Below are 57,671 nucleotides of genomic sequence, written 5' to 3'. Positions count from 1 at the left end.
GGTGCATTATCATTAGTAGGTGTCCCTTCACAATTACAAGATATTTTCTTTAATATGTTGAATATGTCTACAAACAAAATAGTTATGATTCCAACATCTTTAAGTGCTGGTTTTGCAGTAAGTTTAATTCCTTATATTACAAAAACATTTGCTGAGGGTCGATTACATGAAATGCACCATCAAATTAGAACATCAATTGGTGTATTAATGTTTATAACTGTTCCAGCAAGTATTGGAATTATGGCATTAGCACAACCATTATTTACTGTGTTCTATGGTTATGACCCAATCGTATTAGGACATGACCCTAACCATGATGGTAGTCGATTACTATTCTATTATGCACCTGTAGCGATTTTAATTTCTTTATTAAGTGTTACAGCATCAATGTTACAAGGGATTGATAAACAAAAATTAACGGTATACGTTATTTTAGCTTCAGTTGTGATTAAATTAGTATTGAACTATCCATTAATTATGTTGTTCCATACACCGGGTGCTGTGTTAAGTACAAGCATCGCATTATTATTTGCGATTGGATGTAATTTCTATATTCTTAAAAAATATGCAAAATTCAAATTCAGTTATAGTTGGATTCATTTTGCAAAAATATTCTTATATTCATTCATTATGATGATTGGTGTAGAAGTGGTATTCTTCCTTGCAAATCTAATCCTTGAACCAACGAAACTAGGTTATTTAATAATTATAATTTTAGGTGTAACAGTTGGTGTGTTAATCTATGGAACATTAACAATCAAAACACGTCTTGCAGATGAATTTTTAGGTGAAATTCCTGAAAAATTAAGACGTAGAGTTAGGTTTTTACGATGAGAATAGATAAATTTTTGGCGAACATGGGTGTAGGTACACGAAATGAAGTTAAACAGTTACTAAAAAAAGGCTTTGTTACGGTGAATAATCAAATCATCAAGTCTCCAAAAGCACATATTGAACCAAATGAAGATAGCGTATTGGTTCATAGAGAGATAATTAAATATATTGAGCACGTTTATATTATGCTAAATAAGCCTAAAGGATATGTTTCGGCAACCGAAGATCAACAATCGCAAACAGTTATTGATTTAATTCCTGAATATCAACATTTAAATATTTTTCCGGTTGGTAGATTAGATAAAGATACTGAAGGTTTATTGTTGATTACAAATGATGGCAATTTTAATCATGAACTAATGAGTCCTAATAAACATGTTTCCAAAAAATATGAAGTCATCTCAAAACATCCAATCACAGAAGAAAATATCAAAGCTTTTAAAGAAGGTATCACGCTATCTGATGGTAAGGTTAAGCCAGCAATATTGACTTATATTGATGATCGAACGTCACACGTTACAATTTATGAAGGGAAATATCATCAAGTTAAACGAATGTTTCACAGTATTCAAAATGAGGTAATACATTTAAAACGTATAAAAATTGCTGACTTAGAACTAGATAGCAATTTAAAGTCAGGTAATTATCGTTTATTAACAGAAAATGATTTTCACAAATTAAATTTAAAATAAAGGGAGACGATTGATATGGCAAAAGGAAATTTATTTAAAGCGATTTTAGGTATTAGTGGTGCAGTTGCAGCAGTACTTGTTACACGTAAAGATAGTCGTAATAAATTAAAAGCTGAATACAATAAATATAAGCAAGACCCACAAACATATAAAAATAATGCAAAAGATAAAGCAACACAATTAGGCAACATTGCCAATGAAACAATCCAAGAAGTTAAAAATAACCCTAAAGATTATGCTGCTAGATTGAAAAATGATCCAAAAGCATTTTTTGAAGAAGAAAAATCTAAATTTACAGATTTGGATAATAAAACTGAAGACAGTATTGAAGAGGGTAAATTTGATGATGAAGGTGGCGCAGCACCGAATAATAATTTGCGTGTAGTTACAGAAGAAGATTTAAAAAAGAATAAAAACGCGTTGTCTGACAAAAAATAAAAAGTTAACTTCTTGATAGATTTATGAAGTACTTGAGTTAATTTAATAAAAAATATAGAGGAATGAAGCGGTTATCGTTGATTTTATGTCAATTCGATAACATCGTTTTGTTCCTTTTTATTATTTTCTGACATCTTATTGTAGTTTTTACATCATTTCATGTAAAATAGGATTTAACTTATAGAAAAAAGGAAGTCGATTTCGAATGTGGAAAGAAAAAGTTCAACAATACGAAGATCAAATTATTAATGACTTAAAAGGTTTATTAGCAATTGAAAGTGTGAGAGATGACGCGCAAGCATCAGAAGACACACCAGTCGGACCAGGTCCTCGTAAGGCATTAGACTACATGTATGAAATTGCACATAGAGATGGATTTACAACACATGATGTTGACCATATCGCAGGAAGAATTGAGGCTGGCAAAGGCGAAGATGTATTAGGTATCTTATGTCATGTTGATGTTGTTCCAGCTGGTGAAGGTTGGGATAGTGATCCATTTGACCCAGTTGTAACGGAAGATGCAATTATAGCAAGAGGAACATTAGATGATAAAGGACCAACGATTGCTGCATATTATGCAATTAAAATACTTGAAGATATGAATGTAGATTGGAAAAAACGTATTCATATGATTATCGGTACAGATGAAGAATCAGATTGGAAATGTACGGATCGTTATTTTAAAACGGAAGAAATGCCTACTTTAGGATTTGCACCTGATGCTGAGTTCCCATGTATTCATGGCGAAAAAGGTATTACTACATTTGATTTAATTCAAAGTAAATTATCTGAAGATCAGGATGAACCTGATTATGAGTTGATTTCATTTAATTCAGGTGAACGATACAATATGGTACCTGATCATGCTGAAGCTAGAGTACTTGTCAAAGAAAACATGACAGATGTCATTCAAGATTTTGAGTACTTTTTAGAACAAAATCATTTGCAAGGTGACAGTACTGTAGATAGCGGAATCTTAGTTTTAACTGTTGAAGGTAAAGCAGTTCATGGTATGGATCCATCTATTGGCGTAAATGCAGGTCTATATTTATTGAAGTTCTTAGCTTCATTAAATCTTGATAACAATGCACAAGCGTTTGTCGCCTTTAGTAATCGTTATTTATTTAATTCAGATTTCGGTGAAAAAATGGGTATGAAATTCCATACTGATGTTATGGGAGATGTAACAACAAATATTGGTGTAATTACATATGATAATGAAAATGTAGGCCGATTTGGTATCAATTTAAGATATCCAGAAGGATTTGATTTTGATAAAGCGATAAACCGTTTTACAAGTGAGATTGAACAATATGGATTTGAAGTAAAATTAGGTAAAGTTCAACCACCGCATTATGTTGATAAAAATGATCCTTTTGTACAAAAATTAGTAACTGCTTATAGAAATCAAACAAACGATATGACGGAACCTTATACTATAGGTGGCGGTACATATGCGAGAAACTTAGACAAGGGTGTAGCATTTGGCGCAATGTTTAGTGATTCTGAAGACTTAATGCATCAGAAAAATGAATATATCACTAAAAAACAGTTATTTAACGCAACTAGTATTTATTTAGAAGCAATTTATTCATTATGTGTGGAGGAATAATATATGGAAAAAGTTTTTTTAAATGGTGAGTTTGTAGCTCCAAGTGAAGCAAAGGTTTCATATAATGATAGAGGTTATGTATTTGGTGATGGAATTTATGAATACATTCGTGTCTATAACGGAAAATTATTTACAGTAACTGAGCACTATGAAAGATTTTTACGCAGTGCAAATGAAATTGGATTGGACTTAAATTATTCAATTGAAGATTTAATCGAGTTATCTCGTAAATTAGTTGATATGAATCAAGTTGAAACTGGTGCAATTTACATTCAAGCAACTCGAGGTGTAGCAGAAAGAAATCATAGTTTCCCAACACCAGAAGTAGAACCAGCAATTGTAGCTTACACGAAAAGTTATGACCGCCCATTTGACCATTTAGAAAATGGAGTAAATGGTGTTACTGTAGAAGATATTCGTTGGTTACGCTGTGATATTAAGAGTTTGAATTTATTAGGAAATGTTTTAGCAAAAGAATATGCTGTAAAATATAATGCAGTTGAAGCAATTCAACATCGTGGTGAAACTGTAACTGAAGGTTCATCAAGTAATGCATATGCAATTAAAGATGGGGTAATATATACACATCCAATTAATAATTATATTTTAAACGGTATAACACGTAGAGTGATTAAAAACATTGCCGAAGACTACAACATTCCATTTAAAGAAGAAACTTTTACTGTAGATTTCTTAAAAAATGCAGATGAAGTCATTGTTTCAAGTACATCTGCTGAAGTTACTCCTGTTATTAAATTAGATGGCGAACCAGTAAATGAAGGTCAAGTTGGACCGATTACACGCCAATTACAAGAAGGTTTCGACAAGTATATCGAGACACATAGCATTTAAAATTCGTTCATCATATTTTTCGATTAAATTACTTAAATTTATCAACTTTCGTAGGTGAATTATGTTATAATTTAAAACGAAGCTTAAAAGTGTTGTTTAAAAAACACTTATTAGTAAAAAGTGACATTTTGTTTCTCATTTTCAGTTGAAATATAATGATAAAAATTATAAAATTTTCTATGAGTTACAAATATGATGTGCATCATATTTTACTACGAACGGAATTGTTAGGATTTATAATTATTGTTATCAAAGAGTTGGTAGGAAGAAAATCTTTTTGGAAAATAGATTTTAATATCTACTTAATCAGTAAAACTATATAGTTCAAACACATTAATATGATGGTTCTTTATGCAAGTTTTGAAAGCAAATAAAATTAATTGTGTTTATGAATATGACAATTTATTTACATTGTCACTTAATAAATAGTTACTAATGGTTACAATAAATATCTGGACATAAATTTTGTACCAGAATCGTGTTATAAATTAGAATATATGGCTCTTGAAAAACCTATTTCTAGAGCCATTTTCTAATTGAAAGTGAGGTGGACGAGTTGGAGCAGTTTTATCAATTAGGGTGGACACTTGATTCTGCAGGTGGTGCATCTGGTGAAGCGTATATGGCTGAGCAAGATGGACAAAAGTTATTTTTAAAACGTAATTCAAATCCATTTATCGCGGCATTATCAGCAGAAGGGATTGTGCCGAAATTAGTATGGACAAAACGCATTGAAACAGGCGAAGTGGTTACCGCGCAACATTGGAAAAATGGCCGTGAATTAACTTCAAATGAAATGAAGCAAACAAGAGTTGCCCATTTATTAAAGAAGATTCATAGTTCTAGACCGTTATTAAATATGTTGAAACGTATGGAAATGGAGCCTATTACACCTGAAATTATGCTTAATAAAATTAATGCTTCTTTATCAAGAGAAGTGTTAACGCATCATATTGTGCGAAAATCATTAACATATTTAGAAGAGCATATACCGAGTTTAGATTCACGTTTCTTCACTGTTGTACATGGTGACGTTAATCATAACAATTGGTTATTATCTGATCGTGATGAATTATTTTTAGTTGATTGGGAAGGTGCAATGATTGCAGACCCAGCGATTGATATAGGTATGCTGCTATACAACTATGTTCCACAACATCAATGGTCTCAATGGTTAGAAACATACGGCGTTCAAGAAAGTTTGAATTTAAATAAACGTATGAAATGGTATACGGTAATTCAATCTATTGGGCTTGTTCAATGGTATGAAGAACAAAAGAGATATAAAGATATGAACACTTGGTTGAAGTTTTTAAACGAAGTGATGAACAGCAACATGTTTATTTAAGAGGAGAATAAAAATATGAGAGTTCGATACAAACCATGGGCTGAAGACTATTTAAAAGAGCACCCCAACTTGGTTGATATGGATGGCAATCATGCGGGGAAAATGACAGAATGGTTTGATAAAACGCAACCGATACATATTGAAATTGGTTCAGGTATGGGGCAGTTTATTACCACTTTGGCTGCTCAAAATCCTCATATTAACTATATTTCAATGGAACGTGAAAAAAGTATCGTATATAAAGTATTAGATAAAGTAAAGGATATGGGTTTAACAAATTTAAAAATAATTTGTAATGACGCAATAGAACTTAATGAATATTTTAAAGACGGTGAAGTCTCACGTATATATTTGAACTTTTCAGATCCTTGGCCAAAAAATCGTCATGCGAAACGTCGTTTAACATATCGTACATTTTTAGCGCTGTACAAACAAATCTTGGATGATGAGGGAGATTTGCATTTTAAAACTGACAACAGAGGCTTATTCGCTTACAGTTTAGAAAGTATGTCTCAATTTGGAATGTATTTTACAAAAATTAATTTGAATTTACATCAAGAAGATGATGGCAGTAATATATTGACGGAATATGAAAAGAAATTTTCAGATAAAGGATCTCGAATTTATCGTATGGAAGCGAAATTTCATAAATAATATAATTAAAAACACGATTGATAATATGGCAATATATTATTAAGCGTGTTTTTCTGGTTCTATTAATAAATCGGACTGATGGAAAAAGTTTTTAACTTTTCATCTGTCCGATTTTTTAAATTTGAACACAAAAAGCGCAATTGCCTCTATAATTTAAAGTGACTAAACCTAAACTAAAGGAGACAAGTGCGCCTACGTATAATGATACACTAAAAACTTTAATTTTAAAATCTAAAGGACAAAATCAAATAAAAATTAATAGTTTAAATTATTGAAAATTTACTATTCACAAATATGTTGAAATTTTCTATAAAAAAAGTAGCTTGAAATGTCGTTTAACGGAATAAATAAGTTTTCAATTGTCATTCCAATGTCTTTGTTTAGTAAAATGAATAGTGATACGATAATGTTAAATAATAAACTTTAAGCTTATAAATATAATAAGAATAGGTGATTTTATGAAAATCGGGGATATCTCAATTCAATATTTAAATGGTGGAAATACGAAAATGGATGGGGGTGCAATGTTTGGTGTTGTACCTAAACCATTATGGTCAAAAAAGTATAAAGTAAACGAACGAAATCAAATCAATTTACCTACGCATCCTATATTGATACAAACGGCACAACATAACTTGATAATTGATGCAGGTATAGGTAATGGCAAACTAAATGAAAAACAATTGCGTAATTTTGGTGTTGATGAAGAAAGTAAAGTCGTTGAAGATTTAGCAATGTACAATTTATCGCCTAAAGATATTGATTATGTGCTAATGACACATATGCATTTTGATCATGCGGCTGGTCTAACTGATAAAGAGGGACATGCAATTTTCGAAAATGCGATTCATATCATACAACAAGATGAATGGCATGAGTTTATAGCACCTAATATTCGCAGTAAATCGACTTACTGGGATAAAAATAACGGTGAATATAGTAATAAATTACTTTTATTTGACAACACTATTGAGCCTGTTCCAGGCATTAAAATGCAACATAGTGGTGGACATAGTTTTGGTCATACGATAATTACGATTGAAAGTCAGGGTGACAAGGCAGTACATATGGGAGATATATTTCCAACAACTGCGCATAAAAATCCATTATGGGTAACTGCATACGATGATTATCCTATGCAATCAATACGTGAAAAAGAACGGATGATACCTTATTTTGTTCATCATGACTATTGGTTCTTGTTCTATCACGATGTAAAATATTTTGCAGTAAAATATCAGGATGATGGAGATATGTTTGATTCATTCATTTTGCGTGAAAAATAAATGTTGTGGTGAATATAATGAAGGTGCATGAAACTTTCTAAGAGGATAAAGTATGAGATTGTCCTAAATGTAAATGATTAAATTATAAATAAAAGCCACACCCTAATGATGTGAATCCTAAAAAAGTTTAATTGACGTTAAACTTTTGGAGCACTATTCATTATTTATAGGGATGTGGCTTTTTTGGGGATTTATGCCCAAATCAGGTATCAATACGTTTGTCGTTAACATTCTACTATGTTTATGACCTCACCAGTGTATGCATCTGCATAAAAATCATAATGGATATCTTTACCATTTTTAACAGTTGTGATGCCACCTTGATAAACTAAACGATATTTATCAGTTTCAGGATGTACAAATGGCTCATAAACAATATACGAACCTTTAACGTCCATAAAATATGATTTCACTTCATTAAGAACTTTAACGGGATTATAACGTTTACGATTAATAAATTGAATAATTGAAATGGTTGAAATAATTACAATGATTACAGCAATTATTGTTGGAATTATATATTTCAGTTTAGTCATCATTTATGCTCCCTTGATTTCAAATTCATATCATTAGTTTACCATATTGAAGATGATATAATAACATATAAGGAGTGAGAACTTTTATGAACATAAATAAAAACGTAACATTACAACGAATTCAAACTTTAACCGAGCTTCATGGTGCACCAGGTTTTGAACAAGAAGTAAAAGATTATATGACTGAGCAAATGGCACCATATGTAGATGAATTTATTGAAAATCGAATGGGTGGTTTTTTCGGTGTTAAAAAATCTAAAAATCCAAACGCTAAACGTGTGATGATAGCAGCACATATGGATGAAATAGGTTTTATGATAACGAATATAACTGAAAATGGTATGATACAATTTACAAACTTAGGTGGCGTAGCAAATGATATTTGGCAAGGGCAACGTTTGGTTATTAAAAATAGAAATGGTGACAAAATTATAGGTGTAGTGTCAAATATACCTAAACATTTTCGTACAGGAAATGAAGGCGCACCAGAAATCAAAGATTTAACTTTAGATATTGGTGCCGAAAATGCAAATGCAGTTCGTTTACGTGGTATAGAGATAGGAGGTACAATTGTACCTTATACTGCATTTACACAATTATCTGAACATCGTTACAGCGCTAAAGCTTGGGATAATCGTTATGGTTGTGTTCTTGCGATTGAAATTCTTGAGTTGCTCAAAGATAAAGAGTTAGATGTCGAACTATACGTTGGTGCAAATGTTCAAGAAGAAGTTGGTTTAAGAGGTGCTAAAGCATCAGTTGAAATGATTGATCCGGATGTTGCATTCGTAGTAGATTGTTCACCAGCAAATGATGTCAAAGGTAAACAGTCACTATCAGGTGAACTTGGAAAAGGGACTTTAATTCGAATTAAAGATGGTACAATGATTTTAAAACCCACTTTCAGAGACTATTTATTAAAATTAGTAGATACACATGGGATTGCTCATCAGTATTATATGTCTCCAGGTGGAACAGATGGTGGTGAAATACATAAGGCGAATATTGGGGTTCCAACTGCTGTTATCGGTGTATGTGCACGTTATATACATAGTACAGACTCAGTATTCGATATTAGAGATTATTTTGCTGCTAGACATTTATTATTTGAGGCAATTAGTAATTTAGATGACAACCAAATAGATACGTTACAATATAAATAAAGTATATTGATTTTGTTGAAACTTAAAATTTCCCATTAAAAATTTATAACTTAAGGAGCGTTTAAAATGAAACAACTTGAATCAGAGCAACAATTTGAAACATTAAAACAAGGTGCAACTGTATTTGAATTTACAGCAGGATGGTGTCCAGACTGTAGAATTATCGAACCTGATCTACCAAAATTAGAAGAAAAGTATCCAATGTTTGATTTTGTATCCGTTGATCGTGACCAATTTATGGATATTTGTATTGAAAATGGTATTATGGGTATTCCAAGTTTTTTAGTTTATAAAAATGGTGAATTGCTTGGAAGCTATATTGGAAAAGAACGTAAATCAATTGAACAAATAGATGCATTTTTAGCTCAATACGTGTAATTTAGACTTGAGAAAAACGGGGTAAAACTCGTTTTTCTCTGTTACTACGTGTTGATTTATTGTAAACTGTTATAAGGTGCGAAATTAGGAGTGTTATACATGAATACCTTTCAAATGAGAGATAAATTAAAGGAACGTTTAAGTCATTTAGACGTCGATTTTAAATTTAATCGTGAAGAAGAAACTTTGCGTATTTATCGAACAGATAATAACAAAGGTATCACGATTAAGCTTAACGCTATAGTCGCAAAATATGAAGATAAAAAAGAAAAAATTGTTGATGAAATTGTTTACTATGTTAATGAAGCTATTGCACAAATGGCAGATAAAACTTTAATGGATATAACACCTAGTCAAATTATGCCTGTAATAAGAGCGACAAGTTTTGATAAGAAGACAAAACAAGGTATACCTTTTATATATGAAGCACATACTGCAGAAACAGCTGTTTATTATGCAGTAGATTTAGGAAAATCATATCGTCTTATCGATGAAAGTATGTTAGATGAATTGAATTTAACTGAACAACAAATAAAGGAAATGTCATTGTTTAATATTAGAAAATTGTCTAATTCTTATACTACAGATGAAGTAAAAGGCAATATATTTTATTTTATAAATACAAATGACGGGTATGATGCTAGTAGAGTTTTAAATACGGCTTTTTTAAATGACATAGAAGCGCAATGTCAAGGTGAGATGTTGGTAGCAGTACCACATCAGGATGTATTGATTATTGCAGATATTCGTAATAAAACAGGTTATGATGTTATGGCGCATTTAACAATGGAATTTTTCACAAAAGGATTAGTTCCGATTACATCATTATCATTTGGTTATAAACAAGGACATCTTGAACCCATTTTTATTTTGGGTAAAAATAATAAACAAAAAAGAGATCCAAACGTCATTCAACGCTTAGAAGCAAATCGACGTAAATTTAACAAAGATAAATAGAAATAAGTGGATAAGGAGTTTTGTCATAATGAATTTATTTTACAATCCTAAATATGTAGGAGATGTCGCTTTCTTACAAATAGAACCTGTTGAAGGTGAATTAAATTATAATAAGAAAGCTGACGTTGTCGAAATTACAAATGAAGGAAAAGTTGTAGGTTTTAATATTTTTGGTATTTCAAATGATATATCAATCGAGGAAACAGGACATATTAAATTGACTGATGAACTTGTAATTGCCTTCCAGCAACGTATCAATGAAGCTGGTTTTGATTATAAATTAGATGTCGATTTGTCACCTAAATTTGTAGTTGGCTATGTTGAAACGAAAGATAAGCATCCTGACGCTGATAAGTTGAGCGTATTAAATGTAAATATCGGCAATGATACATTACAAATTGTTTGTGGTGCGCCAAATGTTGAAGCAGGGCAAAAGGTTGTAGTTGCTAAAGTAGGCGCTGTTATGCCAAGTGGTATGGTTATTAAAGATGCCGAATTACGTGGTGTTGCATCAAGTGGAATGATTTGTTCAATGAAAGAATTGAATTTACCGAATGCACCAGAAGAAAAAGGTATTATGGTGTTAAATGACAGCTACGAAATTGGACAAGCATTTTTTGAATAATTAAGGAAGGTAGTGAAAATATGAGCTGGTTTGATAAATTATTCGGCGAAGATAATGATTCAAATGATGACCTGATTCATAGAAAGAAAAAAAGACGTCAAGAATCACAAAATATAGAAAACGATCATGACTCATTACTGCCTCAAAATAATGATATTTATAGTCGTCCAAGGGGGAAATTCCGTTTTCCTATGAATGTAACTTTTGAGGGTGAAGAAGTAGCACAATCAAAAGATTTTATTTCAGATGAAAAGGAACAGTACCATCGAGACTATCGTAAACAAGACTACGATTCACGTTCACAAAAAAGACATCGCCGTAGACGAAACCAAACAATTGAAGAACAAAATCAAGGTGGACATCGTGGTAATCAAAATGATTCACAAGAAAGTATAAAATATAAAAACCACACACAATATCGTACAAGTAAGCCTGGTACATATGTTTCTGCAATAAATGGTATTGAGCATGAAAATAAAAAGCCTAAGTCACATACATCATTTTCTAATACAGCGGCACAACATATTAAAGAAACTAAACCTGATTACCATAAGGAAAGTTTCAAGACTTCAGAAGTACCATCAGCTATTTTTGGAACTATGAAGCCTAAAAAATTAGAAAACGGACGTATACCAGTTAGTAAAACATCAGAAAAATTAGAAACTGACAAGCAAGGAATTGAGAAGAATATATCTTCAACACAATCAATGCAAACGCAAGGTGTGCAAGAAGATAAGCAAAATAATACTGATACTCAACAGAAAAAACTATCACACTCAACTGAACCGAATATGTCAGATTCTAAGAAATCAACTCCAAATTATTCAAAAGTAGATAATACAATTAAAATTGAGAATATATATGCTTCTCAAATTGTTGAAGAAATTAGACGTGAAAGAGAGCGTAAAGTACTACAGAAACGTCGATTTAAAAAAGCACTGCAGCAGAAACGAGAAGAGCATAAAAATGAAAATCAAGATACGATTCAACGTGCTATTGATGAAATGTATGCAAAGCAAGCAGAGCGCTATATTGGTGAAAGTTCATTAAATGATAATAGTCAGGATAAAAAAATCAATGATGAGAAAAATTACAATGACAAACAGAATTTAAATAATAATTCTAGTAATACAGACATTGATAACTATGAGACAGATAATCATGATGAAATTAGTAGTCAAGAAAGTCCATATAATTATGAAGAAGTAAATTTAAATCAAGTTTCAACTACCAAACAACTTTCTGATGATGATGTAACAGTTACAGATGTGACTTCGCAACAAACACATGAATCGATTCATAATGACATAGATGATAATCAAGAAAAATTAATATCACATGCAAATGATGACGCCTCATTAAATAATAAACAGGAAGAAACACAGGTTACTGATGCTAATTTTTATGAAGTAAACAACTCAGATTCTCATCAATTTGAAGAAACAGAAATTGAGGAAATGAGTACTGAAGAAACAAAAGCACATACCAATTCAAATGAGATTCAAGAAACTGTAAATGCAGAAATACCAGTTAATAATATCGATAAAACAGTTGATAATGAAATTGAGATTGCACCACGTCATAAAAAGGTGAGTGACAATGCTCGTGAAATTAGTGAGAATCAACTTGTCGATAATTCTCGTAACAGTTCTCAAATTAATAGTGAAGATGATTCTGATTCAGATGAAAAGGATTCAAACCATAATATTGAAACTTCTGCATCATCTAATCAGAGCCAATCTAATATGGAACAACAGCATTCAGAACGAGAAGTTCAAGCTAATAAAAAGACAGAAAATAATTCGTCATTTAGTAAAAGACCTTTTAATGTAGTTATGACGCCTTCTGATAAAAAGCGTATGATGGATCGTAAAAAGCAATCAAAGGTTAGTGTACCTGAATTAAAACCTGTAACAAATAAGCAAATTCAAAATAAACAAACATCAGAAAATGATGATACAACTATTGCGCGTCAAGAAACACAAGAAGTGAAAACAAACGCTAGTAATAGTATAGAAAAAGAAATGACAAATAATGTTGAGCACAATCAACAAACAAATCAAAAAGATATCTCTAACTTGAATGTGACAAGTGATTCTGAAAATGATATTGAAAATATAAATTCAACTAAGCAAGAAGAACATTTGAAACAAGCTGATATTTCACAACAAGAATCAGATTTCACTAATGGAACGAACCAAAGATTAGAATTTTCTTCATCATCAAACAACAAAAACATTACTGATGAAAACGACAATAGTCATTTAAATGGTTCGCAGGAAGATGCTTCTGAACAAGATACGGATATAGAAACGTCTACAAATAATGATATACAACACGAAAATCAAAATGACACATCACAATCTATTGATATAAACGAACAAGTTGGTCAACCACAACAAAATAAAGTGTTACAAAACGATAATACAAATGAAGCGGACCAAATCACAAATAATAACGCTTCTGATACAAATCAACAGCAACAATTATCAAGAGAATCTGCTCAAGTTGTGAAACCTATGATTCGTAAGGGACCTAATATTAAATTACCTAGTGTATCATTATTAGAACAACCACAGGTAATTGAGCCAAACGAAGATTGGATTGCAGATAAAAAACAAGAACTTAATGATGCATTATATTACTTTAATGTACCTGCTGAAGTACAAGATGTAACTGAAGGACCAAGTGTTACTAGATTTGAATTGTCAGTTGAAAAAGGTGTTAAAGTTTCAAGAATTACTGCATTACAAGATGACATTAAAATGGCATTGGCAGCTAAAGATATACGTATAGAAGCGCCAATTCCTGGCACAAGTCGTGTTGGTATTGAAGTTCCAAATCAAAATCCAACTACTGTGAATTTGCGTTCAATTATTGAATCGCCTAGCTTTAAAAACGCCGAATCAAAATTAACGGTTGCTATGGGTTATCGTATTAATAATGAACCATTACTTATGGATATTGCTAAAACGCCACATGCTCTAATTGCAGGTGCAACGGGCTCAGGTAAATCAGTTTGTATTAATAGTATATTGATGTCTTTACTATATAAAAATCATCCTGAAGAATTACGTTTATTACTAATAGATCCAAAAATGGTTGAATTAGCACCATATAATGGATTACCACATTTGGTAGCTCCAGTAATTACGGATGTAAAAGCAGCTACGCAAAGTTTAAAATGGGCCGTAGAAGAAATGGAAAGACGTTATAAACTATTTGCGCATTATCATGTTCGTAATATCACAGCATTTAATAAAAAGGCGCCTTATGATGAAAGAATGCCTAAAATTGTTATTGTCATTGATGAGTTAGCAGATTTAATGATGATGGCACCGCAAGAAGTTGAACAATCTATTGCTCGAATTGCTCAAAAAGCTAGAGCATGTGGTATTCATATGCTTGTCGCAACACAAAGACCATCTGTGAATGTTATTACAGGTTTAATAAAAGCCAATATACCAACAAGAATCGCATTTATGGTATCATCAAGTGTAGATTCAAGAACGATTTTAGACAGTGGTGGAGCAGAACGCTTGTTAGGATATGGCGATATGTTATATCTTGGTAGCGGTATGAATAAACCAATCAGGGTACAAGGTACATTTGTTTCTGATGACGAAATCGATGATGTTGTAGAGTTTATTAAACAGCAGAGAGAACCTGATTATCTATTTGAAGAGAAAGAATTGTTGAAAAAAACACATACACAATCTCAAGACGATTTGTTTGATGATGTCTGTGCATTTATGGTTAGGGAAGGACATATTTCTACATCATTAATCCAACGACATTTCCAAATTGGATATAACAGAGCAGCACGAATTATCGATCAATTGGAACAACTCGGTTATGTTTCGAGCGCTAATGGATCAAAACCTAGGGATGTTTATGTTACAGAAGCAGATTTAAATAAAGAATAATTATGAGTAAGGAGTTTTATATAATGACACACTATCATTTTGTCGGAATTAAAGGTTCTGGCATGAGTTCATTAGCACAAATCATGCATGATTTAGGTCATGAAGTTCAAGGATCAGACATTGAGAACTACGTTTTTACTGAAGTTGCTCTTAAAAATAAGGGGATTAAAATATTACCATTTGATGCTAATAACATAAAAGAAGATATGGTAGTTATACAAGGTAATGCATTTGCAAATAACCATGAAGAGATTGTACGTGCGCATCAATTAAAATTAGATGTTGTAAGTTACAATGACTTTTTAGGGCAAATTATCGACCAATATACTTCAGTAGCTGTAACTGGTGCACATGGTAAAACTTCAACAACAGGTTTATTGTCACATGTTATGAATGGTGATAAAAAAACGTCATTTTTAATTGGTGATGGTACAGGAATGGGACTTCCTGAAAGTGACTATTTTGCTTTTGAAGCATGTGAATATAGACGACACTTTTTAAGTTATAAACCTGATTACGCAATTATGACAAATATTGATTTTGATCATCCTGATTATTTTAAAGATATCAACGATGTATTTGATGCATTCCAAGAAATGGCACATAATGTAAAAAAAGGTATTATTGCTTGGGGTGATGATGAGCATTTACGTAAGATTGAAGCAGATGTTCCAATTTATTATTATGGTTTTAAAGATACAGATGACATTTATGCTCAAAATATTCAAATTACAGATAAAGGCACTGCATTTGATGTATATGTAAATGGAGAATTTTATGATCACTTCTTATCTCCACAATTTGGAGATCATACAGTTTTAAATGCGTTAGCTGTCATTGCGATTAGTTATTTAGAAAAATTAGATGTTGAAAATATTAAAGAAGCACTTGAAACATTTGGTGGTGTAAAACGTCGTTTCAATGAAACACCAATTGCAAATCAAGTTATTGTTGATGATTATGCACACCATCCAAGAGAGATTAGTGCTACAATTGAGACAGCTCGAAAAAAATATCCACATAAAGAAGTTGTTGCAGTGTTTCAACCACATACATTCTCAAGAACTCAAGCATTTTTAAATGAATTTGCTGAAAGTTTGAGTAAAGCTGATCGCGTATTCTTGTGTGAAATTTTTGGTTCTATTAGAGAAAATACTGGCGCATTAACGATACAAGATTTAATTGATAAAATTGAAGGTGCATCGTTAATTACTGAAGATTCTATAAGTGTATTAGAGCAATTTGAAAATGCTGTTATTTTATTTATGGGTGCTGGTGATATACAAAAATTACAAAATGCATATTTAGATAAATTAGGCATGAAAAATGCGTTTTAATATGTTTATAATAGAGTAGTATGGGTATTTATTATTAATAACATTATTACATGTTAATTAGGAGGCGTTTTTAATGGATTGGATTTTACCAATTGCTGGAATTATCGCTGCGATTGCATTCTTAATTTTATGTATCGGTATCGTAGCTGTGTTAAATTCTGTTAAGAAAAACTTAGATTATGTTGCTAAAACACTTGACGGAGTTGAAGGTCAAGTTCAAGGTATTACTCGTGAAACAACTGATTTACTTCATAAAGTAAACCGTTTGACTGAGGATATCCAAGGCAAAGTAGATCGTTTAAACTCAGTTGTAGATGCTGTTAAAGGTATCGGTGACTCAGTACAAACGTTAAACAGCTCTGTGGATCGTGTAACAAATTCAATTACACAAAATATTTCTCAAAATGAAGATAAAATCTCACAAGTTGTTCAATGGTCAAATGTAGCAATGGAAATTGCTGACAAATGGCAAAATAGACACTACCGTCGTGGAAGTGCAAATTACAAAGCTAATAATGTAGCAGATGATGCAAATCACAGCTATACTTCTCGTGTAGATAAATAATTAATAATTAAACAAATGCACTTAAATGAGGTTGTTACTTATTTAAGTGCATTTGTTATAGGAGGATATAAATATGACGCAACAACAAAATAATAAAAGAACATTAAAAAATAAACATACTTACCAAAATGAAGCCTTACCTAATCGTAAAGATTTTGTTGTTAGTTTTATAACAGGTGCCCTTGTAGGATCAGCTCTAGGTTTGTATTTTAAAAATAAAGTTTATCAAAAAGCTGACGATTTAAAAGTTAAAGAACAAGAAATTTCAGAAATGATTAAAGATAGAAAAGCACAATTTGAAGAAACTGTCGAATATACTAAAGAACGAGTTGAAGGTTTTTTAAATAAATCTAAAGATGAAAAAGCAACATTAAAAGCACAACAAGCAGCAATAAAAGAAGAAGCGAGTGCCAATAATTTGAGTGACACATCGCAAGAAGCGCAAGAAATTCAAGAAGCGAAGAAAGAAGCGCAAGAGCAAACTAAAGCGAGTACAGAAGAAAAAACAAAAGAAGCAAATACGTCAACAATAAAAGCACAACAAGCAGCAATAAAAGAAGAAGCAAGTGCAAATAACTTGAGTGACACTTCACAAGAAGCGCAAGAAATTCAAGAAGCGAAGAAAGAAGCGCAAGAGCAAACTAAAGCGAGTACAGAAGAAAAAACAAAAGAAGCAAATGCGTCAACAATAAAAGCACAACAAGCAACAATAAAAGAAGAAACGAGTGCCAATAATTTGAGTGACACATCGCAAGAAGCGCAAGAAATTCAAGAAGCAAAGAAAGAAGCTAACAAAGCAAGTAAAGTGGAAACGCAAGCTGAAAGATTAGCTAATGCTGCAAAGAAAAAGCAAGCTAAATTAACGCAAGGTTCTAAAGAGAGTCAATTAACTGAAGCTTTATTTGCTGAGAAACCAGTTGCTAAAAATGATTTAAAAGAAATTCCACAATTAGTAAGTAAAAAGAAAGATGTAAAGGCTAATACTGCAGTTAAACCGTCTACAGACTCAGATATTAAGCACAATGTTAAACAGAAAGATGCGAAATTTGAAAATGGGGTTATCACGCGTAATGCTGATGATCAAATATCTACTACTTCAACTGTTGATAAGCAACCAGCTCAGCAATCTAAAACTAACAATACAACTGCTAGTGACAAACAAACTAAACAAACTAAAAAAACAACACCTTCAAACAAACGAAATGCATCAAAAGCTTCTACAAATAAAACATCAAGTCAGAAAAAACAAAACAATAAGAAGACAACACAAAGTGCTAAGAATAAAAATACTGCTAACCAATCAACTAAGCAAACAAACAAATCTAGTAACAAAAAATCAAAAACAACTAATGCTAAAACAACAACTTCAGCAAAATCACCAAAGGCTAAAGTTGAACCAGCTAAAAGTAAAATTGAAAAACGTACTTTCAATGACTAAAGTAAATGAAGTCGCACAAAAAATATTTTTAGTTGAAGGTAATGTAAAATGAATTTCGAAATTAAAATATAATATTATGAGAGGTTGAGACATAAAGTTTTTGTGCTCTGGGAAACCGATTAACGGCGTCCCAAAAGCAGGATTTTCGGCAGAAACTCTCACGATTCGACAAAATTTGGAAAACAATTTTGCTCATCGTTTGGTTCTGCTCAAATCCTAAACGCTGTTGTCCCGACCACTTTTTATTAAGCATACTTTGTGACATCAGGAAGAAATTAGTGTTACTAGAACAACTCATTTTAAAAATGACAACAAATTATTCCAAAGTTACAGTGAATTCTTTTAAATCATAGGGGATGATTTGTGTTAATCTGATTATGAAATTTTTAAATATTTAACTGAACTTAACGATGGATAAGTTCTAACTTCGCTCTTTATAATAAACAATGCTTTTTAATTTTTACTAAGTGTTAGGTTGAATGTATAAGATTTTTAGACTTATAATAGAGAATAGAAACCAAAAAATTTTCTTAAAATCATCAATATTTAATCAAAATAAGCTATAATAGTAACACTTATTTAATTAATTAACGTAAGCTAGTAGATAACAATATAGAATATAACTTTTCAACAATGGCTGAGAAATTCGAAACATCGGTGATTCAGCATATAATTAGAAAATTAAATATTTTCTGTCAATTTGGGGTTGAACTATACATATGATATGTTAGAATATTTTTTAACATAATATTTTATCGCTTTAAAGTGGCATATAATTGAAAAATTTAGTAGAGGTGAGTAAGGATGAGTAATAAATTAGAATCATACAGAAGTGAGATAGTCTCACTGAACCATCAAATTTTAGATTTATTATCTAAACGTGGTGAGTTAGCACAAAAAATTGGCGAAGAAAAATTAAAGCAAGGCACACGCATTTATGATCCACAACGTGAAAAAGAAATGCTTAATGACTTAATCGATAGCAACAAAGGACCTTTCAACGACAATACAATTAAGCAATTGTTTAAAGAAATTTTCAAAGCCTCTACAGATTTACAAAAATCTGAAAATGAAAAGCATTTGTACGTATCTCGTAAATTGAAGCCTGAAGATACGATTGTGACGTTCGATAATGGGGGTATTATTGGAGATGGCAACAAATCATTTGTATTTGGACCATGTTCAGTCGAATCGTTTGAACAAGTTGAAGCTGTTGCTAAAAATTTACATGCTAAAGGTGAAAAATTTATTCGTGGTGGTGCGTTTAAACCGCGTACATCACCATATGATTTCCAAGGTTTAGGTGTTGAAGGTTTAAAAATACTTAAACAAATTAAAGACAAATATGACTTAAATGTAGTAAGCGAAATTGTAAATCCAAATGATTTTGAAATTGCAAATGATTATTTAGATGTATTCCAAATTGGTGCACGTAATATGCAAAACTTCGAATTGTTAAAAGAAGCAGGTCGCACAAATAAACCAATTCTATTAAAACGTGGTTTATCGGCGACAATTGAAGAGTTTGTTTATGCAGCTGAATACATTGCTTCACAAGGCAATCAAAACATTATTTTATGTGAACGTGGTATCCGTACATACGAGAAAGCAACACGTAATACATTAGATATTTCTGCAGTTCCTATTTTAAAACAAGGTACGCATTTACCTGTAATGGTTGATGTTACACATAGTACTGGACGTAAAGATATAATGCTTCCAACAGCGAAAGCTGCTTTAGCAGTCGGTGCTGATGGTGTAATGGCAGAAGTACATCCTGACCCGTCAGTTGCTTTAAGTGATGCTGGTCAACAAATGGATTTAAATGAATTCCAAGCATTTTACGATGAATTAAAGCCATTAGCTGACTTATATAATGCTAAAAAGTTAAAATAACATTTAACTTCATTTTAAAATTAATAGTCATTCTAAGAGAAGTATGTCTTAGGGTGGCTATTGTTTTTTATTCAAGCATATGACACTTGAATCCTAAACGAAATTTTTAAATGTAGCAATTTCACCAAAGTCTACGCTCTCAGAATATTATAATCATGATTGGCATCATCATTCATCGCGTAATGTAATATGTATAATTGTTTCTATAATGTGAACATTTTTCAACAAATGTAAATGGTGTTTGAAAAGGCTTTCTCAAAATATTACAATTAAAAATGAAAAAAGTTTATATAAAATTAAAATATATCGTCTATTATCATTTGGCATTACTTTTTATATCATGATTTTCGTGGGATTTTTCAAACAAAAATATGTTACTGTAAATTAAAATATGGTAAACTATGAAAATGGTATGAAAGCATGTTATTATAATGGATAAAACGTTTACAAGGAGGAAATTATGACAGTTACTATATACGATGTAGCAAGAGAAGCACGTGTTTCAATGGCCACTGTGTCACGTGTTGTTAATGGGAACCAAAATGTTAAAGCAGAAACTAAAAATAAAGTTAATGAAGTCATTAAGCGATTAAATTATCGTCCAAATGCTGTTGCTAGAGGTTTAGCAAGCAAGAAGACTACAACTGTAGGGGTAATTATCCCAGATATTTCGAATATTTACTATTCACAATTAGCACGTGGATTAGAAGATATTGCAACAATGTACAAATACCACTCAATTATTTCAAACTCTGATAATGATCCTGAAAAAGAAAAAGAAATATTTAACAACTTATTAAGCAAACAAGTTGATGGTATTATTTTCCTTGGTGGGACTATTACTGAAGAAATGAAAGAATTAATTAATCAATCATCTGTACCGGTAGTTGTATCTGGTACAAATGGTAAAGATGCTCATATTGCGTCTGTAAATATTGATTTTACCGAAGCAGCTAAAGAAATCACGAAACACTTAATTGATGAAGGTGCAAAATCTTTTGCATTAGTAGGTGGAGAGCATTCTAAAAAAGCTCAGGAAGATGTATTAGTTGGTTTGACTGAAGTTTTAGATAAAAATGGTCTGCAATTAGGTGATGCGTTGAATTGTACGGGTGCTGAAAGTTATAAAGAAGGTGTAAAAGCATTCGCTAAAATGAAAGGGAATCTTCCAGATGCTATCTTATGTATCAGTGACGAAGAAGCCATAGGAATTATGCACAGTGCAATGGATGCAGGTGTGAAAGTTCCTGAAGATTTACAAATCATTAGTTTCAACAATACGCGTTTAGTTGAAATGGTAAGACCACAACTTTCTAGTGTAATTCAACCGTTATATGATATTGGCGCTGTAGGGATGCGCTTATTGACAAAATATATGAACGATGAAAAGATAGAAGAACCAAATGTTGTTTTACCTCATAGAATTGAATATCGTGGAACAACAAAATAATTTAACATAAACTAGGCATTCATCAAACAATCTCAATTGTCGGATGAATGCCTTTTTTCTTTGTATATTAAGTTGTGTACTATGGTTGCATTGAATCATACCAACTGGCAATATGCATGGCTAATTTTTTATTTTTCTCACTGATTTCTTTAGTTCTAGGTATATAAGTATAGTCGTTTAAACGATCTTCCCATCTTTTAGGTAATAATTCAGAAGAATAATGTTTCCATTTATTAATCCAATCTAAAGGTAAATATCCACTTTGAATAGGTTGGTCAATCAAACTCAAAAATACATGACTCCATGCTCGTGGAACTACGCGCCAAATATTATAGCCACCACCACCGAACATGATAACTTTTCCATTTGTATATTGATCAGCTAATTTTTTGACAAAATAAGGTATTTCATACAATGATTGTAGCGTACAATTTAAATGTGTTAGTGGATCACGATAATGTATATCGACACCATTGACACCTAAAATAATATCTGGTTTGAATGCTTTAACTACAGGTTCAACTGTCATTTTAAAGCATTCTATAAATGAAGCGTCTTCAGTGTATGGTTCGAGGGGAACATTAATTGAATGCCCATAGCCAATATCTTCACCACGTTCAGTATAATGACCAGATCCAGGAAATAAAAATTTTCCAGTTTCATGTATAGAATAAGTTGCTATGTGATTATCTGCGTAAAAACTCCATTGTGTTCCATCACCATGATGGGCATCGGTATCAATAACTAAGACACGCTGTTGATATTTAGTGGCAAGATATTTTGCTGTGACCGCTATATCATTATAGATACAAAATCCACTTGCTCGACCAGGTTGTGCATGATGCAAACCACCACCTAAGTGACAACCGTTTAGTACTTCTCCTGACATGATAATATCTGCTAGCGTTAAAGCACCTCCAACAATTGTTGCGCTATGACGATGCATATGTTTAAATTGACCATTTTCTTCATCATTTAGACCATATTTTTTGGCTTCATCTTCACTTATAATTCCATGTGATGCATGTTTAATAGCCTCGACGTAATCGTATTTGTGCACTAACATTAGTTCGTCATCAGTTGCGATTCGAGGTTGTATGATTTGTTCTGGGTTTAATAAATTTGCATCCAATAGTAATTCAGTCGTTAATTTTAAACGCATTTGATTGAAGGGATGTTGATCATGAAAGCGATATTGTAGTAATTTATCTGAATAAACATATGCAGTTTTAGTTGATTTTTTTTGCATATAATCCCTCCGATATTCTAAAAATTAAAAGAAAAAACGATTCATATAACGAATATCATCAAACGCTTGCTGCTGTTCTATAGTAATGTGTTTGCCGATTCTTGCCATTAGACAATTAGCTGGATGACTAGTGATTTCTGGATCATCCGTAGCAAAAATTTCAAGTCCACCCGTTGCCATTAAACGTTGCATAACTTTTTTATATTCAAAAACATCTAATTTCGAATTCTTCAAATCCCAATGCCAATAATATTCCGTTGTAATTACTATATAATCATCAAATTCTGGGGCAGATAGACTAAGTTGAATGAGTTTTTCAGCTAATTGTAATTGTCTGAAGTTTAAGCTCACTTCGATTGCTCCAAGTTCAATTAAATATGGTAGGTTTCCGGTAGACCATCTTTCAATTTCATCAGGATAATGATATGTGACATAGCCAACAATTAATTGATCTAGACGCACAATGTAAATTCTACCTTCATTTAAAGTTGTTATTTCAAGCAATGCTTCAAATTGATCTTCTGGATCTCTAAAAGCTGTTAAATGCGCATCGAAAGTAAGCGCTTTCAAATCATCGTAAGACATAGGACCTTCAATTACAAATTCTTTGTCATTAATATGATATCGTTCGGATTGGTACGTCTTTACATGATTCATAATTTCAACTCCTCACTAGGCATCATAGTTGTATTAAATTCATTATAAAGAAAATTTACAATAATTAACACTAGTAAAAGTATAAAAGTAAAAATTTTGAATAATTAGAAATGTTATGTATAATATTGAGAAAGAAAGCGTTTTCACAAAACGAAGGGGGAGTTTCAAATGAAAGTCGAAGTATACAAAGGAAATCAAGGAACTCATAATCTTAAAAATTATGAGGAGACGTACAACAACTTTAACTGGCAAGACGTGGAACGTGCATTTTCTTGGAATGAAACTGGAAAAATGAATATGGCATATGAGTGTATTGATCGTCATGTTGAACAAGGATTAGGGGATAAAATTGCATTAAATTATAAAGATGAATATAGAAAAGAATCTTATTCGTATAAGGAGATGCAGTGTTTATCAAATAAAGCTGCCAATGTTTTATCTAAACATGCGAGTGTTGAAAAAGGTGACAGAGTGTTTATATTCATGTCACGTACACCTGAACTATATTTTGCACTTTTAGGTGTTTTAAAAATCGGTGCCATCGTTGGTCCATTATTTGAAGCTTTTATGGAGAAAGCGGTTGTAGATAGATTAGAAAATAGTGAAGCAAAAGTATTAATAACGAACAAATCATTATTATCACGAGTGCCACAAGAAAAATTACCACACTTAGAAAAGATTGTTGTTGTTGATGATGATGTCGAAGAAGGTTACATAGATTTTAATACTTTAATGAAAACTGAAAGTGACGACTTCGACATAGAGTGGTTGAAACCAGATGATGGATTGATTTTACATTATACATCAGGATCAACTGGACAACCTAAAGGTGTTTTACATGTACAACAAGCGATGTTGTTGCATTATATTTCAGGTAAATATGTATTGGATTTACAAGAAGACGATGTATATTGGTGTACTGCTGATCCTGGATGGGTTACCGGAACGTCATATGGTATTTTTGCGCCATGGTTAAATGGTGCTACCAATTGTATTGCAGGTGGTCGTTTTTCACCAGAACAATGGTATAGCATGATTGAAGATTTTAAAGTGACAATTTGGTATACTGCGCCAACAGCATTAAGAATGTTAATGAGTGCAGGTGATGATATCGTTAATAAATACGACTTGTCATCTTTACGTGCTATCTTATCTGTTGGAGAACCATTAAACCCTGAAGTTATTAAATGGGCTAAAAATGTTTATGGTTTAACAGTACTAGATACTTGGTGGATGACTGAAACAGGTGGCCATATGATTGTTAATTATCAAACAATGGATGTCAAACTTGGGTCAATGGGAAAGCCATTACCTGGCATTGAAGCGGCTATAATTGATGATGCAGGCAATGAATTGCCACCTAATCGAATGGGTAATCTCGCAATAAAAAAAGGTTGGCCATCTATGATGCATCGTATTTGGAAAAATCCTGAAAAATATAATTCTTATTTTATTGGAGATTGGTATGTGTCTGGAGATTCAGCTTATAAAGATGAGGATGGCTATTTTTGGTTCCAAGGTCGTGTAGATGATGTAATCATGACTGCAGGTGAACGTGTTGGACCATTTGAAGTAGAATCAAAATTAGTTGAACATGAAGCTGTAGCAGAAGCAGGTATTATTGGTAAACCTGACCCTGTACGTGGTGAAATAATTAAGGCGTTTGTAGCGCTTAGAAAAGGTTATGAGCCCACAGATGAATTAAAAGAGGAAATTCGATTATTTGTTAAAGAGGGTTTGTCTGCACATGCAGCTCCACGTGAAATTGAATTTAAAGATAAATTACCAAAGACACGCTCTGGTAAAATTATGAGACGAGTTTTAAAAGCATGGGAGTTAGATTTAGATGCCGGTGACCTAAGCACTATGGAATAAAATTAAGTATAAGAATCTCCGAAATATAGGTGAATTTTGATGACTAATTATAAAAGTTAAAAAATATAGCAATTTATGAGCAATATAAAGTGATTACGTATTATGATAGTATGTGCTAAATTTGAGAAAATATTTGTTAATGAAAATTTTTCACGCATATACAATAATTATGTGTATCTATTTTGTATTGCTTTTTTATTGTTGATTTGAAAGTCTGGATTTTCGATAATTCAAAAGTATTGTTAGCAATTTCATTAAATGCAAAGTGTTGCATAAAGAAAAACTTTAACGATTTAATTAATTGCAAAAATGAAAGCGCTAACCCAATATAGTCGACAAGTTTTTAACAGTTCGTTATTATATGAATGTAAGTAAAATTTCTTAGCTACAACTTACATATTTATATTGCAATTAACAAACAAACAAAAAGGGGCGAAAAAAGTTGACTCATTTATCAGATTTAGATATTGCGAATCAATCAACATTACAACCAATTAAGGATATTGCTGCTTCCGTTGGCATTTCAGAAGATGCATTAGAACCTTATGGTCATTACAAAGCTAAAATCGACATTAATAAAATTACGCCAAAAGAAAACAAAGGGAAAGTTGTTTTAGTAACTGCAATGAGCCCAACACCAGCAGGTGAAGGTAAATCAACAGTTACAGTCGGTTTAGCGGATGCATTTCATGAATTGAAGAAAAACGTTATGGTGGCATTACGTGAACCTGCTTTAGGACCAACGTTTGGTATTAAAGGTGGGGCTACAGGTGGTGGTTATGCGCAAGTCTTGCCTATGGAAGATATCAACTTACATTTCAATGGAGATTTCCATGCAATAACAACAGCTAATAACGCCTTGTCTGCGTTTATAGATAACCATATTCATCAAGGTAATGAATTAGGCATTGATCAAAGACGAATTGAATGGAAACGCGTACTTGATATGAACGATCGTGCTCTAAGACATGTTAATGTTGGATTAGGTGGACCAACGAATGGTGTTCCTCGAGAAGATGGTTTTAATATCACAGTTGCTTCAGAAATAATGGCAATATTATGCTTAAGTAGAAATATTAAAGATTTAAAAGATAAAATTAGTCGTATCACAATTGGATACACTAGAGATCGCAAGCCAGTCACAGTTGCAGATTTAAAAGTACAAGGTGCACTTGCGATGATTTTAAAAGATGCAATTAAACCAAATTTAGTTCAATCAATAGAGGGTACGCCTGCTTTAGTGCACGGTGGTCCATTCGCAAATATTGCACATGGTTGTAATTCTATCTTAGCTACTGAAACGGCTCGCGATTTAGCCGATATCGTTGTAACGGAAGCTGGTTTTGGTTCAGATTTAGGTGCAGAGAAATTTATGGATATTAAAGCGCGTGAGGCTGGATTTGATCCAGCAGCAGTAGTTGTTGTTGCTACAATTCATGCATTAAAAATGCATGGTGGCGTCGCAAAAGATAACTTAAAAGAAGAAAATGTAGATGCAGTTAAGTCTGGCATTGTTAACTTGGAACGTCATGTTAACAATATTAAAAAATTCGGTGTTGAACCAGTTGTTGCTATTAATGCGTTTATACATGATACAGATGCAGAAGTTGAATATGTAAAATCTTGGGCTAAAGAAAATAACGTACGTATTGCGTTAACAGAGGTTTGGGAAAAAGGTGGTAAAGGTGGCGTTGACTTAGCTAATGAAGTTTTAGAAGTCATTGACCAACCAAATTCATTTAAACCGTTATATGAATTAGAAATGCCTTTAGAGGAAAAAATCGAAAAAATTGTAACCGAGATTTATGGTGGATCTAAAGTTACGTTTAGTAGCAAAGCACAAAAACAATTAAAACAATTTAAAGAAAATGGTTGGGATAATTATCCAATTTGTATGGCTAAAACTCAATATTCATTCTCTGATGATCAAACATTATTAGGTGCACCATCTGGATTTGAAATTACAATTCGTGAACTAGAAGCTAAAACTGGTGCAGGATTTATCGTAGCATTAACAGGTGCAATTATGACAATGCCTGGTTTACCTAAAAAGCCAGCAGCATTAAATATGGATGTTACTGATGATGGACATGCAATAGGATTGTTCTAATTTTAAATTCAATATATATTTTGATTTAAGTCGGGCAGATGAAAAAGTCATTTACTTTTTTATCTGTCCGATTTATTTTTGTATTGACTGGTAAAAGTTGTTTTTAAAAGTCGGTACAGTATGAAATGCAATGTAGGAATCAGATAATTAAATGGCTGTTTGATTAACGCCTTAAAAATAAAAAATAAATTTTATAAAAAGCGTTGCAAAATTTATTTAGCATAAGTTAAAATAAACATGAATAATTGATATTGATAATTATTCTCATTCAATTTGAATTATAGGAGCTGTATACATCATGAACAAACATCAATCCAAATTAAGGTCAAATTATTCTATTAGAAAGTCAACTTTAGGCGTCGCTTCAGTCATTGTGAGTACGCTGTTTATAGTTACTTCTCACAATCATGCGCAAGCAGCAGAAAATGCTAGTCCTAAAGATAATGTAGTTGAAAAACAAAATAATGCGGGTGATTCAAAACCTTCAAATGATGCCACACAACCACAAGGAAGCTCAAACCAAAATCAATCTGCTAACCAAGCGGCAAACACTTCAAATACATATCCGGCACCAGATCAATCTCTTAAAGAAGCAATTAAAAATCCAGCTATTGTAAACAAAGAACATGATATAGGTCCAAAGGAACAAGTTAATTTTCAGTTATTAGATGAAAATAACGAAACGCAATATTATCACTTTTTCAGTATAAAAAATCCAGCAGATGTTTATTACACTAAAAAGAAAGCCGAAGTTGAATTGGATATTAATACAGCTTCGACTTGGAAAAAGTTTGAAGTATATGAAAATAATAAAAAACTTCCTGTAAAGCTTGTATCGTATAGTCCTGAACCAGAAGATCATGCATTTATTCGTTTTCCAGTTACAGATGGTACTCAAGAGCTTAAAATAGTATCTTCGACACAAATTGATGATCAAGATGAAACCAATTATGATTACACAAAATTATTATTTGCTAAACCTATTTACAATGATCCATCACTTGTAATTGATGATACAGATGATTCACAACCAACTGAGAATCAAACAAATAATGGAACAAACACTAATACTGCTAGTCAAAACGAAGCATCTAGTAATAATTCTCAGAATCAACCTCAGCCAACAACAAATGCTAGTCAACCAACACCGACTGATTCAACAACGAACTCAAGTAATCCTGTACAACCAGAGGAATCATCGGTTACAGATAAACCATCTAACCAAGAAGGTCATAAGACAAATGAAAATGCAAATGGAACTAGTGAGGTATCGACAGATAACCATTCAGAAACAAATAAACAAACAGTAGCATCAGATAATCCATCAAATGATAATAAACAATATCCACCAGCTGATGAATCACTTCAAGACGCAATTAAAAATCCAGCTATTATAGATAAAGAGCATACAGCAGATAATTGGCGCCCAATTGATTTCCAAATGAAAAATGATAAAGGTGAAAGACAGTTTTATCACTATGCTAGTACTGTAGAACCTGCAAAAGTCATTTTTACTGAAACACAACCTGAAATTGAATTAGGATTAAAAACAGCTTCAACATGGAAGAAATTTGAAATTTATGAAGGTGATAAAAAGTTACCAGTAGAATTAGTGTCATATGACTCTGACAAAGATTATGCCTATATTCGTTTCCCAGTTTCTGTTGGTACGAGAGAAGTTAAAATCGTGTCATCTATTGAATATGGTGAGAACTTCCATGAAGATTATGATTACACTTTAATGGTATTTTCACAACCCATTACAAATAATCCGAACGACTATACAGATGAAGAAAACTATAATTTACAAAAAATGTTAGCGCCATATCATAAAGCTAAGACTCTAGAGAGACAAGTATATGAGTTAGAAAAACTACAAGAAAAATTACCGGAAAAATATAAACAAGAATATAAAAAGAAACTAGATGAAACTAAGGTTGAATTAGATAATCAAGTTAAATCAGCAATAACAGAATTTGAAAATGTAAAACCTACAAACGATCAATTAACAGATATTCAGGAAGCAAATTTTGTTGTTTTTGAAAGCGAAGAAAATAATGAGTCTGTTATGGATGGCTTTGTTGAACATCCATTTTATACTGCAACTTTAAATGGTCAAAAATATGTAGTAATGAAAACAAAAGATGACAGTTATTGGAAAGATTTAATTGTTGAAGGTAAACGTGTTGTTACTGTTTCTAAAGACACATCTAAAAATTCTAGAACGTTAATTTTCCCATATGTACCTGGTAAAGCAGTTTACAATGCGATTGTTAAAGTAGTAGTGGCAAACATTGGTTATGAAGGACAATACCACGTAAGAATTATTAATCGAGATATCAAGACAAATGATGATGACACATCTGAAAATAACTCGAATGAACCTCAAAATGGACAATCAGCACAAGAAGATAAGGTGACTGCAACGAATACAGCTACAAATAATAGCACTACAACAAGTCCAAAGGATGCAAAAACTGATAATGCAGATGTTATAGAAGCTGAGTCTGACATCGTCAAAGGTGCTGATAGTAGTGTTAACAAAGATGGACAGCATGGTGTTGATAATTCATCAAATATGGAGAATAAAAATCACTTCGATAAATATGATCTCAAAGAAATGGAAGATCAAATTGTTAAAGACACTAATAGTAGCGTAAATAAAGATGTTGAGAATAGTGTTGGCATGACATCGAATAGCAATACTGATAAAAATGCGGATCATAAAGATAGCAAAGTCATGAAACTTGCTCATGTTGCAGATAATAATACTGGAAAAGATGCAAAGATTGACGCAATGAAAGATAGCATAATTAGTGTTGATAAAGTTGCTAACAACAAATCAACTGAATATATGACAAGTAAGGTTCACAAAAATGTAGATAAACCAATGAAATCAAATAATAAGACTGGCGCATCATCGAAAGATAACAAACATAGTCAACCTAAAATGCTACCAAAAACAGGAGAAACAACTTCAAGCCAATCATGGTGGGGCTTTTATGCACTATTAGGAATGTTAGCTTTATTCATTCCTAAATCTAGAAAAGAATCAAAATAATTAGATCAATATAAAGTATACTTCATTAACTTAATAGATAATGTGAAATCAATAAAGTTATAAACGATTGATAGGCTTATTGAATTTCTGTTGAAGTGTCGATAATAAAGAACAGCAGTGAGAGATTTTCGATTTGAAAATCACCTGACTGCTGTTTTTTAGTTTAATATTGAGAATGTATGGTATTTTTATTGTGATAAATCGTTAATCATTTAATGCTTTTTTCGATTTAATAAATGTGACTTAATATCATATTTTAATGCGTCGTCATATTCTTTTTTAGTGATTTGATTTTCGATTAACATACGTTTTAAGACATAATGTTGTCTCTGAATACTGTATTTTAAATCTTTATCTGTTTTCAAAGTTCCATCCTTTTCATATGGTGTATAAACATAAGGGCTTTGCAACAAGCCAATAATGTAGGCAGATTGTGCAATCGATAAATTTTTTGGTGGAATCCCAAATAAACTATAAGATGCAGATGCAATACCTGTTATATTAGCACCATTATAATCTCTCCCAAATGGAACGATATTTAAGTAAGTATAAATAATCTCATCTTTTGATAATAGCTGCTCAAGTCTAATTGACAATCTAAGTTCATTTGCTTTACGACTATAAGTCTTTTCATTTGAAAGCACTTGGTTTTTTACAAGTTGTTGGGTAATCGTGCTACCACCTGAACTTTGATCAGTTTTAAAAACATCTTGAATCATTGCTCTAATTATTGCTTTAGGTAGGATACCATCGTGCTTATAAAATAATGTATCTTCTGATGATGTTAATGCTTTAATAATATTAGGACTTGATGTCTTAGGTCCAATAATTAATGAGTTTTGAGAATGGTTATACTCAGATAATAAATTTTTGTTTGTGTGATCTAATAATTCATCGCCAGGAATTTTTCGTACTTTTTTGATTAAATCCTCATCTGAAATAGAATCAGACATTTTAGTTAAATGATGAAAATAGAAAGACATCGCAATCACAGCTACAGCTAGGATGGCAATGATAATCATAAATATAATCACGATGATGTGTTTAATCGTTTTATATATCTTTTCAAATTGATACATACGATGATTCAATTGATGATTGTTGTCTTGATTTGTCATCTTTAACCTCCTAAATTACGTATAGTATACCATATTTAAGCAATTTGACTTTTATTTTAACGTTAATTATAATTAGGGAAAATGCATAAAGAATAGGATTAAAGGACAAGTAATATTATTTAAAATCAACAGAGAGCTAGTGGTTGCTGTGAACTAGTGCTTTTTATAATATGAATACACCTTGATAAATGAAACATCCTACGTTTGTTAATGGACGTATCATTAATAGAGTGGATATTTTTCTTATGAAAAGAAGAATGTTTAAGTTTGGTGGTAACGTGCAAAAGCGCCCTTACATAATAATAGTGTAGGGGTGTTTTTTTATTTAGAAAATTTTTAAGCATTTTAAAAAGAAATCAAAATTTCACTATAAAATAGGAGGAAACATAATGGCAAATGCGTTAATTGAAGATTTAAAATGGAGAGGACTTATTTATCAACAAACAGATGAAAAGGGCATTGAAGATTTATTAAATAAAGAACAAGTCACATTGTACTGTGGAGCAGATCCAACTGCTGATAGTTTACATATCGGTCATTTATTACCATTTTTAACTTTACGACGTTTCCAAGAGCATGGTCATCGTCCGATAGTTTTAATTGGTGGTGGTACAGGTATGATTGGTGATCCTTCTGGTAAATCAGAGGAACGCGTATTACAAACAGAAGATCAAGTTGATAAAAATATTGAAGGCATTAGTAAGCAAATGCATAATATATTTGAATTTGGTACAGATCAAGGTGCAGTTCTTGTTAATAATAGGGACTGGCTAGGTCAAATTTCATTAATTAGTTTTTTACGTGATTACGGGAAGCATGTTGGTGTTAACTATATGCTGGGTAAAGATTCTATTCAAAGTCGTTTAGAACATGGTATCTCTTATACTGAGTTCACATATACAATTTTACAAGCAATCGATTTTGGTCATTTAAATAGAGAATTAAATTGTAAAATTCAAGTTGGTGGATCAGATCAATGGGGTAATATCACGAGTGGTATTGAATTAATGCGTCGTATGTATGGTCAAACAGAGGCATATGGTTTAACAATTCCGCTCGTAACTAAATCAGATGGTAAGAAATTCGGTAAGTCAGAGTCAGGTGCCGTTTGGTTAGATGCAGACAAAACAAGTCCATATGAATTCTATCAATTCTGGATTAACCAATCAGATGAGGATGTTATTAAGTTCTTAAAATACTTTACATTTTTAGAAAAAGAAGAAATTAATCGTTTAGAACAATCTAAAAATGAAGCGCCGCATTTGCGTGAAGCTCAAAAAACATTAGCTGAAGAAGTGACTAAATTTATTCATGGAGAAGATGCTTTAAATGATGCAATTCGTATTTCTCAAGCATTATTCAGTGGTGATTTAAAATCTTTATCAGCAAAAGAATTAAAAGATGGGTTTAAAGATGTGCCTCAGGTGACATTATCAAATGGCACAACTAATATCATTGATGTACTGATTGAAACTGGTGTTTCGCCATCAAAACGTCAAGCGCGTGAAGATGTTAATAATGGTGCGATTTATATTAACGGTGAAAGACAACAAGACGTTAATTATGAATTAACATCTGACGATAAAATTGATAGTGAATTTACAATTATTCGTCGCGGTAAAAAGAAATACTTTATGGTTAACTATCAATAAATCGAACATATTGAAGAACAAGAAATTTAACAATTATTAATCATTGTTTGGACAAAAGAAAAGAGCCTGCTCATTACATGCTTATAGAATGTGAATGAGTAGGCTCTTCATATATTTTATGTTTATTAGTTTATTTAAAGAAATCGCTATCGCCTTGGCCAGGTAATTGACGTTCAGTACGACTTTGACGTTTTGGTTGTTCTTTTTGTTGTTTTAATTTCACTTTAACTTCTTTAGACTTTCCATCTCTGATAACAGTTACTGTTACTGACTCACCAGGCTTTTTATTTTCATATAAATAGCTTCTTAAATCAACGTCGTCTTTAATTTTTTTACCATCAATTTCTGTAATGATATCACCTTTTTTAAGGTCAATATCACGATCTGCTTTTGCGACGTAAATGCCATCTTCTCTATCTGTATGAAGTTTTTCACGATCTTCTTCAGGAATATCTTTTAAGTTAATTAATCCAATGCCAATAGAAGGTCGGTCGATTTTGCCATGCTTTACAAGTTGTTCAATTGTTACTTTAACTTCATTACTTGGAATTGCAAATCCAATACCTTCTACTTGAGTAGCAGCAATTTTCATTGAATTAATACCAACTAAATTACCATTTATATCTACTAAGGCACCGCCAGAGTTACCAGGGTTGATGGCAGCATCTGTTTGTAAAACACTGACTTTCGTATTTCCGCCAGTTGTTTCAGCATCAATTGTACGTTCACTTGCAGAAATAATACCTGATGTTACTGAGTTAGCAAATTGTAATCCAAGAGGGTTACCCATTGCGAATACGCTGTCCCCAGTTTGTACTTTTGAAGAATTAGCAAACTGAATCGCTTTAATACCTTTTGTATTTTCAATTTTAAGAACTGCAATATCAGTTACGGCATCTTTACCTACTAATTTCGCTTTAACTTGTTTTTTATTATGTAATTGGACTTTAATTTCACTTGCGCCATCGATAACATGATTATTTGTCACAATATAAGCTGAATTGTTATTTATTTGATAAATAACGCCCGAACCCACACCCGCTTCAGATGGTTTTGATGATTTTCCTTTTAATAAGTCATCGACACTTGAAGCTTTCTGCATATTTATAACACCAACAATTGCAGGAGAGACAGATTTTATCATATCGTGAACGGAACCGAATTTTTTGCTTTGACTGTCTAATTGATTGCCTCCTTTAGTGTTGGTAGTCTGTACTGTTGAACCATCTTTATTTAAAATAGTACTGCTTAAAACCTTTCCTATACCAAGAACAAGAAGTGCACCAATAATTCCAGCAACTAATGCAATGATAACTGTTCTAAACCATGGAAATTTTGGTTTTCTGTATCTAGGTGATTGATTATGATTTGTTGTACTATGATCTGATTGATTAAATTCTGACATACTTAACCTCCATTATATAATTTATATATAGTTTAATTATGTCTGTTTTTTACAATTAAAGCTAGTAATTCACTATACAACTTTAGATGTATTTTCAGACTGTCTTGTTCTAGTAAAAATATAGTGATAAAATCTAGTTGTTATAAACAAATAAGTTAAGTAGGTGGCACAATGTATTCAGTGATTAGTAAGATTTTGAACTTTATTTTAGTGAAAATGTCAAAATCATTATACGTAATCGGTAAGGATAATATTCCAAAAGATAGCAAGTATGTCGTAACATGTACACACGAAAGTTACAATGAAGTAATCATGCTTGGAATGGCATTATATCCGAATCAAATCCATTATATGGCTAAAAAGGAATTGTTTAAAAATAAATGGATAGGTAAATTTTTAACTTCTTTAAATGCTTTTCCTGTTGATCGTGAAAATCCAGGTCCGAGTACTTTAAAACGACCAATCAATTTGTTGAAAGAACACAAAACAGTTGGTATTTTCCCAACAGGTTCACGTACTTCACAAGAAGGCGCACCTCTTAAACGTGGTGCATCCACAATTGCGATGTTAAGTAAATCACCAATATTACCGGTTGCTTATGTTGGACCGACAAAAATCCATGGTCTTTTAACGGGACAAGCTTACATAAATATAGGTAAACCAATTGATATTAACGATTTACCAAAAGATTTGAAGAGAAATGAGCGTATTGATTACATTACAAAAGAAATTGAAACGCAAACAGCAAGGTTACAAGAAGAATTGCATGAAATTGTAAAAAGTTTATAAAATAACTTGAGGTAGGAATATAGCTGGTTAGTATATCTAGATAATTGAGCATTGATTTAGTTATTCTCAATAGATTAGTAATCTTTATATTTCTACCTTATTTAAAAGGAATGACAATCAATGTATAAATTTTTCCAAAATTTAGGACGTTCATTAATGTTACCAGTTGCCATTTTACCAGCTGCTGCAATTATTGCTGGGATTGGTAATACATTAAATGCACTACATGTGACGCCAAAAATAGCTATGTTTTTTACAATTGTAGGTACTACAATTTTAGAGCAACTAGGTATTTTGTTTGCTATTGGTGTAGCTATTGGAATGGCGAAGAAAAATGATGGTGCCGTGGCACTTGCGGCTACTCTAGGTTATTTTTTAGTGACAGTTGTATTATCACCAATGAAATTAGCCCCATTATTAGGGATGAAGGCATCGGAAATAAATTCAGCATTTGAAAAAATGAATAATGGTAATGTGTTTGTAGGTATTGTGATTGGTTTAATAGCAGCATATACATACAATAAGTTTAGTGAAACAGAATTACCATTAGCACTTTCATTTTTTAGTGGTAAACGTTTAGTACCAATTATGACAGCTTTTTTCTGTACATTTTTAGTTGTCATTTTATTATTTTTATGGCCAATACTATACACATGGATTGTGAAGTTTGGTGAGTCAATCGTTGGTTTAGGATCATTTGGTGCTTTCATATATGGTGTTGCTAACAGATTATTAATTCCTACAGGATTACATCATGCGCTCAATAGTGTGTTCTGGTTTGATACGATTGGTATTAATGATATTGGTAAATTCCAAAGTGGCAAAGATGCTATAAAAGGTATTACAGGACGCTATCAAGCAGGCTTCTTCCCAATTATGATGTTTGGTATTCCTGCAGCGGCATTAGCAATGTACCATACAGCTAAGACAACACAGAAAAAACAAGTTTATGGATGGTTCCTTGCGAGTTCAGTTGCGGCATTCTTCGTAGGTGTGACAGAACCGATTGAGTTTGCGTTTATGTTTGTTGCACCAATTCTGTATGTTGTACATGCATTATTAACTGGATTATCACTTTTTATTGCAGCAAGTTTCCATTGGACAGCTGGATTTTCATTTAGTGCAGGTTTAATAGATTATGTGTTATCTTTGATTAATCCTATATCCAATCATCCGTTGATGTTGCTTGTTCAAGGCGTTATATTCTTCATCTTATACTATGTGATTTTCCGTGTAGTAATCCAATTATTTAACTTGAATACGATTGGTAGAGGTGAAAATGAATTAGTTGATCCAACGGTTGTAAAAGATAACATTGCGCCAGGTGAAAATGATATTAAACAAAGTAAATATCATCATCATGCTGTTCAAATACTTGAAGGTTTAGGTGGCAAAGAAAATATCATTAGTTTAACGAATTGTGCTACAAGGTTGCGATTAGAGTTAAATGATACATCAATAGTTGATCAGCAGAAGATTAAAAATGCCGGAGCAGTTGGTGTGACATTGAATGGACAACATTCAACACAAGTAATTATAGGTACGCACGTGCAACAAATTGCGGATGAAATTGAAAAACATTTATAAAATTGAAATAAGTGCAGATCCTGTTTCAAATGGGGTTTGCGCTTTTTTTAACCAAATAGTAGAATGATTTATATCTGAATTTTCAGAAATGGAGTGGGGATTATGAAAAAAATTTTATTTGATGTAGATGGCGTCTTTTTAAGTGAAGAACGTTGCTTTGATGTCTCTGCATTAACTGTTTATGAACTTTTAATGGATAAACAATTTTTGGGACTTCATTCACATATAGATTGGGAGACTATAAATGATAATAACATTCAAGAAATTAGAAAGAATGTATTTCAGGATGACAAAGTTTTAAATAAGTTAAAATCACTAGGATTGAACTCGAATTGGGATATGTTATTTATTGTTTTTAGTATACACTTAATAGATGTTTTAAAACAATTACCACATGAAGATGTAACATCATTTTTGTATTTTAATGAACCAGTAGAGTTAAAATTACCAAAAATTAAAGTGCAGTTAAAAGAACCATTTATTTTAAATGAGGAGTTGCCTTTAAGTTTTTTAAATCAAGTTAAAGATGGTAAAAACAATATTTATGCAGCTTTGGAAAATTTTGCAAAATCACAGCTACAAATTTCTGATGCATCAATGTTCAGTTTAAAGGGTGAATTGTGGACGTTAGCTCAAGAAGTGTATCAAGAGTGGTATTTAGGATCGAAGTTATTTGAAGAAGTTGAAAAGAAAACTGCTCGAACAACATTTAAAACAGGTTATATTTATCAAGAGATTATATTGAGACCAGTAGAAGAAATAAAATCACTATTAAATGATTTAAAAGAAGCTGGATATGAACTAGGCATTGCTACTGGTCGACCATATACTGAAACTGTTGTACCATTTGAAAGTTTAGGGTTGTTAAAGTATTTTAAAGCAAATCATATTGCAACAGCAAGTGACGTATTAGAAGCGGAAAATATGTTTATTCATGAGCGGCCATTAGGTAAGCCAAATCCTTTCAGTTATATTGCAGCTTTATATGGTAATGAACAAGATAAATATGAATCATATATCAATAATCAAGATAACATTGTAAATAAATCTGATGTGTTTATTGTAGGAGATTCATTAGCTGATTTATTAAGTGCTCAAAAAATAGGCGCAACATTTATTGGTACATTAACTGGTTTGAAAGGGAAGGACGCAGCCGAAGAGTTGAAATCACATGATGCAGACTATATCATTAATCATTTGGGAGAAATAAAAAGTGTACTGATAGATATGTAACATTTTCTATATTGAAAATTGAATTTGAAAATGATGTATTGACTCATTTTTAAGATGAAGATTTGTATATAAAAAATATGCCAAGAAGTTATGGATGGTGTTGTACTTAACTCCAAAGGTTGGACTAAAATTCTAACTTTAGGAGATGTACATCAGTTCCATATATTCTTGGCATTTTAATTTGGGACAAAGATTTATATTTATACTGTTAGTTCAGTTGTAAAGATTTGGTTATATTCTCCAACTTGTTTAAGTTCTTTTATAATTTCATTTGATACAGGTTGATCAACAGATAAAATCATTAGTGCGTCGCCACCAGCTTCAGTACGACCAAGAGTCATAGAAGCAATATTAATATTATATTTACCTAATAATGCACCAGTTTTTCCAACCATACCAGGTGTATCGTTATGATAAGACACGATTTGATGTTGATTTGGTTTTAAATCAACAGAGAAATTATTAATACGAACGATTCTTGGTCCGAACCCAGTAAATACAGAAGCACCTACTTTAACAGAATCTGTGTCGTTCGAAAGTTCTACTTCTAAGTAGTTGCTAAAACCAGTTTCAGATTTATTGTTTTCAATATTTAATGTAACTTGTTGTTGATTTAATAGCATTAAAGCGTTGATAATATTGACTTCAGGACCTAAATCATCTTTTAAAATATGTGTAACAATCGTACGTGTTAATAAACTACTGTCGATGGAAGCTAAATCACCGCCATAAGTAATTTTAATTGAACTAGGTGCATTATGCATAAGTTGAATAGCTAGTTCGCCAACTGTTTGGCTTAAATTAATAAACGACTTAACAGTATCATCTATACTACTTAAATCCATTTTTGGTGCATTTACAGCATGTGTTACAGTACCATCAATTAATATTTCTATAATTTCATTTGAAACAGAAATTGCTACTTTTTCTTGAGCTTCTACTGTTGATGCACCCAAATGTGGTGTGACAATGATTTTTTCATGTTCAACAAGTGGAGACTCTGTTGCAGGCTCATGTTCGAAGACATCGATAGCTGCACGGCTAATTTGACCTTCATCTAAAGCGGTGATCAATGCTGTTTCATCTATGATTCCTCCGCGTGCTACATTGATAATTTGTAAATTCGGCTTAGCTTTTGCAAAGAATTCGGCATTAATTAAACCTTTTGTCTTAGGTGTTAATGGTGTATGTAAAGTAATGAAATCAGATTGTTGAGCTATTTCGTCAACTGTTGCCTTAGTAATATTTAAGGATTTAGCTTTTTCATCAGTTAAATATGGGTCAAATGCTAAAATCTTCATACCAAAACTTTGTGCGCGTTTCGCTACACCTAAACCAATTCGACCAGCTCCAATAACTCCTAATGTTTTATGATACAGTTCAGTACCTTTAAAAGCATTGCGGTTCCATTCTTTATTTGTTAGCGATTGATGAGCTTGTGGGATATTACGAGCCATAGCTAATAACATAGCTAAGGAGTGTTCGGTTGCTGATATCGTATTACCATCAGGCGCATTGATAACTAATATACCTTTTAATGTCGCTGCATCAATATTAATATTATCTACACCAACACCAGCACGAGCTATTACTTTTAAAGAGTCAGCCGCTTGTATAATACTTTCGGTAACAGTTGTTTGACTGCGAACGATTAAAGCGTGATAAGTTGGTATAATTTCAATCAATGCTTCTTCAGATAATCCAGTTTTAATATCTACATTAAATTGTTCGTGATCTAACAACGATTTAATACCATCATTAGAAATTGGGTCTGCGACGAGTACGTTAAATTGCATCATGAATGACCTCCATATATTTTGTAATACCTTTGCCAATATAATTAACTTTACGATATTCTGTAAGGATAATTTCTAAGGCAGATACAACAGTTAAAATATCAAATGGACTAATTTTTCCCATATGACCAATTCTTAAAATTTCTCCTTTGAGATGGCCTTGTCCGCCTGCGATTGTGATTTTAAAACGATTTTTAAGTTCATCTTTTATAACTTTCACTTCATCATTTGTGTTCGGTTTGAATGCTGTAACCGTAGGAGATGCATCGTTATCATTGACTAATAAAGTTAAATCTAATGCCTTTAATGCATTTCTTAAAGCATTTCTAATTGCATAATGACGAGCGATGACATGGTTAAATCCTTCTGACTTAACAGTTTCTACATAAGCATTAACGCCTCTAAATAATGAAACATTTGGTGTGAAAGGTGTAGAATTATCTGCTTGTGATGAAATATATTTATTTAAATCTAAGTAAAATCTTGGTGTTGTTACTTCTTTAAATCTTTCTTTTGCACGATGACTATATGCGACAAAAGCTAATCCAGGAGGTAACATAATTGCTTTTTGGCTTCCGGAAACTAATACATCAATTTTATCTTTAGTAATGTCAACATCGACTGCACCGATGCAGCTTACACCATCGACGACAAAATAAATATTTTTATTGAATGCATGTATTGCGTTACCTAATTTATGAATAGGATGCAGTACTGTCGTAGATGTCTCACAATATTGAGAAAATACTGCCTTAATATCAACGTTTAATGTAGATAAATAATTGATGAAGTCCTCGACGTTTACAGCTTCTCCCCAAGTGACGTCATAAATATGTACATTTTTAAAGTAGGTTTGTGCAATTTGCTTGAAACGATTACCAAATGCACCAGATACAATTACTACGAAATGGTCATCAGGATTTACAATATTTAACATACTTGCTTCCAATACGCTTGTACCACTTGATGTTAATATTAGTACATCATTTTGACTTCCAAAAATAGGTTTTAATCCTTGATATGCTTGTTGTGCAATATCTTCAAAATCTTTTGCACGATGACCAACCATGGGTGCTTGAATTTCTTTCATAATGGCATCCGGAACAGGAGTAGGGCCAGGTGTTAATAACAACGGTTGATGATAATACATTTATATGCCTCCTATAAATAAGATTTCACTATTTTAGCAAATTTTCTGAAAATTTAAAAGCCCAAAAAAAGTGATAACGTTATATTGTTGAACAATTGTTATCACTTAACGATTTTATTTGGCTTGTATGATGGGATAAATTTTTATATCTATGTTATTTCTTACAGCATTTGAAATCATACAATTATTATCCGCAATTGTTATCAATTTTGGTAATCGCTTTTCTAATTGCGCTATTTGGTCACTTGAAATTTGAATGTGAGGATGGTGCACAATTTTTGTCATACTGAATTTTCCATTATTTAAACAAGCTGTTCCAATCGATTGTTGTTCAATTGAAATGTCTGTGAACTTTGCACGTTCAAGAGTGGCTGCTAATGAGATAATATAACATGATGAAGCGGCTGATACTAACATTTCATCGGGATTCGTTCCGATACCAACACCACCTAATGAAGCGGGGATTGAAATGTTCTCTGAAAGTATGTCGCCTGTTACTTTTCCTACATCGTTACGTCCGCCTTGCCAAGATGTTTGGACTTTAAAGTCATGTTGATGCAATTTCTTTAACCTCCAATATAAATGTGATAGTTTAATTTTAGAATAGTTTATCAAAGTTTAACAGAAAGGTGACTTATCAATGGCTCCGAATAAACTGAAAGATGGATTACAAATTGTTGCGCATCGTGGATTGCCGAGTGCATTTCCTGAAAATACAATGACTGGTTATCGACAGGTCATGGAACTGGATGTTGATATGTTAGAAATAGATGTTCATTTAACAAAAGATCAACATTTTGTTGTGATACATGATGATACAATTGATCGAACTTCAGATGGTAAAGGACGCATTGCGGATTACACATTATCGCAATTGAAATCATTTGATTTTGGTAGTTATAAAGATGTTGTTTTTAAGGGAGAACGAATACCCACATTAGATGAAGTGCTTTCATTATGCTTAAAGTTTCATAAAAAGCTATTGATTGAATTAAAGAAGCCTAATTTATATCCAGGAATTGAACGCAAATTGCTGGCATTTTTGGAAGAGAAGAAAGTCGATGTTACACAAGTAGTTATTCAATCTTTTGATATCGAATGCATTGAAAAGTTAAAAGAGATGAGATGTAAGTATGATTTAGGCGTACTATGTAGTAAACGCAAATATTGGTATAGAAAACCAAATTTTGAAAGAATTGCACAAGTTGCTAGTTATGTAAATCCTAACTATGCTTTAGTGACAAGAAAGTTTATTGATGAAGCTCATCGTTATCAATTACAAGTTATGCCATACACTGTTAATAAATTGAAAACTGGAGAAAAATTAATACAAATGGATGTTGATGGTTTAATCACTGATGAACCAGAATTATTTATTAAGTGAATACATGTGATGAGTTGCTTGGACAATAAAACGTTTATATATCACAGTAGATTATTTATGATGTCATGCTATAGATAATCTGATAAATAGGCTAGGTGCAATTCAGATAACATGTAATAATCGAAGCGTTCGTATAATCTTCTAAATAATATTTAGCAATACAAAAAAACACCCACAATCGTGGGTGTTTGAAAAGAATGATATTATCTTGAGTAGTACTCAACGATTAATTGTTCATTGATTTCAGCAGGTAATTCGCTACGTTCTGGTAAACGTACGAAAGTACCAGTTAAGCTATCTGCATCAAAGTTTAAGTATTCAGGTACGAAATTATTAATTTCAACTGATTCAACGATGATGTTTAATTTTTGAGATTTTTCACGAACTGAAATTGTTTGACCAGGTTTAACAGAATAAGATGGGATATCAACACGTTTACCATCTACTAAGATATGACCGTGGTTAACTAATTGACGTGCTTGACGACGAGTACGAGCTAAACCTAATGCATATACAACAGCGTCTAAACGACTTGCTAATAAGATCATGAAGTTTTCACCATGTACACCGAATTTTTTACCAGCGATGTCAAATGTGTTACGGAATTGTCTTTCAGTCATTCCATATAAGTAACGTAATTTTTGTTTTTCACGTAATTGTAAACCATATTCTGATAATTTTTTACGTTGGTTTGGACCATGTTGTCCTGGTGCGTAAGGACGTTTTTCTAATTCTTTACCAGTACCACTTAAAGAGATACCTAAACGACGAGATTTTTTCCAGTTTGAACCTCTGAATCGAGCCATAATAAGACTCCTCCTTTAATTCTTTTTTGTTGTTATGAATAAACAAAAAAGAGTGTTGCATGCTTACTAAGATATATTGTTTTATGTGTCTTCACCTTATAGCGACAGTTACGTGACACGTCCGCATTGGGAACAACATAGCGCTCAATAATATACAACTGCTACTTTCGTTAATTCACACAAAGATTATTGTAACATTTTCCTGCTAACTGTCAATACTTTATTGAAAATCCTGGTGTCCTTTTATGCGAGTTGCTTTTCGATAATTTTAACAATTGCTTCAAGATGTTCTTGATCATTTTCGTCAAAGCGATTTGTAATTGGTGCGTCTATATCTAATACGCCAATGATTTCATCACCTTTGAAAATCGGGATAACAATTTCTGATTTACTATTGGCATCACAAGCAATATGACCTTCAAATTTGTGGACGTCAGCAACAACTTGTGTGCGACGCTCAGAAACTGCTGTTCCACATACACCTTTACCAATTGGTATATGAACACAAGCAGGGTGACCCTGGAAAGGACCAAGTATAAGTTCGTCTTGTTCTTTTAAATAAAAGCCGACCCAATTAATTTGATCTAAATTGTCGTTTAATAGTGCAGACATATTACTCAAAATAGCAATTATATGATGTTCATCCTCAATAAGACTTGCAGTTTGTTTCTTTAATAATGCGTAATTTGTTGGTTTAATTGTTGTCATATTTAAAACCTCTTATTTTCATAGATTTTATAATAGTATAGAATTTCGAAAATATTATGGCAATAAATTCATTTTATAATTTATCCTTAAGCAAAATTACGTTATAATAGTAATGATAAATTAGGAGGAGAAGCATATGGTGTTATATATCATTTTGGCAATAATTGTGATTATATTGATTGCTGTAGGTGTATTGTTCTATTTACGTTCTAACAAAAGACAAATCATTGAAAAAGCAATAGAACGTAAAAATGAAATTGAAACGTTACCTTTTGATCAAAACCTTGCACAATTATCTAAGTTGAATTTAAAAGGTGAAACAAAAACGAAATACGATGCAATGAAAAAGGACAACGTAGAGAGTACAAATAAGTATCTAGCTCCTGTGGAAGAAAAAATCCATAATGCCGAGGCTTTACTAGATAAATTTAGTTTTAATGCATCTCAAACTGAAATTGACGATGCAAATGAATTGTTAGATAGCTATGAACAAAGTTATCAACAACAATTGGAAGATGTAAACGAAATTATTGCGTTATATAAAGATAATGATGAATTATATGATAAATGTAAAGTCGATTATCGAGAAATGAAACGTGATGTATTAGCGAATCGCCATCAATTTGGTGAAGCAGCAAGTTTACTTGAAACTGAAATTGAAAAGTTTGAGCCAAAGTTAGAGCAATTTGAAGTTCTTAAAGTTGATGGTAATTATGTACAAGCGCACAACCATATAGCTGCCTTGAATGAACAAATGAAACAGCTGAGATCATATATGGAAGAAATACCAGATTTAATTAGAGAAACACAAAAAGAATTACCTGGTCAATTCCAAGATTTAAAATATGGTTGTCGTGATCTTAAAGTAGAAGGATATGACCTTGATCACGTAAAAGTAGATAGTACGTTACAAAGTTTGAAAACTGAACTTAGTTTTGTAGAGCCATTAATTAGTCGTTTAGAATTGGAAGAAGCAAATGATAAATTAGCTCACATTAATGATAAGTTAGATGACATGTATGATTTAATTGAACATGAAGTTAAAGCTAAAAATGATGTTGAGGAAACCAAAGATATCATTACAGATAACTTATTTAAAGCTAAAGACATGAACTACACGCTACAAACTGAAATTGAATATGTACGTGAAAACTACTATATTAATGAATCTGATGCACAAAGTGTACGTCAGTTTGAAAATGAAATTCAAAGTTTGATTTCTGTATACGATGATATTTTAAAAGAAATGTCTAAATCAGCTGTACGATATAGTGAAGTTCAAGACAATTTACAGTATCTTGAGGATCATGTCACAGTAATTAACGAAAAACAAGAAAAGCTTCAAAATCATCTTATTCAATTACGCGAGGATGAAGCAGAAGCTGAAGATAATTTATTACGTGTGCAATCAAAGAAAGAGGAAGTATACCGTCGATTACTTGCTTCTAACTTAACAAGTGTGCCAGAAAGATTTATCATTATGAAAAATGAAATCGATCATGAAGTTCGTGACGTAAATGAACAATTTAGTGAGCGTCCAATTCATGTTAAACAATTAAAAGATAAAGTATCAAAAATTGTTATACAAATGAATACATTTGAAGATGAGGCAAACGATGTTCTCGTTAACGCTGTTTATGCTGAGAAACTAATTCAATATGGAAACAGATATCGTAAAGATTATAGCAATGTAGATAAAAGTTTGAATGAAGCTGAAAGGTTGTTTAAAAATAATCGCTATAAACGTGCGATTGAAATTTCAGAACAAGCACTTGAAAGTGTGGAGCCTGGCGTTACAAAACATATTGAAGAAGAAGTTATTAAACAATAGAAGATTATATAAATATGTGTTAATCAAATTATGAGAAGAGCTTGAGACATTAAGTTCTTAGGCAATGTAAAAAAGCTGATTTCTATTAATTATTTGATAGAAATCAGCTTTTTTCAAATATATTTGATAATATACAGCTCGTTGAGTCGCTATTTTCTTTATGTTAAGTGCCATTAATACAAAACCTAGCTCTCGTTTAACTTTATCTATTCCTCGAACTGACATTCGTGTGAAACCCAAAATAGCCTTCATAAATCCAAAAACAGGATCTACATCAATTTTTCTTTGACTATAGATTTTGGCTTTTCATATTTACGTTTTCTTTCAGAATAATCATCAAATTTCTTTTTGAACTTCTTAATTTCGTTTTTTTCTTATGAGTCTTTTCTCTAATTTGAGTACAATCTTCGTTCTCAATAGAATGATTTAAATCTTCGATTTCTTTATCTAAATGACTACCAACTAAATCAATTTCTTCTGTTGTTAAATCGCTATCTGCGTCTTCTTTAATCTCTGGTATTATTTTTTCTTCAACTAAGTCACGATATAATGCTTTTGAATTTTCGTTCAATTTCAATTCGTGATTTTGAATACTTTTATTCCACACAAATGTATATCTATTGGCACTAGCTTCTATTTTTGTACCATCAATAAAAATTGAATTATTATCAATAAGATTTTGCTTTAAACATTGACTATGGAACTGAATAAATAAAGATTCAATTAACGCATCAGTATTAGGGTTTACTCTAAAATGATTATTAGTTTTATAAGAAGGTGTTTGATTTTGAGCTAACCACATCATTCGAATACTGTCATGAAGTAATTTTTCTATTCTACGATCAGAAAATACAGATTGAGTATATGCATATAAGATAATTTTTAACATCATTTTTGGATGATAGGATGTTGCGCCACGATGGTGTCTGAATTCATCGAATTCACTATCAGGTATCATTTCAACAATTTCATTAACATATCTCGAAATATCATTTTTAGGAATTCTAACAGAAGTTTCTATTGGTAGTGTAAGTTGGATCAAGTTATAATTTTTATACATAAGGCACCTCGTTAATTTAGTTTAGTGGTATTTGTTAAATTATACGAAGGGACCCAACACAGAAAATTCAAATTATTGAATTATACATTTATGTGCAAGTTGGGCAAAGTGTCTTATTTTTTTAAAGTATTTAAAAGTAAAATTACATGTTAATACGTAGTATTAATGGCGAGACTCCTGAGGGAGCAGTGCCAGTCGAAGACCGAGGCTGAGACGGCACCCTAGGAAAGCGAAGCCATTCAATACGAAGTATTGTATAAATAGAGAACAGCAGTAAGATATTTTCTAATTGAAAATTATCTTACTGCTGTTTTTTTAGGGATTTATGTCCCAGCCTGTGCATTTTTTGATTCGCTTGTTTTGTATGGGTAATAAGGAAGATTTTATATTCTGTGTCATTCTATCCATCCGCAGAATAAAATAGCTGGAAATTGCAAGGTATTCAATGTAGCTTTTAAATCTAAATGTAATTCGACACTGGAATAAATTTTACATGACAATGATTTCCAAATTATAAATAAAATCATATAATTGCTATTTTTATTGCAGTTAAATAAGTAGAAATATGATTAATTTACCTGATAACCTTTATTTTTTGTGTGATAATAGTATAATGCTTGAGTAAAAACAATTTTAAACGATTGATGATTAATGAAAGAGAAGTGTTTATTTTGATATATCTAGATAATGCGGCAACGACGAAAGCATTTGAAGAAGTGTTAGATACTTATTTAAAAGTAAATCAATCAATGTATTTTAATCCTAGTAGTCCGCATAAAGCTGGTTTACAAGCAGATCAATTACTACAACAAGCAAAAGTTCAAATTAATAAAATGGTGAATGCCAATAAAAATTATGATGTTGTGTTCACAAGCGGAGCTACAGAGTCAAATAATATTGCGCTGAAAGGCGTCGCTTATCGCAAATTTGATACAGCAAATGAAATTATTACATCGATATTGGAACACCCATCTGTATTAGAAGTTGTAAGATATTTGGAAGAACGCGAAGGATTTAAAGTGAAATATGTTGATGTGACGAAAGACGGAAGTATTGATTTACAACACTTTAATGAATTAATGTCCGATAAAGTCGGTCTAGTTACCTGTATGTACGTAAATAATGTAACTGGACAAATCCAACCAATTGCTGAAATAGCTGAAATTTTAAAACAATATCCGAAAGTACATTTTCATGTGGATGCTGTGCAGGCATTCGGAAAAATTCCGGTAGATTTTAAAAATGTAGATAGCCTTAGTTTGAGTGGTCATAAATTTAATGGCTTAAAAGGGCAAGGTGTATTGTTAGTTAACCATATTCAAAATATCGAGCCGATTATTCAAGGCGGTGGCCAGGAATATGGTGTAAGAAGCGGTACTATCAATTTGCCTAGCGATATTGCTTTAGTTAAAGCAATGAAAATAGCAAATGATAATCGTGAAGCTTTACACACTTATGTAGACTCTTTAAATGAAGATATTAGGGAATTCCTTAAAACTTTTCGAGGTGTTTATATAAATTCGGCTAGAAATGCTTCACCATTTATTTTAAATATTAGTTTTCCTGGTGTGAAAGGTGAAGTGCTTGTAAATGCATTTTCAAAGTATGACATTATGGTATCAACAACTAGTGCTTGCTCATCAAAGCGTAATAAGTTAAATGAAGTACTGACTGCTATGGGATTATCAGATAAGGCAATTGAAGGTAGTATTCGATTATCATTTGGTGCCACTACAACTAAAGAAGATATTGAAAAATTTAAAGAAACATTCATCATCATATATGAGGAAATTAAGGAGTTGCTTAGATAATGAAGTATGACCACTTGCTTGTTAGGTATGGGGAACTAACATTAAAAGGTTCAAATAGAAAGAAATTTGTAAATCAATTAAGAAATAATGTTCATCAATCTTTAAAAGGTCTTGAAGGTTTTGTTGTAAAAGGTAAACGAGACCGCATGTATATTGAATTAGAAGAACATGCTGATATACACGAAATCACATATCGTTTATCAAAAATTTTCGGTATTAAATCTATTAGTCCAGTTTTAAAAATTGAAAAAACTTTAGAAGCTATGAGTGAAGCAGCAATCAAATTTGCACAAACGTTTGAGAACGGTAGTACATTTAAAATCGATGTAAAGCGTGCCGATAAAAATTACCCAATGGATACGTATGAGTTGCAACGTGAATTGGGTGGTGCAGTTTTGAAACAGATTGAAAACATTTCAGTTAATGTAAAGCGTCCGGATCATGAAATTAGAGTGGAAGTTAGATTAGATGCAATATACATGTATGAAGAAGTTGTATCAGGTGCAGGTGGTTTACCTGTAGGTACAGGTGGTAAAACTTTACTTATGTTATCAGGTGGAATTGATTCACCGGTAGCTGGCATGGAAGTAATGAGACGCGGTGTAACGATTGAAGCCATTCATTTTCATAGTCCGCCATTTACAAGTGAACAAGCGAAAGAAAAAGTTATTGAACTTACACGTATTTTAGCTGAACGTGTTGGTCCAATTAAACTACACATTGTTCCTTTTACAGAATTGCAAAAACAAGTGAATAAAGTTGTTCATCCTAGATACACGATGACATCAACAAGACGTATGATGATGAGAGTTGCTGACAAATTAGTACATCAAATTGGTGCACTGGCTATTGTAAATGGTGAAAATTTAGGACAGGTTGCAAGTCAAACACTTCATAGTATGTATGCAATTAATAATGTCACTTCTACACCTGTACTGCGTCCTTTATTAACATATGATAAAGAAGAAATCATTTTAAAATCTAAGGAAATTGGTACGTTTGAAACATCAATTCAGCCATTTGAAGATTGTTGTACGATTTTCACTCCTAAAAATCCAGTAACTGAACCAAACTTTGATAAAGTTGTTCAATACGAAAGCATTTTTGACTTTGAAGAAATGATTGATCGCGCTGTTGAAAACATTGAAACACTAGAAATTACTAGTGACTATAAAACTTCAAAAGAACAACAGACAGACGAATTAATAAACGACTTTCTATAATTAAAATTAGAGACTAACAATAAACATAAGGGGATGTTTAACTGTGGATTTAAATTTAACGATGATTCTAATCATTATTGTCTTTGGTTTTATAGCAGCATTTATCGATTCAGTTGTAGGTGGTGGAGGCTTGATTTCAACGCCAGCATTATTGGCAATTGGTTTGCCACCATCCATTGCATTAGGTACCAATAAATTAGCGAGTTCATTTGGTTCATTAACTAGTGCGGTTAAGTTTTTAAGATCAGGTAATGTAGATTTTAAAGTCGTAGCAAAGTTATTTGGTTTTGTATTTTTAGCATCTGCTTGTGGTGCTTTTATTGCAACGATGATACCATCGCACGTATTGAAGCCATTGATTATTGTTGCACTTTCATCAGTATTTATTTTTACGTTATTAAAAAAAGATTGGGGAAATACACGCACATTTACACATTTCACGTTTAAGAAAGCATTATTATTTGCAGGGTTATTTATTTTAATAGGCTTTTACGATGGTTTTGTTGGTGGTGGCACAGGATCATTTATGTTGTTTGTATTATTACTTTTTGGATTTGATTTTTTGAGTGCTGCCGGAAATGCCAAAGTATTGAACTTTGCATCAAATATTGGTGCACTTGTATTATTTATGATATTAGGACAAGTAGATTATATTATAGGTTTAGTTATGGCTGTAAGTATGATAGTAGGATCCTATGCAGGTGCCCATTTTGCGATTAAACAAGGTGTTAGTTATGTAAAAGTTTTATTTATTATTGTTACTGCGATTTTAATTTTAAAAAATGCTTTTGATTATATTCAACAATTTGTATCAAATTAAAATTTCTTTTGATTAATGCTTGAAAATTGTAATCTGACTTTTAATTGCGTATGATAAGGTTAGAAATTTTAATTCGTAGGAGGTCAATTTATGACTGAAATTACATTCAAAGGTGGTCCAATCCACTTAGTAGGGCAACAAATTAATGAAGGTGACATTGCACCTGACTTCACAGTATTAGATAATGACTTAAATCAAGTAACTTTAGCAGATTATGCTGGTAAAAAGAAATTGATTAGTGTAGTACCATCAATTGATACAGGTGTTTGTGATCAACAAACGCGTAAATTCAATTCTGAAGCTTCTAAAGAAGACGGTGTTGTATTAACCATTTCAGCAGACTTACCATTCGCACAAAAAAGATGGTGTGCTTCAGCTGGTTTGGACAATGTCATTACATTAAGTGATCACCGTGATTTATCTTTCGGTGAAAACTTTGGTGTTGTTATGCAAGAACTTCGCTTATTAGCTCGTGCAGTGTTTGTGTTAGATGCAGACAATAAGGTCGTTTATAAAGAAATTGTAAGTGAAGGTACTGATTTCCCAGACTTTGATTCTGCTTTAGCTGCATACCAAAATATTTAAGCGTTTAAGATAATAATTTTTTAAATCTATACTTAGTGTCCATCGATGTCAACAGCATTACAATAGTATTGTTTTCAATGCTTGTTTACAGACCAATGGGCACTTTTTATTGGAGAGGGACGACGATATGGCAGAAGAACAAACAATTATGGAACGCTTATTTCATACATTAGATGAAAAAGCTAAAGCTTTAAATAATGAAAATGGACAAAGTTTTATTGAAAATCTAGGATTAGCAATGGAACAAGTTTATACGAATGATAGAGAATTATTAGAACAAGCAACATTACAGGACAGACGTAAAGCATTTCAATTTGCATATTTAAGTTTAATGCAAGAAGAAAAGATACAGGCAAATCATCAAATTACACCAGACTCTATCGGGCTTATTTTAGGGTTTTTAGTTGAACGATTTATGAATAGTCAACAAGAGTTGCACATCGTTGATATCGCAAGTGGTGCGGGACATCTAAGTGCAACTGTAAATGAAGTATTACCTGAAATAGCTGTGATGCATCATTTAATTGAAGTTGATCCAGTATTGTCACGCGTAAGTGTGCATTTAGCTAACTTTTTAGAAATACCTTTTGATGTTTATCCTCAAGATGCAATTATGCCTTTACCAATAGAAGAGGCTGATGTTGTGATTGGTGATTTTCCAGTAGGATATTATCCGTTGGACGAGAGAAGTAAGGAATTTAAGCTAGGCTTTGATGAAGGACATAGCTACTCACATTACTTATTAATTGAACAGGCAATAAATACGTTAAAGGCTTCTGGATATGCCTTTTTAGTAGTGCCAAGTAATATATTTACAGGTGAACATGTAAAACAGCTTGAAAAATATATTGCAACAGAGACGGAAATGCAAGCATTTTTAAATTTGCCACCAACTTTATTTAAAAATGAAAAAGCACGAAAATCCATATTAATTTTACAAAAGAAAAAATCGGGTGAAACAAAGCCAGTTGAAGTATTATTAGCGAATATACCTGATTTCAAAAATCCTTCACAATTCCAAGGATTTATGACTGAGTTAAATCAATGGATGGACACAAATCGTCCTAAAAAATAATCTGTAATAGTATAGTCATAAAACTGTATGAATGATAAAATGAAAAATGAAATAGTATAAAAAGCAAACGATGGAGGATCATTACTTATGTCAAAATTAATCTTGGCTATCAACGCTGGTAGTTCATCATTAAAATTTCAATTAATTAGAATGCCCGAAGAGGAATTAGTAACAAAAGGTTTAGTAGAAAGAATCGGACTTAAGGATTCAATTTTTACAATCGAAGTAAACGGGGAAAAAGTTAAAACAGTACAAGATATTAAAGACCACGTAGAAGCGGTAGATATCATGTTAGACGCATTTAAAGCACACAATATTATTAATGATATTAATGATATTGATGGAACTGGACACCGTGTTGTACATGGTGGTGAAAAATTCCCTGAATCAGTAGCTATTACTGATGAGGTTGAAAAGGAAATTGAAGAATTAAGCGAATTAGCACCACTTCACAACCCAGCAAACTTAATGGGTATCCGTGCATTCCGTAAATTATTACCAAATATCCCTCATGTGGCAATTTTTGATACAGCATTCCATCAAACTATGCCTGAAAAAGCATATTTATACAGCTTGCCATATCATTACTATAAAGACTTTGGTATTCGTAAGTATGGTTTCCATGGTACAAGTCATAAATTTGTATCTCAAAGAGCAGCTGAATTATTAGATAAACCTATTGAAGATTTACGTATTATTTCTTGTCATATCGGTAATGGTGCATCTATTGCAGCGATTGATGGTGGTAAATCTATTGATACATCAATGGGCTTCACACCTCTTGCAGGTGTAACAATGGGTACACGTTCTGGTAATATTGACCCTGCTTTAATTCCATTTATTATGGAAAAAACTGGTAAAACTGCTGAACAAGTATTAGAAATTTTAAATAAAGAATCTGGTTTATTAGGTTTATCAGGTACTTCAAGTGATTTACGTGACTTATCTGAAGAAGCTGAAACAGGTAAAGCACGTTCACAAATGGCTTTAGATGTATTTGCATCTAAAATTCACAAATACATTGGTTCATATGCAGCAAGAATGCATGGTGTAGATGTTATCGTATTTACTGCAGGAATTGGTGAAAACTCTGTAGAAATTCGTGCGAAAGTACTTGAAGGATTAGAATTCATGGGCGTATACTGGGATCCTAAGAAAAATGAAAACTTACAACGTGGTAAAGAAGGATTTATCAATTATCCTCATTCTCCTGTTAAAGTTGTTGTTATTCCAACAGATGAAGAAAGTATGATTGCTCGTGATGTTATGACATTCGGTGGTTTGAAATAATTTTAATATAAAAAACAAGCGCTTATCTCCTATGAAATTATATAGGAGATAGGTGTTTTTTTTATTGAATGTCCGGAAACTAAAGAGATGCATAATTAAGACAATTTTAAATGTTTGTGCTAAAAATAGCATAAAAATCTAGTTATCCGCATAAAAACTGGACTTATCACACTTTATCAAGGTCAAAACCACTCAATTTACTACTAATTTACTACTTATGAATGAGCTTTGATACGACGATTTATCCTTGAAAAGTGAAGATATAAAGATACTTCCAATAAAATTTGAATATTTAATAGGTAGACACTTCAAAAAATGAGGTGTCTATTTTTTTACCCGATTTTGAAAGGAAGTGAACTTATGAAAACAAAAAATCAAGAATCAAAAGGTCGTTCCCCACTCTTTAAGACCATCAAACATTCATTCAGCCAATAAAAAAGAAAGGATAGGTAAAAATATGGAACTTAAATTTGTGATTCCCAACATGGAAAAAACATTCGGCAATTTAGAATTTGCTGGCGAGGATAAAGTCGTTCAGCGAAGAATCAACGGACGGCTAACTGTCTTATCAAGAAGCTATAATCTCTATTCTGATGTTCAAAGAGCAGATGATATTGTGGTGGTGCTTCCTGCTGAAGCTGGCGAAAAACATTTCGGCTTTGAGGAACGTGTGAAGTTAGTCAATCCACGTATTACCGCAGAGGGCTACAAAATCGGCACTCGTGGTTTTACAAATTACCTTTTACATGCTGACGACATGATAAAAGAATAAAGAAAGAGAGGAAAAATGATGAGATTAGCAAATGGCATTGTATTAGATAAAGACACGACTTTTGGAGAATTGAAATTCTCTGCTCTACGTCGTGAAGTGAGAATCCAAAATGAAGACGGGTCGGTTTCAGATGAAATCAAGGAACGTACCTATGACTTAAAATCCAAAGGACAAGGACGCATGATTCAAGTAAGTATTCCTGCCAGCGTGCCTTTGAAAGAGTTTGATTATAACGCACGGGTGGAACTTATCAATCCCATTGCGGACACCGTTGCTACTGCCACCTATCAAGGAGCAGATGTTGACTGGTATATCAAGGCAGACGATATTGTGCTGACAAAGGATTCTAGTTCATTCAAAGCTCAACCACAAGCAAAGAAAGAACCGACACAAGACAAATAGTCGCTAGGTAGAAAGGAGACTTTTTCGCATGAAACAGCGTGGTAAAAGGATTCGCCCATCTGGTAAAGATTTAGTCTTTCATTTTACGATAGCGTCACTCCTGCCTGTTTTCCTGCTGGTTGTCGGACTGTTTCATGTGAAGACAATCCAGCAGATCAACTGGCAGGATTTTAACCTATCACAAGCAGATAAGATTGACATTCCCTATTTAATTATCAGTTTCAGTGTCGCAATTCTTATCTGCTTGCTGGTAGCGTTTGTATTCAAACGGGTTCGCTATGATACGGTTAAACAACTTTACCACCGTCAAAAACTGGCAAAGATGATACTTGAAAACAAGTGGTATGAATCTGAACAGGTCAAAACAGAGGGTTTCTTTAAAGATAGTGCTGGTCGTACAAAGGAAAAGATAACCTACTTCCCTAAAATGTATTATCGACTTAAAAATGGCTTGATACAGATACGGGTGGAAATCACGCTGGGAAAATATCAAGACCAACTCTTACACTTGGAAAAGAAATTAGAGAGTGGCTTGTACTGTGAGCTGACGGATAAAGAGTTAAAGGATTCCTATGTGGAATATACTTTGCTCTATGACACCATAGCCAGTCGTATTTCTATTGATGAAGTAGAAGCTAAAGATGGTAAACTTCGCTTAATGAAAAACGTATGGTGGGAATATGATAAGCTCCCTCATATGTTGATTGCTGGTGGTACAGGTGGCGGTAAAACTTACTTTATACTGACACTGATTGAAGCCTTGCTTCATACAGATTCAAAACTGTATATTCTTGACCCGAAAAATGCTGATCTTGCGGACTTAGGTTCTGTGATGGCAAATGTCTACTATAGAAAAGAAGACTTGCTTTCTTGCATTGAAACATTCTATGAAGAAATGATGAAACGTAGTGAGGAAATGAAGCAGATGAAGAACTATAAGACTGGCAAAAATTATGCTTACTTAGGTCTCCCGGCACACTTCTTAATCTTTGATGAATACGTCGCTTTCATGGAAATGCTGGGAACAAAAGAAAACACCGCAGTTATGAATAAGCTGAAACAGATTGTCATGTTAGGTCGTCAAGCTGGCTTCTTTCTAATACTGGCTTGTCAACGTCCAGACGCAAAATATTTAGGCGACGGAATCCGTGATCAGTTTAATTTCAGAGTGGCTTTAGGTCGTATGTCTGAAATGGGCTATGGCATGATGTTTGGCAGTGACGTACAAAAGGATTTCTTCTTAAAGCGAATCAAAGGTCGTGGCTATGTTGATGTAGGAACAAGTGTCATATCAGAGTTTTATACTCCCCTTGTACCAAAAGGATATGATTTCTTGGAGGAAATTAAAAAGTTATCCAACAGCAGACAGTCCACGCAGGCGACGTGCGAAGCGGAAGTCGCAGGTGTGGACTGATCTTGCTGGCTGGTGTGGCAATAGCCACGCCAGCACTTAACCCCCCGTATCTAACAGGGGGGTACAAATCGACAGGAAACAGTCAAAAAAACATTAGAAAATCCTTTGGTTACAAGGGATTTACAAAATTTCAGCGTATGTCAAATGGGCTTTAAAAGTTGACATACGCCTTTTTGATTGGAGGGATTTTTACTGAATGAACAAACTTGGTTACAGCATTTAAAAGAAAAACGCTTGGCTTATGGACTATCTCAAAACCGTTTAGCTGTTGCGACTGGTATTACAAGGCAGTATCTAAGCGATATTGAAACAGGAAAAGTCAAGCCATCAGAGGATTTACAGCAGTCCCTTTGGGAAGCTCTGGAACGCTTCAATCCCGACGCTCCCCTTGAAATGCTGTTTGATTATGTAAGAATTCGCTTTCCGACAACAGACGTACAGCAGGTGGTCGAAAACATCTTACAACTGAAACTGTCCTATTTTCTTCATGAGGACTATGGTTTCTATTCTTATTCAGAGCATTATGCTTTAGGCGACATATTCGTCCTTTGCTCCCATGAACTGGACAAAGGAGTTCTGGTGGAATTGAAAGGTCGTGGGTGCAGACAATTTGAAAGCTATCTTCTGGCACAACAAAGAAGCTGGTATGAGTTCTTTATGGACGTTTTGGTGGCTGGCGGTGTGATGAAACGCCTTGACCTTGCCATTAACGATAAGACAGGGATTTTAAATATCCCTGTACTCACTGAAAAGTGCCAACAGGAAGAATGTATCTCCGTCTTCCGCAGTTTTAAAAGCTATCGCAGTGGCGAACTGGT

The 57,671-nt window shown here is 32.4% G+C and carries 48 protein-coding genes and 2 pseudogenes (2 of these 50 cut by a window edge); 39 read left to right on the top strand and 11 right to left on the bottom strand.

Annotated features, from left to right (window positions below):
• The 8 genes from ML436_08600 to ML436_08565 form a co-directional block, all read left to right on the top strand.
• Window positions 1–834, top strand: partial view of a polysaccharide biosynthesis protein gene (locus ML436_08600; protein UMT77257.1) — the 3' portion only. The gene continues 828 nt to the left of window position 1, outside the view; the window shows 834 of its 1,662 coding nt (coding positions 829–1,662); its start codon lies beyond the left edge, outside the window; it ends in the stop codon at window positions 832–834.
• Window positions 831–1,526: an rRNA pseudouridine synthase gene (locus ML436_08595; GenBank protein ID UMT77256.1), complete on the top strand. Its 696-nt coding sequence runs from the start codon at window positions 831–833 to the stop codon at window positions 1,524–1,526. The genes ML436_08600 and ML436_08595 overlap by 4 nt, the downstream gene beginning before the upstream one ends.
• Before the next feature lie 15 nt (window positions 1,527–1,541).
• On the top strand, window positions 1,542–1,964 hold the full coding sequence (locus ML436_08590; GenBank protein UMT77255.1) for a YtxH domain-containing protein: 423 nt from the start codon (window positions 1,542–1,544) through the stop codon (window positions 1,962–1,964).
• A gap of 205 nt (window positions 1,965–2,169) precedes the next feature.
• Entirely contained in the window at window positions 2,170–3,579 is a 1,410-nt protein-coding gene (sapep, locus tag ML436_08585; protein ID UMT77254.1) for an Mn(2+)-dependent dipeptidase Sapep, read from the top strand.
• Window positions 3,580–3,582: 3 nt separating this feature from the next.
• On the top strand, window positions 3,583–4,431 hold the full coding sequence (gene dat, locus ML436_08580) for a D-amino-acid transaminase (GenBank protein UMT77253.1): 849 nt from the start codon (window positions 3,583–3,585) through the stop codon (window positions 4,429–4,431).
• A gap of 556 nt (window positions 4,432–4,987) precedes the next feature.
• On the top strand, window positions 4,988–5,779 hold the full coding sequence (locus tag ML436_08575; GenBank protein UMT77252.1) for a phosphotransferase family protein: 792 nt from the start codon (window positions 4,988–4,990) through the stop codon (window positions 5,777–5,779).
• 15 nt (window positions 5,780–5,794) lie between these two features.
• The gene (gene trmB / locus ML436_08570) at window positions 5,795–6,433 is read left to right on the top strand and encodes a tRNA (guanosine(46)-N7)-methyltransferase TrmB (GenBank protein ID UMT77251.1); all 639 of its coding nucleotides are present in this window, start codon (window positions 5,795–5,797) and stop codon (window positions 6,431–6,433) included.
• 458 nt (window positions 6,434–6,891) lie between these two features.
• Window positions 6,892–7,719 (top strand): MBL fold metallo-hydrolase, encoded by an 828-nt coding sequence (locus ML436_08565; protein UMT77250.1) that lies wholly within the window; start codon window positions 6,892–6,894, stop codon window positions 7,717–7,719.
• A 224-nt stretch (window positions 7,720–7,943) separates the two neighbouring features.
• Here ML436_08565 and ML436_08560 read toward each other — a convergent pair whose 3' ends face one another.
• Window positions 7,944–8,255, bottom strand: a complete 312-nt coding sequence (locus ML436_08560; GenBank protein UMT77249.1) for a PepSY domain-containing protein — start codon at window positions 8,253–8,255, stop codon at window positions 7,944–7,946.
• Between the two features lie 86 nt (window positions 8,256–8,341).
• Between ML436_08560 and ML436_08555 the strand changes: the two genes are divergently transcribed.
• From ML436_08555 to ccpA, 11 genes and pseudogenes are all read left to right on the top strand, one after another.
• Window positions 8,342–9,418: a M42 family metallopeptidase gene (locus tag ML436_08555; GenBank protein ID UMT77248.1), complete on the top strand. Its 1,077-nt coding sequence runs from the start codon at window positions 8,342–8,344 to the stop codon at window positions 9,416–9,418.
• 66 nt (window positions 9,419–9,484) lie between these two features.
• Entirely contained in the window at window positions 9,485–9,796 is a 312-nt protein-coding gene (locus tag ML436_08550; GenBank protein UMT77247.1) for a thioredoxin family protein, read from the top strand.
• 99 nt (window positions 9,797–9,895) lie between these two features.
• Window positions 9,896–10,753: a DUF1444 domain-containing protein gene (locus ML436_08545; GenBank protein ID UMT77246.1), complete on the top strand. Its 858-nt coding sequence runs from the start codon at window positions 9,896–9,898 to the stop codon at window positions 10,751–10,753.
• A gap of 28 nt (window positions 10,754–10,781) precedes the next feature.
• Entirely contained in the window at window positions 10,782–11,378 is a 597-nt protein-coding gene (locus ML436_08540; protein ID UMT77245.1) for a DUF4479 domain-containing protein, read from the top strand.
• Window positions 11,379–11,398: 20 nt separating this feature from the next.
• Window positions 11,399–15,304 carry a DNA translocase FtsK gene (locus ML436_08535; protein ID UMT77244.1) on the top strand — a complete coding sequence of 1,302 codons (3,906 nt, stop codon included), beginning with the start codon at window positions 11,399–11,401 and terminating at the stop codon, window positions 15,302–15,304.
• Between the two features lie 23 nt (window positions 15,305–15,327).
• Window positions 15,328–16,641, top strand: a complete 1,314-nt coding sequence (gene murC, locus ML436_08530) for a UDP-N-acetylmuramate--L-alanine ligase (protein UMT77243.1) — start codon at window positions 15,328–15,330, stop codon at window positions 16,639–16,641.
• A gap of 73 nt (window positions 16,642–16,714) precedes the next feature.
• Complete coding sequence (locus ML436_08525; protein UMT77242.1) at window positions 16,715–17,206, top strand: DUF948 domain-containing protein; 492 nt, start codon at window positions 16,715–16,717, stop codon at window positions 17,204–17,206.
• Window positions 17,207–17,279: 73 nt separating this feature from the next.
• Complete coding sequence (locus tag ML436_08520) at window positions 17,280–18,644, top strand: hypothetical protein (GenBank protein UMT77241.1); 1,365 nt, start codon at window positions 17,280–17,282, stop codon at window positions 18,642–18,644.
• Window positions 18,645–19,448: 804 nt separating this feature from the next.
• Window positions 19,449–20,540 carry a bifunctional 3-deoxy-7-phosphoheptulonate synthase/chorismate mutase gene (locus ML436_08515; GenBank protein ID UMT77240.1) on the top strand — a complete coding sequence of 364 codons (1,092 nt, stop codon included), beginning with the start codon at window positions 19,449–19,451 and terminating at the stop codon, window positions 20,538–20,540.
• Window positions 20,541–20,815: 275 nt separating this feature from the next.
• Window positions 20,816–20,881: pseudogene (locus ML436_08510) on the top strand (hypothetical protein).
• A gap of 119 nt (window positions 20,882–21,000) precedes the next feature.
• Window positions 21,001–21,990, top strand: a complete 990-nt coding sequence (gene ccpA / locus ML436_08505; protein UMT77239.1) for a catabolite control protein A — start codon at window positions 21,001–21,003, stop codon at window positions 21,988–21,990.
• Between the two features lie 79 nt (window positions 21,991–22,069).
• Here the strand turns inward: ccpA and ML436_08500 are convergent, their stop codons facing one another.
• Window positions 22,070–23,239: an acetoin utilization protein AcuC gene (locus ML436_08500; protein ID UMT77238.1), complete on the bottom strand. Its 1,170-nt coding sequence runs from the start codon at window positions 23,237–23,239 to the stop codon at window positions 22,070–22,072.
• Between the two features lie 24 nt (window positions 23,240–23,263).
• On the bottom strand, window positions 23,264–23,896 hold the full coding sequence (locus ML436_08495; protein UMT77237.1) for an N-acetyltransferase: 633 nt from the start codon (window positions 23,894–23,896) through the stop codon (window positions 23,264–23,266).
• A 168-nt stretch (window positions 23,897–24,064) separates the two neighbouring features.
• Here ML436_08495 and acsA point away from each other — a divergent pair, with 168 nt between their 5' ends.
• The 3 genes from acsA (at window position 24,065) to harA (ending at window position 30,942) form a co-directional block, all read left to right on the top strand.
• On the top strand, window positions 24,065–25,771 hold the full coding sequence (acsA, locus tag ML436_08490; protein ID UMT77236.1) for an acetate--CoA ligase: 1,707 nt from the start codon (window positions 24,065–24,067) through the stop codon (window positions 25,769–25,771).
• Between the two features lie 442 nt (window positions 25,772–26,213).
• Complete coding sequence (locus tag ML436_08485; GenBank protein UMT77235.1) at window positions 26,214–27,881, top strand: formate--tetrahydrofolate ligase; 1,668 nt, start codon at window positions 26,214–26,216, stop codon at window positions 27,879–27,881.
• A gap of 298 nt (window positions 27,882–28,179) precedes the next feature.
• The gene (harA, locus tag ML436_08480) at window positions 28,180–30,942 is read left to right on the top strand and encodes a haptoglobin-binding heme uptake protein HarA (GenBank protein UMT77234.1); all 2,763 of its coding nucleotides are present in this window, start codon (window positions 28,180–28,182) and stop codon (window positions 30,940–30,942) included.
• A 212-nt stretch (window positions 30,943–31,154) separates the two neighbouring features.
• Here harA and ML436_08475 read toward each other — a convergent pair whose 3' ends face one another.
• A complete protein-coding gene (locus ML436_08475) occupies window positions 31,155–32,060 on the bottom strand; it encodes a penicillin-binding protein (protein UMT77233.1) in 906 nt (301 codons plus the stop codon).
• Window positions 32,061–32,449: 389 nt separating this feature from the next.
• On the opposite strand from ML436_08475, the gene tyrS reads away from it, so the two are divergent.
• The gene (tyrS, locus tag ML436_08470; GenBank protein ID UMT77232.1) at window positions 32,450–33,712 is read left to right on the top strand and encodes a tyrosine--tRNA ligase; all 1,263 of its coding nucleotides are present in this window, start codon (window positions 32,450–32,452) and stop codon (window positions 33,710–33,712) included.
• Between the two features lie 130 nt (window positions 33,713–33,842).
• On the opposite strand, the gene ML436_08465 is transcribed toward tyrS, so the two are convergent.
• Window positions 33,843–35,117: a S1C family serine protease gene (locus ML436_08465; GenBank protein UMT77231.1), complete on the bottom strand. Its 1,275-nt coding sequence runs from the start codon at window positions 35,115–35,117 to the stop codon at window positions 33,843–33,845.
• Window positions 35,118–35,288: 171 nt separating this feature from the next.
• On the opposite strand from ML436_08465, the gene ML436_08460 reads away from it, so the two are divergent.
• The 3 genes from ML436_08460 (at window position 35,289) to ML436_08450 (ending at window position 38,726) form a co-directional block, all read left to right on the top strand.
• Entirely contained in the window at window positions 35,289–35,906 is a 618-nt protein-coding gene (locus ML436_08460; protein ID UMT77230.1) for a 1-acyl-sn-glycerol-3-phosphate acyltransferase, read from the top strand.
• Window positions 35,907–36,026: 120 nt separating this feature from the next.
• Window positions 36,027–37,493 (top strand): N-acetylglucosamine-specific PTS transporter subunit IIBC, encoded by a 1,467-nt coding sequence (nagE, locus tag ML436_08455; GenBank protein ID UMT77229.1) that lies wholly within the window; start codon window positions 36,027–36,029, stop codon window positions 37,491–37,493.
• A 102-nt stretch (window positions 37,494–37,595) separates the two neighbouring features.
• On the top strand, window positions 37,596–38,726 hold the full coding sequence (locus ML436_08450; protein UMT77228.1) for an HAD hydrolase-like protein: 1,131 nt from the start codon (window positions 37,596–37,598) through the stop codon (window positions 38,724–38,726).
• Between the two features lie 200 nt (window positions 38,727–38,926).
• On the opposite strand, the gene serA is transcribed toward ML436_08450, so the two are convergent.
• From serA to ML436_08435, 3 genes are all read right to left on the bottom strand, one after another.
• On the bottom strand, window positions 38,927–40,525 hold the full coding sequence (gene serA / locus ML436_08445) for a phosphoglycerate dehydrogenase (GenBank protein UMT77227.1): 1,599 nt from the start codon (window positions 40,523–40,525) through the stop codon (window positions 38,927–38,929).
• Window positions 40,512–41,672 (bottom strand): alanine--glyoxylate aminotransferase family protein, encoded by a 1,161-nt coding sequence (locus ML436_08440; protein ID UMT77226.1) that lies wholly within the window; start codon window positions 41,670–41,672, stop codon window positions 40,512–40,514. The genes serA and ML436_08440 overlap by 14 nt, the downstream gene beginning before the upstream one ends.
• A 114-nt stretch (window positions 41,673–41,786) precedes the next feature.
• Entirely contained in the window at window positions 41,787–42,233 is a 447-nt protein-coding gene (locus ML436_08435) for an SACOL1771 family peroxiredoxin (GenBank protein ID UMT77225.1), read from the bottom strand.
• A 79-nt stretch (window positions 42,234–42,312) separates the two neighbouring features.
• Between ML436_08435 and ML436_08430 the strand changes: the two genes are divergently transcribed.
• The gene (locus ML436_08430; protein UMT77224.1) at window positions 42,313–43,056 is read left to right on the top strand and encodes a glycerophosphodiester phosphodiesterase; all 744 of its coding nucleotides are present in this window, start codon (window positions 42,313–42,315) and stop codon (window positions 43,054–43,056) included.
• Window positions 43,057–43,259: 203 nt separating this feature from the next.
• Here the strand turns inward: ML436_08430 and rpsD are convergent, their stop codons facing one another.
• Both rpsD and ML436_08420 read right to left on the bottom strand, forming a co-directional pair.
• The gene (rpsD, locus tag ML436_08425; GenBank protein UMT77223.1) at window positions 43,260–43,862 is read right to left on the bottom strand and encodes a 30S ribosomal protein S4; all 603 of its coding nucleotides are present in this window, start codon (window positions 43,860–43,862) and stop codon (window positions 43,260–43,262) included.
• Window positions 43,863–44,105: 243 nt separating this feature from the next.
• Entirely contained in the window at window positions 44,106–44,570 is a 465-nt protein-coding gene (locus tag ML436_08420) for a GAF domain-containing protein (GenBank protein UMT77222.1), read from the bottom strand.
• Between the two features lie 136 nt (window positions 44,571–44,706).
• Here ML436_08420 and ezrA point away from each other — a divergent pair, with 136 nt between their 5' ends.
• Window positions 44,707–46,401, top strand: coding sequence for a septation ring formation regulator EzrA (gene ezrA / locus ML436_08415; protein ID UMT77221.1), 1,695 nt, complete (start codon window positions 44,707–44,709; stop codon window positions 46,399–46,401).
• Between the two features lie 57 nt (window positions 46,402–46,458).
• Here ezrA and ML436_08410 read toward each other — a convergent pair.
• Window positions 46,459–47,461 (bottom strand): annotated as a pseudogene (locus tag ML436_08410) (transposase).
• Window positions 47,462–48,123: 662 nt separating this feature from the next.
• Between ML436_08410 and ML436_08405 the strand changes: the two are divergent.
• From ML436_08405 to ML436_08355, 11 genes are all read left to right on the top strand, one after another.
• The gene (locus ML436_08405) at window positions 48,124–49,272 is read left to right on the top strand and encodes a cysteine desulfurase (protein ID UMT79507.1); all 1,149 of its coding nucleotides are present in this window, start codon (window positions 48,124–48,126) and stop codon (window positions 49,270–49,272) included.
• Window positions 49,272–50,495, top strand: coding sequence for a tRNA 4-thiouridine(8) synthase ThiI (gene thiI, locus ML436_08400; protein UMT77220.1), 1,224 nt, complete (start codon window positions 49,272–49,274; stop codon window positions 50,493–50,495). Before ML436_08405 ends, thiI begins: the two co-directional genes overlap by 1 nt.
• A gap of 43 nt (window positions 50,496–50,538) precedes the next feature.
• Window positions 50,539–51,315, top strand: a complete 777-nt coding sequence (locus ML436_08395; GenBank protein UMT77219.1) for a TSUP family transporter — start codon at window positions 50,539–50,541, stop codon at window positions 51,313–51,315.
• Between the two features lie 90 nt (window positions 51,316–51,405).
• Window positions 51,406–51,900, top strand: a complete 495-nt coding sequence (gene tpx, locus ML436_08390) for a thiol peroxidase (protein ID UMT77218.1) — start codon at window positions 51,406–51,408, stop codon at window positions 51,898–51,900.
• A 127-nt stretch (window positions 51,901–52,027) separates the two neighbouring features.
• Window positions 52,028–52,975 (top strand): class I SAM-dependent methyltransferase, encoded by a 948-nt coding sequence (locus ML436_08385; protein UMT77217.1) that lies wholly within the window; start codon window positions 52,028–52,030, stop codon window positions 52,973–52,975.
• 87 nt (window positions 52,976–53,062) lie between these two features.
• Window positions 53,063–54,265 (top strand): acetate kinase, encoded by a 1,203-nt coding sequence (locus tag ML436_08380; GenBank protein ID UMT77216.1) that lies wholly within the window; start codon window positions 53,063–53,065, stop codon window positions 54,263–54,265.
• 457 nt (window positions 54,266–54,722) lie between these two features.
• The gene (locus ML436_08375) at window positions 54,723–55,037 is read left to right on the top strand and encodes a YdcP family protein (protein ID UMT77215.1); all 315 of its coding nucleotides are present in this window, start codon (window positions 54,723–54,725) and stop codon (window positions 55,035–55,037) included.
• A gap of 15 nt (window positions 55,038–55,052) precedes the next feature.
• Window positions 55,053–55,439, top strand: coding sequence for a YdcP family protein (locus ML436_08370; GenBank protein ID UMT77214.1), 387 nt, complete (start codon window positions 55,053–55,055; stop codon window positions 55,437–55,439).
• Window positions 55,440–55,467: 28 nt separating this feature from the next.
• The gene (locus ML436_08365) at window positions 55,468–56,853 is read left to right on the top strand and encodes a DUF87 domain-containing protein (GenBank protein UMT77213.1); all 1,386 of its coding nucleotides are present in this window, start codon (window positions 55,468–55,470) and stop codon (window positions 56,851–56,853) included.
• Window positions 56,854–56,855: 2 nt separating this feature from the next.
• Entirely contained in the window at window positions 56,856–57,008 is a 153-nt protein-coding gene (locus ML436_08360) for a conjugal transfer protein (GenBank protein UMT77212.1), read from the top strand.
• A 22-nt stretch (window positions 57,009–57,030) separates the two neighbouring features.
• Window positions 57,031–57,671 carry the 5' portion of a replication initiation factor domain-containing protein gene (locus ML436_08355; GenBank protein UMT77211.1) on the top strand. Its footprint extends 565 nt past the window's final position, so only the first 641 of its 1,206 coding nucleotides appear in the window; its start codon is at window positions 57,031–57,033; the stop codon falls past the right edge of the window.

This window comes from Staphylococcus roterodami (assembly GCA_022493055.1).
GTDB lineage: Bacteria > Bacillota > Bacilli > Staphylococcales > Staphylococcaceae > Staphylococcus > Staphylococcus singaporensis.
The sequence above is the reverse complement of the archived record's forward strand: the minus strand, read 5'-3'. Positions and strand labels throughout refer to the sequence as shown.

Excerpts from the sequence above, each read along its gene's own strand:
- ML436_08595 (UMT77256.1), top strand. The coding sequence starts at position 831 with ATGAGAATAGATAAATTTTTGGCGAACATGGGTGTAGGTACACGAAAT.
- ML436_08590 (UMT77255.1), top strand. The coding sequence starts at position 1,542 with ATGGCAAAAGGAAATTTATTTAAAGCGATTTTAGGTATTAGTGGTGCA.
- sapep (UMT77254.1), top strand. The coding sequence starts at position 2,170 with ATGTGGAAAGAAAAAGTTCAACAATACGAAGATCAAATTATTAATGAC.
- dat (UMT77253.1), top strand. The coding sequence starts at position 3,583 with ATGGAAAAAGTTTTTTTAAATGGTGAGTTTGTAGCTCCAAGTGAAGCA.
- trmB (UMT77251.1), top strand. The coding sequence starts at position 5,795 with ATGAGAGTTCGATACAAACCATGGGCTGAAGACTATTTAAAAGAGCAC.
- ML436_08565 (UMT77250.1), top strand. The coding sequence starts at position 6,892 with ATGAAAATCGGGGATATCTCAATTCAATATTTAAATGGTGGAAATACG.
- ML436_08560 (UMT77249.1), bottom strand. The coding sequence starts at position 8,255 with ATGACTAAACTGAAATATATAATTCCAACAATAATTGCTGTAATCATT.
- ML436_08555 (UMT77248.1), top strand. The coding sequence starts at position 8,342 with ATGAACATAAATAAAAACGTAACATTACAACGAATTCAAACTTTAACC.
- ML436_08550 (UMT77247.1), top strand. The coding sequence starts at position 9,485 with ATGAAACAACTTGAATCAGAGCAACAATTTGAAACATTAAAACAAGGT.
- ML436_08545 (UMT77246.1), top strand. The coding sequence starts at position 9,896 with ATGAATACCTTTCAAATGAGAGATAAATTAAAGGAACGTTTAAGTCAT.
- ML436_08540 (UMT77245.1), top strand. The coding sequence starts at position 10,782 with ATGAATTTATTTTACAATCCTAAATATGTAGGAGATGTCGCTTTCTTA.
- ML436_08535 (UMT77244.1), top strand. The coding sequence starts at position 11,399 with ATGAGCTGGTTTGATAAATTATTCGGCGAAGATAATGATTCAAATGAT.
- murC (UMT77243.1), top strand. The coding sequence starts at position 15,328 with ATGACACACTATCATTTTGTCGGAATTAAAGGTTCTGGCATGAGTTCA.
- ML436_08525 (UMT77242.1), top strand. The coding sequence starts at position 16,715 with ATGGATTGGATTTTACCAATTGCTGGAATTATCGCTGCGATTGCATTC.
- ML436_08520 (UMT77241.1), top strand. The coding sequence starts at position 17,280 with ATGACGCAACAACAAAATAATAAAAGAACATTAAAAAATAAACATACT.
- ML436_08515 (UMT77240.1), top strand. The coding sequence starts at position 19,449 with ATGAGTAATAAATTAGAATCATACAGAAGTGAGATAGTCTCACTGAAC.
- ccpA (UMT77239.1), top strand. The coding sequence starts at position 21,001 with ATGACAGTTACTATATACGATGTAGCAAGAGAAGCACGTGTTTCAATG.
- ML436_08500 (UMT77238.1), bottom strand. The coding sequence starts at position 23,239 with ATGCAAAAAAAATCAACTAAAACTGCATATGTTTATTCAGATAAATTA.
- ML436_08495 (UMT77237.1), bottom strand. The coding sequence starts at position 23,896 with ATGAATCATGTAAAGACGTACCAATCCGAACGATATCATATTAATGAC.
- acsA (UMT77236.1), top strand. The coding sequence starts at position 24,065 with ATGAAAGTCGAAGTATACAAAGGAAATCAAGGAACTCATAATCTTAAA.
- harA (UMT77234.1), top strand. The coding sequence starts at position 28,180 with ATGAACAAACATCAATCCAAATTAAGGTCAAATTATTCTATTAGAAAG.
- ML436_08475 (UMT77233.1), bottom strand. The coding sequence starts at position 32,060 with ATGACAAATCAAGACAACAATCATCAATTGAATCATCGTATGTATCAA.
- tyrS (UMT77232.1), top strand. The coding sequence starts at position 32,450 with ATGGCAAATGCGTTAATTGAAGATTTAAAATGGAGAGGACTTATTTAT.
- ML436_08465 (UMT77231.1), bottom strand. The coding sequence starts at position 35,117 with ATGTCAGAATTTAATCAATCAGATCATAGTACAACAAATCATAATCAA.
- ML436_08460 (UMT77230.1), top strand. The coding sequence starts at position 35,289 with ATGTATTCAGTGATTAGTAAGATTTTGAACTTTATTTTAGTGAAAATG.
- nagE (UMT77229.1), top strand. The coding sequence starts at position 36,027 with ATGTATAAATTTTTCCAAAATTTAGGACGTTCATTAATGTTACCAGTT.
- ML436_08450 (UMT77228.1), top strand. The coding sequence starts at position 37,596 with ATGAAAAAAATTTTATTTGATGTAGATGGCGTCTTTTTAAGTGAAGAA.
- serA (UMT77227.1), bottom strand. The coding sequence starts at position 40,525 with ATGATGCAATTTAACGTACTCGTCGCAGACCCAATTTCTAATGATGGT.
- ML436_08440 (UMT77226.1), bottom strand. The coding sequence starts at position 41,672 with ATGTATTATCATCAACCGTTGTTATTAACACCTGGCCCTACTCCTGTT.
- ML436_08430 (UMT77224.1), top strand. The coding sequence starts at position 42,313 with ATGGCTCCGAATAAACTGAAAGATGGATTACAAATTGTTGCGCATCGT.
- rpsD (UMT77223.1), bottom strand. The coding sequence starts at position 43,862 with ATGGCTCGATTCAGAGGTTCAAACTGGAAAAAATCTCGTCGTTTAGGT.
- ML436_08420 (UMT77222.1), bottom strand. The coding sequence starts at position 44,570 with ATGACAACAATTAAACCAACAAATTACGCATTATTAAAGAAACAAACT.
- ezrA (UMT77221.1), top strand. The coding sequence starts at position 44,707 with ATGGTGTTATATATCATTTTGGCAATAATTGTGATTATATTGATTGCT.
- thiI (UMT77220.1), top strand. The coding sequence starts at position 49,272 with ATGAAGTATGACCACTTGCTTGTTAGGTATGGGGAACTAACATTAAAA.
- tpx (UMT77218.1), top strand. The coding sequence starts at position 51,406 with ATGACTGAAATTACATTCAAAGGTGGTCCAATCCACTTAGTAGGGCAA.
- ML436_08385 (UMT77217.1), top strand. The coding sequence starts at position 52,028 with ATGGCAGAAGAACAAACAATTATGGAACGCTTATTTCATACATTAGAT.
- ML436_08380 (UMT77216.1), top strand. The coding sequence starts at position 53,063 with ATGTCAAAATTAATCTTGGCTATCAACGCTGGTAGTTCATCATTAAAA.
- ML436_08375 (UMT77215.1), top strand. The coding sequence starts at position 54,723 with ATGGAACTTAAATTTGTGATTCCCAACATGGAAAAAACATTCGGCAAT.
- ML436_08370 (UMT77214.1), top strand. The coding sequence starts at position 55,053 with ATGATGAGATTAGCAAATGGCATTGTATTAGATAAAGACACGACTTTT.
- ML436_08365 (UMT77213.1), top strand. The coding sequence starts at position 55,468 with ATGAAACAGCGTGGTAAAAGGATTCGCCCATCTGGTAAAGATTTAGTC.